We start from the raw sequence: 57,671 nt of genomic DNA, 5'->3' as shown, positions 1-57,671 counted from the left end.
CCCGTTTCAGGATCAATCAAGCGCTTTTTACCCGTCAACAACTGCTGCATTAAGGCTTTTTTCTGCTGCTTGCTGACATCAATCAACTTTTCAGTGGTTGTAATTGCTTTATCCCATGTAGAAAGGATTTGGGCGATTTTGTGTTGCTCTGGGAGTGGAGGGAGCAATACTGGAATACTTTCACAGTTACTTTTATTCATATATGGAATGGTTGTTTTTGACGCAACAGTATCCATGTATGGTTTCTGCGCACTTAAAAAGTAAGCTAGATACTCATTATTGACATTAGGAGGGCAAACAAACGCATGCAATTGCTGGTTTAGAATGATTTCTTCTTTTGCAATTGCTGTTAGTCCAAGTTCACCAACCGCAGCAATAATCACAGCACCTTTGGGTACAATTTTTGCTCCGCACTCTTTTGCTACTGACTGAGAGATATAGTTCTTTTGTTTTGCTGATGGAATGTATTTACCCGATATTTCTGGAGTGGTAACCCATGGAATATCTCCGTCAAAGACCTTTGGTTTATTTCGTCCTGGAACGATCGATTTACATAACTTCCCTACAGGAGACTTTTCCCAACCATTAGGCACCATAACCCAACTCCTCTAGGTAGCCCGCCATTTCTGCTTCTAGATCCGCAAGCTCAGTTTGCAGCGCCAAACGCTCACTGCGCACTGCCATCAAATCGATTTCCGCTTCTTCTTCAAAGGTATCTACGTAACGAGGGATGTTGAGGTTGTAGTCGTTCTCACGGATCTCATCAAGGGTTGCCACATACGCGTACTTATCAACATTGTCACCGCAGCGGTAGGTCTTGACGATCTTGTCGATGTTCTCTGCTGTGAGTACGTTCTGGTTTTTGCCAGATTTAAACTCACGCGAAGCATCAATAAACATCACATCGTTGGTGTCTTTCTTCTTCTTGAAGATCAAGATCGCCGCTGGAATGCCCGTACCGAAGAACAATTTTTCAGGTAAACCGATCACCGCATCCAATAGGTTTTCTTCAATCAGTTGTTGACGGATTTTACCTTCAGAAGATGCACGGAATAGCACGCCGTGAGGCACAACCACACCCATACGACCTGTCTCTGGTTTTAGGGTTTCAACCATGTGCGAGATGAACGCGTAATCACCTTTAGTTTTTGGTGGCACGCCACGGCGGAAACGACCAAAGTGATCGCTTTCTGCATCTTCATGTCCCCATTTATCTAACGAGAATGGCGGGTTTGCAGTTACGACATCAAAGTGTAGTAAACCACCGTTGGCATCTTGCAGCTTAGGGTTGCGAATGGTGTCACCCCATTCAATGCGGTGGTTGTCTTCACCATGCAGAAACATGTTCATTTTCGCCAATGACCATGTAGAGCCAATAGCTTCTTGACCAAACAGGGCATATTGCTTAGAGCCGCCAAAGTTCTTTTGAACTTGCTTACCACATTTCATCAATAGTGAGCCTGAACCACACGCTGGGTCACAAATGCTGTCACCTTGTTGTGGCTCTAGGATGATAGAAAGCAGATCCGATACCTCTGGCGGAGTATAGAATTCACCTGCCGATTTACCGCTGCCAGCCGCAAAGTGTTTGATCAGGTATTCGTAGGCGTTACCAATTACATCCAATGACCCAACACGGCTTGGACGTAAGTTTAGGGTTGGCTTGCCAAAGTCTTCCAAAAGGTGGCGTAGGATGTCGTTCTTTTGCTTTTCATCACCCAATTTATCGGTGTTAAAGCTGATGTCTTGGAACACGCCTTTAAGCTTGGTGCCGTTGGCTTCTTCAATCGCGTGCAGAGCTTGGTCAATACGCGTACCGTTACCTGCGGTATTACGTGCATCGTACAAATCCCAGAATGTTGAACCTGCTGGAATTTTGAATGATTGGCTGGCAAGCATGGCTTCAACCATCTCTTTGTTGTCACCGAACTGTTTAGTAAGTTCTTCGACTTTGTCTTGGCGTACATCTGAGATGTATTTTAAGAACAGCATGGTCAATATGAAGTCTTTGTAGATAGATGGGTCTACGGTGCCACGGAACGTATCGCACGCCGACCAGACGGCTTTGTTGATTTCATCTTGGTTGATTGGAGAATTTGGCATTTTCTATCTCTTATTTTTTGATTGTTCGTTTAAAACTTGATTGGCGATGGCTTGCATCTCCATCCGTCGTAACTGGATTAACTCTTGGTATATTTGCTCTTCTCGATGTGCTCGCTGGCTTAACGACACCACTTTTCGCTGCGTTTCTAATGGCGGAATTGTGATTGGCGTTTCCTCTAGTACCGAACGTCGAATACTCACTTGCATTGTACCCTCGGCAGATTGCTGAAAATGACGTTGTGCGACCGATTGATTGAGTTGCCATGCAAGAAACTCTGGCAATAGCGTTATTGTGGAGTTCAAGCGAATCTGAAAATAGTGCGGCGAGCAGATCACTGGTAGCTCTAGCACGCTCAAATCGCCTTCTGATACCCAAGATGCAAGGTTTCTTATTCCACGCGCCGCAAATATTACGTCGCCCGCTTGAAGCCATTCAGGCTCTTTTCGCCCAGCAATATCGGCACGAACAAGCTTCGACCAACTTATTTTCCCATCTGCGCTTTGATCTCGAGTTTGAATGACATAACCGTTCCCCTCTAAAGCCTCTTCTATCGAACCTCGAAAAGGGTGACCTGACCGAATTACCGCGATTTCTTTTAGTGTTACAAGCAAAAGCCACCTGCATCATTTCATGTGATGCAAAAATAATGCTTGACGATGAACGAAATGTCAACGTAATCCAAAAAAAAGAGCATCATCTATAGTGATGCATAAAAACATGGAGGGTATATGCCGACAACTGTAAATTCTGCGTTTAATCAATTTATGGCTGACAAAGTCAATATTGATAGTAAGAAAACAACCACAGCGCGTTCCAGCCGAGATTATTTGAAAGGGCAAGTAAAAGGGCTAACTGATTTCTTTCCGCTTTACAGCGATAAGGATATCAATTTTGGTTCTTTTGCGAGACGAACGAAAATTCGCCCCTTGGATGACATAGATATGATTTTCACACTGTCGGCAAATGACTGTACATGGGAGGAAACTGCTCCCGAATATCTATAACTGAATCAGAAAACTCAGCCAAGTAGAAAAAACACGACTCTTGTTCCGATAGGGTATGGTATTCGACCTGATTTTATTCCTTCAATCTTACCGCTATGACCATGAGATTTAACATCTTGAACTCTTATCCGAGGTGTATAACTGGCTCCCTCACCTAAACCATAATTCTGTTTCAAAGCTCGCTTGAAGTCAGCGAGCTTCTCAAGTTTTCTTAGTCCAGCCACAACATATACTCAATCCAATTCGATACAGTATATTATAGCCTAGTGTACAAACTTTATTGTTCCAAAACATTCCCACGCATGGGAATGGCACTTGAACTTGGCAAATATCTCATTCCCACGCGTGGGAATGAAATTCTAGGTTATTCATACACTGCTATTTCACTGTATAAGTCACCGTCTCTTGCTGTCACTTCAGCTCGCATGCTGCTTGTAAACTCTAGATCAAACGCAACACTGCTCTCTTTCGTTACTACTTGATTTAAAAGTACATCATCACTATACAGACTAACAATGTAGTCATGTCCAGTATCACTATCTTTACTGTTATGCGCGGCAGTGACAAAGCTCTCTTTAGCTCTTCGTACAAAGCTAACTGTTGTTGTATGTGCTTCAAATGCATCCAAGCCTGTCGCGACATCTATATTTGAAACACAAAGCGGCTTACTCGCACGATTAGTAATAGCAACATTACGCTTAACACCATTATCGTGAGTTTGCTTGCTATGAGATGTCCTGTTTCGAGCTGTCAGCTCTGCATCATCATTGAAGACATAGTCAAGCAGCGGAGCCGTGTTTTCTATTAACCACACATGGGAATCGGAAGCATGATCAAGAACAGGTGTATCAATACAACCGCGCCACACTGATATTTCTGTTCTATTCTCACTCACGTTATAGCTAGCTGATTTGATAGCAATCCATTCTTGTCCGTTATCGCTCACGATAATTGACAAGTTCTTACCTTCTCTTAATTCACTATCACTTGCGGACGGAATGTAAGGTGTCGCATCGCCTTCAAGATAAAAGACTGTCGCACCAGGATTTAAATAATCAACTTTATAGCGTTTGGTAAAGCTGTGAGCTTTTTCTATCTCTGTATACTCGCTTTCAGTGCTTTCTTGAACATCAAACCAAACCGAAGATTCCGCACCACCCACTTTTTCTACACAGCCAAAGAGCATTGCTTTGTCGCCATAAAGATACGGCGCTTCAAGATACAACAAGTTAACCGCATCAATCGGCGGACGCACTAAATCTTCTAATTCACTCTCATTGATGGTTGAGTAGTTACTATATGCAATACCAAAAACATCAGCTCTTGCGGTTATCTTCACAGCGGGATTTTTTAAGGTGCCAAATTCGATAGATGTAATTCTGAAAATCTGACGAGATACATTAAAAGAGGCGAACTTAAACACAAAAACATCGCCCTTGTTCAGTCCTGCCGCTTTTTCATTACAAGTGATCTCAAGCGATGTCATGTCAGCACTGTTTGCTATCAAGTAGCGCATAGAAAGCTTGTTCGCGTTGTCAGCGTTAGTAATGCCTTTGTATGCGATATTTGCGAATTCGGTATTTTGGGTAGCATGACAACTACCGACATTCTCTGCTGCAACTGACTTTGACTCAAAGTTATCATCTGCTGATGTATACGTAACACGAACAACATTAACACCATTTGAGATACCAGCCCTCTCATAGCGTGACACGTCAGTGATTATCGACTCATCTATCACAAGTAGATCATCAACTACATAGTCAGCACGACAAAGCTTAAGTTCTAACAGTCCAGTTTCTGTGTTAAGCCTAAAAACGCCATCGATGGTCTTTTCTATTTCTGTGATTATGTCCTGCGCTGAACTGACTGAATCAACCATTAAGCTCATCCCCAAACCCTCAAGGAACAGTGTTCTTGCTGCTGTTTCAAAAGACTCTTTATTGATGTCCAATGGGTTAGCACCCATGCCCCATTGGTCATTAATTAAGGTTTCGTAAATCATGAAAGCTGGATTAGCATCAATGCCTATCACGCACTCTTCGGTAAACACGCCTGATGTGTTTTTGGCGTATCTAGACATCTCAAAAGCGAAAGCGGGTAGCGATGGTGACTCACCCCACTTGAGCTTTTCAAAGACTATATAGCTCAAGCCCTTGTAGGGCGGGTTTATCTCATTAAACTGACCAAGATATGGATCGGAAATGTTATTGAAGCCGCTGTAAAAGCGGAAGTTACCTCTAATGTCTTCATCTTCGTAATCAATGTAACCATCACGAATAAAGCCCTCTGGTGCTATCCATACGTCGCGGTCATTCGCAGTGATTTTATGAAGCTTTAACGTCTCATCACCGAAGCACAAGCCTGCTTGCATTCCAAGCAAATACTCATGACCTGTCGTGACTCTCTTGCTTGAAAAAAGCCCAGTGTCCATTTTTTCAGTGATCGGTCTTGCTTCGTAATCACCGTGCCAAACATCATTCATTGAGCTGTGCTTTACACGCCCCCAAAAGACTGGAATAGGTTTGTCAGCAGTGGAAGGAAAGTCCCATTCGTCCAGTGTCGCAGCTTCTGCGTTAGTAAAAGAGGGTTTGGGTGTGAGTAAAATTTGTATCGCTAGAGATACAATTAAATATATTGCTTACCACATTTTTATTATTCTTCTTATTGTGTAGTTTTAATTTTGTTTTTTATTTATTAAATCTTTTCTGGTTTAAAACCATTAATGAAAAGGTTGACGAACGCTACGTGCGGGAAGCCGAAAAAGTTCTCGACATTATTAAAAGATTTACAGCTTTCGTAGCTCTTGTTACAGCCCTTAGCTACGAACACTTCATCGCCTACCGAAAGTCCATCAATAGGTGTCAGCAAGGTCAATTCACTATTTTGTTGGTTTGATGCAGTAACCATCACTTGATGCATTCCGAACGAGATAATACCGTTTGCGTAGTAGTTATCTTCTTTATCTAGAAGATCACAAACTAACGTTGTTCCTGAATTTTTGATTTCATTAACAACCACTATATCTTGCCAGTCTGCTTTAGCTAAAACACAATACCTTGTGTACAAAACGTGATTGCACATCCCTCGATAAGTCATTCTCATGCAGTTCGTTGAGAGTCTTTGCATAATGTTCGACATGCTCGATTTCATCGCAGCTAAGTCATTACAAACAACCTCGCCTTTGTAGTAGATTTTACGATTTTTAGTAATGCGGTCTTCACGCATGATGGTGATTAAGATCGGCTCGGCTGGCACACCGTTTGAGAACTCTTTAAGAATCGGAAAGCTCGGTGAGACTTCTAGATCGAAAGACTCGACTTCACTTGTCATTGTTTTAAAAGCAGGACATCCGATCACCGCAGGAGTGTAAACAACTCCATCACTTGCGAGGTATTCACTATCTGCTGACGTTAAATTCCAAATTTTATTTCCGCTTCTTGTTTTAAAAGAAAATAGCTCTATTTTAAAAGACAAACTTCCACATTTTTTATTTTCATAATTTAAATAATTTTAACTCAAACAATGTTATAATTAGAACACAAACAAATAATAAAGAGATTATTAATATGCGTAGAGTAAAAGATTATTGTCAAGACTGCGGTAAAGAAACAGTTCACGAAGAAGAAAGGGTAGGTATAACTAATCATATCGATGAAGATGTGATTTACGGACGGACATGCGAAGAGTGCGGTTGTTATCACGAAGACATTTAACTGAACAGATTAAAACCACCCAGCGGGTGGTTTTTTATCGCATTAAAATAAAACATAAAAAAAACAACAAATACAGTGAAAAAACTATTGCAATAATATAATCATTGCATTATTATAAAAATATAAGCTAAATAATAATAAAAACAAAGAGAGCAATAAAATGACTAAATCAGAAATAATGAAAACGGCTTGGAATATCGCAAAAGAAGCAGCGGCAAGAACTGGCTACAAAGCAAAAGAATTTTTTTCAGAATCACTAAAGATGGCGTGGGCAATGACTAAACAAGAAGTTAAAACAATAAAAGAAAGACTAGTAGAACTTGGCGGTAAAGAATACACAGCTAACAACTGCAACAGAGTTTACTTAACACTAGATCAATTCAACGAAATCACAAACCTCGGCTATAACTTGAATGAGTATAGAAACAAGTTCTACGCTGACTTAGATGATAATAGAATTTACAGAAAAATATCTAAAAACGGCAAGTCAAAAGTCTATCATGAGTTTGACTTAGCGAGCTGGGCATAATAAGAAAAACTAGAATAAAAAGGTATTAAGAATATGAAAGAGTTAATAATTAAAAGCATCATTTTCGGAGCAGTGAAAGACGAGCTTAGAGAGAGTGTTATCGAAGTTATCAAAAACAATAAAACCGCATACGAAGCTGCCCAGGATCTAGGCAACATCAACAAGCAGGCTACGATAAGAAACAATATCGATAAAGTTATACAAGCATTTAATATGTTGATTTATGATGAAGTTGCAAGCAAGGTAGAACCGACCGACACGCACGAGCTGGTTGTCTACAGCGAAGGTGGCAGCACACACTACAAAAACAATCTTTCTACGCTTTTGAAATATATCAACTACAGAAAAAATCTATTCGAGCTGGAGTTTGAAATAAATAAAGTAAGAATAGAAGATAATGAAGTTATTGAATCAGAGACAGTATTCTCTTTTAGATAACAAAGTAAAACCACCGCACCGATGCGGTGGTTTTTACTTTTGGGTATTTCTAACTTTTTTACTTTTCTTTTTTCAATTTTAAAAAGTAAGAGACTTGTCGTTTTAAGCGTGTTACTTTTCAACCTCGGCACGAACAAAAATATAAAAGCAACAAATTGTGTAATTAAATTACAGAGAAGAAATATTGCAATTTTATTGACAGATATAATTACTTATGCATTCAATGGCTTTAGGTGTGGTTTACATGCAATTATAAAAATTTCAATGCAATACCAACCCCAAAGCCTTATAATGATAACTTTTTATGTAATTACATTACAACAAAAACAGCCCCTTTATTTTAAAATCTAACAGACGTAAAAAGCAAAACTACCGCAGATTTTAAAATCCAGTTATCCATTTAAAATTTTCAAGATTTTAGTAATTTCAGCTACTTCATCAGTCTTATGATAAAAACGATTCTCATCACTTACGAACCTACATTTATGCAGCAAAGAACACTGTTCCACAGCTATCTCAGATAAAGCTGAATCAAGCTCTAAAAGCTCTGTGTTACCTCTCGCTGTTGCTTTTACTGCTTCTCTTAATTCAATAGAACCATCGATCATCAAAAAATAAAGATGCTTATAATTAGCATGCGTATAGCTGCTGTAGTAACAGTTCTCGACAGCAATTGTTTTCGAAGCTGGGTTGCTATCAAGTACGTTTAAATCGTGTCTAAGCGTTGGATACCAAAATGCTTCTTAACGTCCCTTATGTGCATGAGAAATCTAAGAAATGCTGGGTTTCTTCTTTGCTGAAACAGCTAAACCCTCTTTTCATGCATTTTTATCGGTGTATGTATATGAAATTGGGGAATTATGCACGATAGGTAGCCCTACTGCCGACCCGACACATCCTAAAACACTTAGTAGGATAAGTGCGGTATTTTCTTTCTAATGTCCTTGACGATCAAACCGTTTAGTTCCAAAATAACTGTATATGTGTACAGTTATTTTTATTATGAAAGTTATCCCTATCTTAGCAAGCGCTGGTATTACAGGCTTTGAAAGCCCTGCTGCTGAATACAGACAACTAGGAATGAGCCTTGATGAACTGCTAGTTGAGCATCCAAGTGCTACATTCATCGGACAAGCAATGGGGGAATCTATGCAAGAAATTGGCATTTTTGATGGTGACTTGTTGATTGTAGATCGTCACGTTGCCGTCCAAAACCTTGATGTAATCGTGGCCAATTATAATGGTGAGTTCGTTTGTAAAATGCTAGATATGACACGTCGATCACTCTTATCTGCAAATGAAACAATGATGCCTATTTGTATTCATGCTCAAGATACATTTTCGATTGAAGGTGTAGTGATTCGATCTATCCGTTGTCACCGCCCAAGCTATTTACTCTCATCTCGTAGAAAATAATGTTTGCCCTAGTTGATGCTAATTCCTTTTATTGTAGTGCTGAGCAAATTTTTAGACCCGAGTGGAGAGGTAAGCCCGTAGTCGTTCTGTCGAATAATGATGGCTGTGTTGTTGCAGCTAATCGTCAAGCTAAAGAAGCAGGTATAGCAAAGTTTAAACCTTACTTTGAAGTCAAAGCGTTGTGTGAGTTGAAAGGTGTAATTGCTCTATCATCTAATTATGAACTTTACGCAGATTTGTCGTCCAAAATGATGGATGTCATCGGGCGGTTTGCGCCTGAGCAATATGTATACTCCATTGATGAATCATTTCTTTCCTTTCATCGCTGCTTTCCTGCAATTAAAGACTTACGAGAACATGGCTCTTTAATCCGACGAACAGTTTGGAAAGAGTGTCGATTACCAGTATGTATAGGTATGGGATCAACGCTAACCCTCGCCAAAATTGCCAATCATGCAGCTAAAAAAATTCAAGGCTATAAGGGCGTTTGCGTTATCGACAATGAACATCAGCGTACCTCTATATTAAAGCTGCTAGAAGTTGGTGATGTGTGGGGAGTGGGCAAAAAAATATCAACACGATTAAAACATATGGGGATTAACTCGGCTTATGATTTGTCTCAGTATGCCCCAGAACAAGCACGTCGAGAATTTTCGGTCGAAATTGAAAGAACCGTTCGTGAATTAAATGGTGTCGCTTGCAAGGGCTGGGACACAGCTAGAGCTGATAAAAAGCAGATTTACTCAACTCGTAGTGTTGGAACAAGAATCACCGACCTTGAACTACTGAAGCAAGCACTAAGTAAACACGCCGCTATAGCAGCACATAAAGCACGAAATCAAAAGTCGCTGTGTAAAGCTATGCTCTGTTTTGCTTCCAATTCCCCATTTGATGATAAACCGCAGAGCTTTCGTATAGTTCATCATTTTGCTTATCCAACTGCTGACTCAATGCAGTTGGTCAAAATTGCTACACAGGCAGCAACACTATTGTTCAAACCTGGTGTACGTTATTACAAAATTGGCATCGGCTTGATCGATCTAGTTAATGGGCAGCACGAACAATTAGATCTGTTAAATCAAACTCCGAGTAATGATAAGTTAATGAAAGTGTTTGATAGTCTTAATAATCGGTATGGCACTGATACGCTTTTTGTTGGTTCCCAAGGCATAGAGCAGAAATGGAGCATGCGGAGAGAAATGCTTACTCCGCAATATACAACCAACTGGCTAGATATACCTAAAGTAAGGTGTTAACAGTTCAATTCTCAACAAAGGTGCATTTTCTGTGAGCTGCGTTAGTACACCTTTGGACAATTTTGTGCTATATGAAATGCTAAATTAGCATTTAGCGGATAACTTGAAGTATAGCAAAGCCTCTAATGTAGTGGCCCAATTCACTAGGCCACTACAGAAATGCTTCAAGACAATACAAACCACGAGTAAAGTGGTTTGTATAATTGTAACAACTTAGTCATCTAGTCCTTTTACTGGGCTCATTGCGTGATAAACAGTTTTCACACCATCAGTAATGGACAGCGCGTTCAAGTCATCAATGAAGAAGCGACTGGTCATTGTATGTTTACCGCCATTTATGAAGATTTCGACCACCGACTTATCGACATAAAGCTCGATGGTTTGCTTGATGCTCAACCTCGGTGCTTTTCTCACAGAGCCAAACTCTTCCGCGTAAAGTTGAGACATCTTACTGCGATCAAGCATGAACTCAGAACTTGTAGCACTGAACACGATATTCTCACCCGCAGCGTTAGCAAGCGTTAACTCAAACTCGTCCGTTTCCGTTTCCGTTTCAAGTTGAACCATGAAGCTGGTTGTATCCAACTCAAGAACGCCCTCAACCGCAACCGCGTCGCCTTGCAACGCTTTCAATTCAGGTAAAGCCGACTGCACCAGATAGCCATCTTGGATGTGAAGCTCGCGTGGTAACGACAACATGCCCGCCCACTGATGCTCATTAGATGGTGAATCAATCTCAGGTAGACCAATCCAAGCAATCAGAATGCGGCGACCTTTATCATCTAAGTAAGTCTGTGGTGCATAGAAATCGAAGCCATAATCTGGCTGTGCGATCTTTTGGTGGTTTTCCAGTTCTACCGAATCGAGATTCAGGCGGTCACCGACAATATAAGCCACCGAGTAGATGTTTTTGAAATCGTATGGGTTTTCGCTAGACACACCTTGTGGAGAAAACAACATCACAGACTGATTGTCTATTTCAAAGAAATCTGGGCATTCCCACATATAGCCAAGGTCGTTATAACGAGTTTGAATTGGACCTTTATGCTGCCAATCCATCAGGTCTCGGCTGCAATATAGCGCCATTGCTCCAGTCTCTTGAGGCGTTTGAGCACCCACAACCATCAGATAATCGTCGCCTTGTTTCCACACTTTTGGGTCGCGGAAATGTTCGGTGTAGTGATCGTTTTCGACAACCACGCCGTGCTTCTCTATTTTGCCGTCAGCAAACATCTTAGCAAAACACTGAGTTGGGACTCGTTCCCAATTTTCATCGCGCTTGTTACCCGTAAAGAATAACAATGCATTGTCGTTTTCAACCAATGCTCCACCAGAGTAAACACCGTGAGAATCGTAATCTTGGTCTGGGTGCAGGCCAATGCCGTGGTCTTCGAAATGAACGAAGTCTTTGGTAGAAAGGTGGTACCAGTACTTCATACCATGGACTGGGCCAACTGGCGTCCATTGGTAAAATAGATGGTGCTCACCATTAAAGAAACACAGGCCATTCGGATCATTGAGCAGACCAAATTTAGGCGCAATATGGTAGCTCGGATAGCCAGCGTCTTGTTTACGAAGCTTTATCATCGCATCAATGCTGTCTTGGGAAATCTCTTCTATACGACGATATCTTTGCTCTACCGTCCAGTTCGAGTTCAAACTCATACACTCTCCTCGACGACATTCGTATTTGAAGAGTCTTTTTGAATAAACTGAGTGAGCGCCTCTTGCGTTGGAAGTGCCGTCATCGCACCTTTTTGCGTGGTTGCCAGTGCACCGCAACCATTCGCCCACAGGATTGCAGAATCAACGACTTGTTGATTATTCCACTCTTCATGTTGAGAAAGCTTTGCAAGCAAACCGCCAACAAAAGCATCGCCTGCACCCGTGGTATCCACTGGCGTCACTGAGCGACCTGAAATCAACACACCTTGGTTTTCAAATACTCGCCAAACGCCTTTCGCACCCTGCGTAACCAGAACAAGCGTGTTGTTAAGATCAGCAATATGAGCCAAACCTTGTTCCATCAAAGTTGAATCGGTTAAGAAATCCAGCTCTTCTTCTGAGAATTTAACCACATCAGCCAATTCAACAGCTTGCATCACCACAGACTTAATTTCAGATGGGTTTTGCCACACTTCATCACGAAGGTTTGGATCGAAGCTGATGTAACCGCCCGCGGCTTTCATGCGTCGGATGGCTTCAAAGGTACTGCTTCGGCTTGGTTCATTAGCCAAAGAGATTGAGCAGACGTGTAGCCACTCGTTTTTCTTAAATTCGGGAATGTCTTCAACAGACATAAACTGGTCGGCACTTGGCTTAACCATAAACGTAAAACTGCGCTCGCCTTGGTCATCAAGATCAACCACCACGGTTGATGTGCGTTGTTCAGGGTCCTTCACCAAACGCTCGGTATTCACACCTTCCTTTTGCAGAGTCACTTCCATAAAAGTGCCAAAAGGATCGTTACCCACTCGGCCGAAAAATGCGCTTTTGCCCATAAGGCGAGAAATCGCTACCGCGACATTGGCAGGAGCACCACCCGGACATTTCAATAATGTCGCGTCAGTCTCCGGAATGAGGTCGACGACGGCGTCTCCAGTTACCCAAACTTGATTCATCTTTCTTACCTTAAAACTGAAAATCATGACAACCAAAAGCAAGGTGACACTTCACGCTGTCATGTAAAAATTTAAAAAGGCTAGCTAAGCCAAATCACCTAGCTAGCACCCCAAAGCTTAGGAAATGAAGTGAAAAGGGGGGCTTCACTTCTAGGGAGAAACGTTAAGCTATTGCTTTAATGTTTTGCTTGCTGCGCTCACGCAAACCCAAAACAACGGTCAGTGCAAAGGCAGTCACGAACGCGATAATCATACCCACCACGTAGTAGCCAATTTTTTCTGGTGATATTGAGATGATGCCAGGAATACCCGCCGCACCCAGTGCCTGTGCTTTCACATTGAACATAGTGATAAACGCGCTTGAAACCGCAGCTGCACAAACCGCAGCAATGAACGGGTAGCGAAGCTTCAAGTTCACACCGAACATTGCAGGCTCAGTAATACCAAGCAAACCGGTCACACCAGAAGGAATCGCGATACCTTTCATTTTCTTATCTTTACTCATGAAACCAACAGCCAGTGCCGCTGCACCTTGAGACACGTTAGACATTGCCGCGATAGGGAAGATGAACGTACCACCAGTCGTTGCGATATCCGCAAGCAGCTGAGTTTCAATAGCAATAAAGCTATGGTGCATACCAGTAATAACGAACGGCGCATAAATCAAACCAAACACCGCACCGCCAATGAAGCCAGCGCTGTTGTATAGCCAGTTAAGACCGTCACCCAGTAGGAAACCGATATCACGTGTAAATGGACCCACAACCGTGAATGTCAGTAAGCCAGTCACGAAAATAGCCAGTAGCGGCGTTAGCAAGTTATCCAGAACCGAAGGAATAACTTTACGTAGGCCAAGTTCCACTTTCGCTAGAATAAACGCAGAAACAAGAACGGGCAGTACTGAACCTTGATAGCCCACTTTCTCGATTTCGAAACCTAAAATGTTCCAAACTGGAATGCTGCCCGAAACCGATGCGCCACCGAAGCCCCAGCCGTTAAGCAAGTCTGGGTGAACCATCAACATACCTAAAGCCGCGCCAAGGTATGGGTTACCACCAAACTTATTACTCGCTGAAAATGCTAATAAAATAGGTAAATACACAAAAGGAGCATTAGCAAATGTATTGATCATGTTTGCTAAGTCGGTCAAACCCGGATTAGCGTCGATTAAAGATTTGCCATCAATGAACAAGCCTTGAGCCGTCAATAGGTTGTAGATACCCATCAAAAGACCACCAGCAACAATCGCCGGAATGATCGGTACAAAGATATCAGACAGACCTTTCACCGCACGTTGCAGGATATTTTGGTTATCAGCACCTGCAGACGCCACATCGTTGGTCGACATTTCCGTCATTTCAGTCAGCTTAGCCAACTCAGCATAAACTTGGTTTACGATACCTGAGCCAAAGATGATCTGATATTGACCTGCTACTTTAAACTGGCCCTTAACCCCTTCTAGGTTATCAATCGCCTGTTCATCAATTTTATCTTGGTCTGCGACTGCAAGACGCAGACGAGTCGCACAGTGTGCAAGTGCGGTGATATTACTTTTACCACCGAGTAGAGAAAGCAGCTCTTTTGCTATTTTTGGATAATTCATTACATACCCCATTGGATTATCATTTGAGCCTTTGAATTTTCGGGAACGTTTGCAAAACAAATTTTTGCCTAGAAATAACAAATGATCAAAGATAACTGCTCAATACTGTGAGAATGATCTTCAAATTATCTCCCTAGGATAAGAAGACAGGGTTAAAATCTCCTAATAACAGGTAAATTTGATGCTCTGTTTGCAAACAATCCCAAAACTAAAAATACAAATGGATAATGAATAATGGCTAGTCTTCATGATGTCGCTCGTCTCGCTGGAGTTTCCAAGTCGACGGTCTCAAGAGTAATCAACGATGAGTATGGCGTAAAAGACGCGACCAAGGTGAAGGTGCGTAAAGCGGTTGAAGAGTGTGGCTATCTCCCAAACCAAGTCGCTAAAGACTTAAAGTCTCAAAAAACCAACCTGGTTGGCGTGATTGTTCCTAGGGTTTCTTCCCATGCCACCTCTCAAGGTGTCGATGGTTTAACCGCCGTCTTAGAGCAAGCGGGCAAGCATGTTTTATTAGCGAGCACACATCAAACACACCATAAAGAACTTGAATATATTCAGATATTTAACCAAAAACGCGTTGAAGGTATCATCCTGTACGCGACCCACCTCGACAACAAACTAGTCAAAGCGATTCAAAGCTCTGCAGTGCCGGTAATATTGGTTGGTCAAGACGGGTCAATGTTTAACATCCCAAGCATTGTGCACGACGACACTCGCGTAGGGTTTGAAGCGGGTAATCGCCTCATAGCGAAAGGTTGTAAGCATATGGGATTCATCGGCGTGCAAGGCGATGATATTGCGGTTGATAAGATGAGATCGGAAGGCTTCGCTCAATCGCTTCAATTTAACGACCTCACACTGCAATTTCACGCGCGAGGCGACTTCACCATAGAGTCAGGTTACCAGCTGGCTAAGCAGTCTCTCAAAGAACACAAGAAGCTCGACGGCCTGTTCTGTGCCACTGACCGTATCGCAATCGGTGCGATCAGAGCGGTTCAGGAAGCAGGGCTCGTTCCAGGGAAAGATGTCTTGGTGCTCGGTGTGGGTGACGATGAACTCGCTTCAGTATGTACACCAACGCTTTCTACGTTTAACTATGCGTTTGATAAAGCAGGAGAAAATGGAGCCAAACTGTTGCTCGACCGTATTGAGAAAAAAGGCTTTGAAATGAGTAAAATGGTGCTGACCTTCACCACCATCGACCGAGAATCTTGCTAGCGATTTATTTCAGAGATCAAGTTATCCCAAGATGAAAAAATGCCAACCTTCGAGTTGAAACGATAAGGTTGGCATTTGATGATGCGACTATCACATCATGATTAACACTCTTTATCTAAACGATATATCAAGCAATTAGAACCAAGTTTCCATCTGCAGTGCAAACAGAACCTCACCGCCCTCTCCCATCGTTGCTGCATCTGCCTCAGTACTGATCGAGTAACCATTCAGATCTTCACTCCAATCTACATAGCTTACAGCGAAACGCAGTTCTGGTCGGTCAAAGAAACCAGTGCTAGTTGAAAGCTTCAGTGTTGGTGCAACTGTCGCTTTGTAGAAACCGCCGCTCGCTTGCTCGGTCGAGTTGTCTAAATCCATGTATTGCAATGAACCTTCGTAAACCATCTCAAAGTTCTCTGTGAACTCTTGAGCTAATCGAACGTTTAAAGAAGCCCATGTGAACTCGTCATTCTTCTTCAAACGATCTTGGCTATGCTCTGCCATTAATGCAGGTGCTAAGCGCCAGTTGTCGCCAATGCGAGTAACACCATAGCTAAACAGGCGAACGGCTTTTGCGTCATCTAGTAGATCACCATTTGAACCGATGCCTTTTAGCTCAGCACCTAGGCCGCTACCCGCTAACACACCCGTTTTAGAGAAGCCTTCGCTCAGACCAAAGAAGTTGTCTCCATGGTACGCAAACATTGCGTGTACACCGCTTTCAGCTGCGCCATTGAAACGGCTATCGTTGTCTGCTGAGGTCATGCCACTCAACATCACTTGCCATTGGCCAATACGGTTATTCATGGTTGCAATGTAGTTTTCTACATCTGTTGATGAGCTATCAATCTCACCAAAATCTCGGCCATAAATAGAAAAATTCGCTTTCCAGTTGTCGCTCATCTGAACATCGTAAACGCCCGCACCAGTACCTGATAAAAAGACAATATCCGAATCGAAAAAGTGAATATCAAAGTTGTCGCGATCGAATCGTTTACCCGCCCAAAACGTAGCTTCAGAAAACGCTTCGGATTCAGAGAACATGCTCAGACGGTTCAGTTCTGAATACACTTGTCGTACATTCAACTGGCTTTCACTGGCTGTCCATTCATTATTTGTTTCAGTACTGTCGGCTAACATGATACGAAACAAGGCACTAGAACCATCATCCGCAAAACGCTTATGAATCAAGTTCGCTTCAACGTAATGATCATCTTCCACACCAAGTCGTCCAATAGGCGCACCAATCGCACCCGCCGCTGTCATGTAAGGACCAGTACCTGTCGCGCCGTTTAGGTCGTCGTTGATCAATAACCCAGAGCGTGCATAGCCGTGAAACTCAAACGAAGAAGCCTTTTCATTGACTTCGGTAGAAACCTGCTCCGTTTGTGCAACTCTTTGTTCTAATTCATTAATACGTTGTTCTAATGCTGCAACGTCTTCACTTGCTAATACCGATGTAGTCATTAGCCCCATTGTTACAGCAACCGCTAAAGTGTGTAGTTTCATTCTTATGTTCTCACGTTAATTGTTTTGGATTATTTGCAAACGTTCCCAAAATAATTCGTAAGCGCATTTCGGCTTATACTTTTGATGTACAAGCTCTATATCGAAGAAGAAATAGAAATCAGTCGTGTTGATTACTTCACTTTTGTATCTGGGTGGATGATAGCTTGATATTTTCGGGATCGTTACCAAAAATGCGTTATTATGATAACTTCGTCACGCGTGAAAGTGATTAATGGGCGAAAAATAATATATCGTGCACATTGAAGGCTTTTCGAAGGTTTGAGGAGGGAGGTGCGCTCAGACAAAATAAACAACTTCTGACACACACTTTTCAGTATCAAAGACCGGAGCACTGTGACCAACACCTTGTTCAACAAAAAGTTGATTCTCTACACCGTACTTGTCTAATAATTGCTTGAGTAACTCACTTTGCTCTAGTGGTACTGGTTTATCTAAATCGCCATGAAGCATGATAAACGGTAGCGAATTTTCAGTGATGTAATATAGGCTTCAAGTTCGCGAACAGACTAAACTCTTAAGCTACATTTGCTTGCTGCATTTGTATAGCACTAATTAGACGTCCAACAGCCGGTTTTACCCTAGCATGACGCAGCCTCTATAAGTGCGTTATTTCAAGGGGGAATTCGGATAACTTTTAGTCGGGCAAGTTCATATTAACAAGGTATAAATGAGTATTTACTCTGAATGTCTTTGGGGCAGAACTGAGCTAGCCGTAATAACTAGTTTATCGTGGAGCAGGTGTATAAAGAAAGCATTATTGATGTAACTTTTACTTGCCCTATTTTGAATGCATTGCACAATTATGAGGCAAGCGTTTAAGGATAATGAATTTACATGGATTTAATTATCCTTAAATAACAAAGGGATAGGTTTTGGCATGATTATAGCTTAAAGCGTCGATGCTTTTTATGGTTTTCGGTTGTTATTCAAAATTCACCTAACAAGGACTTGCCCTCCAAGTCAAAAACCATTGTTTATTTTTATATTCAATGGAGCAACTTATGTTTAAAAAATCCTTAGCAAGTGTTTTGCTTTGTACCGCGCTTTTCTCTTCTCATGTATCCGCAGAAACAACAGTTATCCGCTCAAGTTTTCTTCATTTTCTTAACGATCCAACTAAATCGGAGAATGTTGAAAATTCATATGAGTATGTTGATGATGGATTATTGGTTATTGAAGACGGTCATATCAAAACCCTCAAAGCTTATAGCGATTCAGACATTAGTAAATATCATGAGATCAAAGATAAACGAGGGGAACTAATTGTTCCTGGTTTCATTGATACTCATATTCATTATCCACAAACACAAATGATCGCTGCATATGGAGAGCAGCTACTAGAATGGCTTAACACATATACATTTCCTACGGAGAAACAGTTTCAGGACAAAGATCGCGCCAAGACAATTTCTAAGTTTTTTATAAATGAACTATTAAAAAATGGGACGACTAGTGCTTTAGTTTTTGGCACTGTTCATCCCGAATCGGTTGATGCCTTATTTGAAGAAGCATATGACAAAAACATGCGACTTATCGCAGGAAAGGTCATGATGGATCGAAATGCCCCAGACTATCTTCTTGATACAGCAGAATCAAGTTATAGAGATACAAAAGCATTAATTGAAAAGTGGCACCATCATGGTCGCTTACTGTACGCGGTTACTCCCCGGTTCGCTCCTACTTCAACAGAAGAACAGTTAGAAATGGCTGGTAAACTAAAGTCAGAGTTCCCTGATGTATATGTACATACCCACTTATCAGAAAATAAAAATGAAATTGAATGGGTAAAATCTCTCTACCCAGAGCGTGAAGGTTATCTTGATGTTTATGATCATTATGGTTTGACAGGTAATAAATCCATTTTTGCTCATTCAATTCATTTGACAGATCAAGAATGGAATACTTTCAAACACACAAATTCTGTTATTGCTTTTTGTCCGACTTCTAACTTGTTTCTAGGTAGTGGACTTTTCAACTTGGAGAAAGCTGAGCAAAACGATATACGTGTTGGTTTAGGCACGGATGTTGGAGCTGGCACCAGTTTTTCACAACTAGAGACACTGAATGAAGCCTACAAAGTCATGCAGTTACAGGGCAAGAAACTTTCAGCCTTTAAAGGTCTTTATTTAGCAACGCTAGGCGGTGCAAAAGCCTTAAGCATTGATGATAAAGTTGGGAATTTTACGCAAGGTAAGGAAGCCGATTTTGTTGTGTTAAAATGGGCTGCGACGGATCTTCAGAAACTACGCTTTCAGCACTCTACCGGTCTAGAAGATCGATTGTTTGCGCTCATGATGTTAGGCGATGACAGAAATATCGATTCAACCTATGTTGCAGGAAAGCTTGCATACGCATCGAATGATGAGCTGTAGTCTAATCAGCTAATTGTTCTATTCATATTTAATAGACAGCTAACCATGAAAGTAGTACATCTCTGAGTTAACAGTCTATTAGTGCGTAATGATTGGTTCTTGTTGGTTGGATAAACAACCTTTTCCACTAACGAGAACCTTTTAGCCCTTCAATACGCATAAAACTAATTCATTATGTTCAGCAGTGTTATCCGTTGCTGAGTGGGTGCACACTAAGGCACTAAGGCACTAAGGAACTATGGGGCAATTGTGAGTTGCGACGTCCTAGTGAGTTTCGGACGTTCGGATAAAATCAGGTAGGGCAAAAGGCCAGTGTTGAGCCTCTTATCCTATGGTTAAAGCCTGCAATAAGGTGACCCCACACTGAACTAGCAAAACACACCGAACTTCATACCTAAATCGCCGAGTGTAACGGTCACCTTAATTGCTTGTTAAGCACTTGTCTTTCGAGATGATGAACGAACCCTATACTGAAAATTTAGCACTGGGTAAACATTGGGGAGAGTGCTTGGTAATGCTGGGATCGTTAAGAAAAACTCAATTTCATTGTCTTTAACCATTCCCAAAGTTGAGACCATTCGAGAAACAAGTTCACTCCGACACATTAACGTAACAGAAGCACTATCTTCATAGAATCGAACAAAACCAACGGGGTACTTCCCCGACAATGAACGGATTGCCTCACTACTCCTTTCCGAAATATTTATCCGCATTTCTTGATACGGAAAGTCAAAACCATCTTCAACTTCGCTTATATTCGACTCGTAGTAAAGAAATGAAGATATAGGTTCGTCTTCAATACTGCCATCTAAGGTCTCATTCATGCCTGCAATAACTGGTGTTAGTTGCAACCAAAAACACTCGCTATCCTTTAATTCTTCATATGATGGAGCTTGATTCATATTCATTACTCTCTTGTGATGCTTAACACCTCAAACACCGGCGCAGCTTGTCTGCGTCCGTGTACTTTAACTTGGTAATGCTCCGATTTTCTAGACACCTTTAACACATGAATAGAAAAATAGGGCAAATCGTACCTTAGTTTTTTGAGCAACTGCACGTCCCAAACACGTTTTGGGGCAAAGGTGTGTTTGCTATGATCGGCATGCTTTGCGAAATTAAGTGGCACTGATTTGAGATTAACTACCCCATTCCCACGCATGGGAATCAACCAAGATCGGCATCGTCAGTGAAAACCAGTGCCACTGATTTGAGTTAGTTACCCCATTCCCACGCATGGGAATCAGCCATGATCGGCATACTCAATGAAATCCAGTGCCACTGATGTGAAGTTAGTTACCCCATTCCCACGCATGGGAATCAGCCATGATCGGCATACTCAATGAAATCCAGTGCCGCTGATGTGAAGTTAGTTACCCTATTCCCACGCATGGGAATCAGTCAGAATCGGCAGGTCAATGAAATCGAGAGCCGCTAATGTGAAGTTGACTCCCCCATTCCCATGCATGGGAATCAACCTAGATCGTCATCGTCAGTGAAAACCAGTGCCACTGATTTGAAGTTGGCTACTCCATTCCCACGCATGGGAATCAACCTAGATCAGCATCGTCAGTGAAAACCAGTGCCACTGATTTGAAGTTGGCTACTCCATTCCCACGCATGGGAATCAGTCAGAATCGGCAGGTCAATGGAATCGAAAGTCGCTAATGTGAAGTTGACTACCCCATTCCCACGCATGGGAATCAGCCATGATCGGCATACTCAATGAAATCCAGTGCCGCCGATGTGAAGTTAGTTACCCTATTCCCACGCATGGGAATCAGTCAGAATCGGCAGGTCAATGAAATCGAGAGCCGCTGATGTGAAGTTGACTCCCCCATTCCCATGCATGGGAATCAACCTAGATCGTCATCGTCAGTGAAAACCAGTGCCACTGATTTGAAGTTGGCTACTCCATTCCCACGCATGGGAATCAGCCATGATCGGCATACTCAATGAAATCCAGTGCCGCTGATGTGAAGTTGGCTACTCCATTCCCACGCATGGGAATCAGTCAGAATCGGCAGGTCAATGAAATCGAGAGTCGCTAATGTGAAGTTGACTACCCCATTCCCACGCATGGGAATCAGCCATGATCGGCATACTCAATGAAATCAAGTGCCGCTGATTTGAAGTTAGTTGCCCTATTCCCACGCATGCGAATCAGTCAGAATCGGCAAGGTCAATGAAATCGAGAGCAGCTGAATTAACGCTAACTACTCTATTCCCACGTATGGGATTGCTTTATTCTAGGTTATTCATATTACTGTTGCGCTGTAAAAGCCTACACCTTTAAGTTCAACTCGAATGTAAACTGTAAATTATAAATAAAACGTAACACTACTACCTTTCATGAAATTATTATTCAATATAACATTTTATCACCACACACCAAAACAATACATCATTAAAATAATTCAACTATAGAAACCCTACATCACCACACTAAAAGCAAGAAATATAAAACATTTAAAACTTGAAAGACTCAGATTAATAAGATATAAAACAAAAACCAAGTCATAAAGATTTATAATTATGGACAATAAAATCAAAGATATCATTGATGATATATTAAAAAACATTTTCAACCATTTAGCGACAAGAAATTCATTCACTCTTTACTACAATGAAGTTTTTCAAGAGTTAGAAATATCACTTGCTCAAGATATACCTAACCCCAACATCTCTTATCCCGCAATTAACTCAATATACTTAACTGAACACTGGCAAAACAAAGGAGTTTTGAACTATTTAGTAGAGCGATTACTTGAGCTAGAGTGGGTAAATGGTGTTGTAATTCAATCAATAACCAACCCTATTTTAGGAATGAGCTTGCTACACAACCCCAAATGGATTCCGATTATAAACACTAACCAGTTTCATCGACTGGATCGAATTATCCCGCTCGTGAGAGATAATAAAGAATACTACGATTTTTTTTTACAAACATTCGAAAAGAAAAAACCTGTATTCAGTACATTAGATCTATCTATACTCAAAGAAAATTATATAAGAGTTACTAGTAGAAAAGAAACAGACATACCGTATCTAACAGATGACCAACTATGTGGATTCGCTCCAGAACACTCTGGTACTTCGCTAATCAAACTACCAGAGTGTCATTATAATAATTATAAGAGTCAAATCACAGCATTAGCTGAAAATCACGGCATATCAGCGCATCACTACATCGGTATGTCTAAGTTTTTTGACAGTTTTATAATTTTAAAAAATTCACGAAGTTAAACTATATTATAAAAAAGTAAAAACGAATAAAACTCACCTTATTTAAGGCATTAACATTTCGTATTAGTAACGCAGTATCAGTTGAAGTTAACTTCCGATTTTAGGAATGGCAATTACAGCTAGCTAGTTCATTCCCACGCATGGGAATGGCTTATTCAATATGTGTCGATTTGTATGTGCGAATCAGGGCCAACACCTAAACATTAACCCGAAACAGAAGCTTGAGGTCACTAGGACTGTAATTTCCTTCTAGCGCACTACTCAGAAACAGTATTCAAAAGCCTATGTTTAGAAACAAACAGCCCCAATGAGGCTGTTTGTCATCTAAGGAGATAACATTGTAAGACCTAAGCGGTGGCTAGAGCTTGAAGAAGCCTTGAAAGATTGCTCTGTCAGTTCTGCCCCAAAACGAGTCAGCGACTACATGAGCCATTACTCTCCATGCCATCATTTGGAATATTTTTTCTAACCCAAAGTAAGGGACTAATCTGCCTGTGAGAAACATAGATATTTAAAACCTTAGCGCTCCCATAGCTATAGACTTTATGCAATCTGTTTGATTTCAATAACAACCCTTCCAATTTTGTTGTGCTAGCATCGGAAGCATAATTTTAATTTGATCATAGGAGAAATGCATTGGCCAGACGAGGAGGTGGTTTAAGGACGGCTATAAAGGTTGTTAAAGCTATAGATAGGGCCAACAAACAAGCCGCCCGAGAAGCTCAGCGTAGAGAGAAAGCTCGGCAACGTGCTGAAGCTCAAGCACTTAGAGAGCATGAAAGAGGTGTGCGCGAAGCTCAGCGAGAACTAAAGCGGCAAGTAAGACAGCAACAATCCGCAGCAAAGCAAGCATTCAAAAATGCGCTATCAAATGCAAATGAAGAGTACCAAGACCGCTGCGAAGAACGAGCCGCCCTTAGAAAGCAATTCATACAAGAGGTTTTAAGGTAAACAATGGATAATAATTTACTGATATTAGCAGGCATATCTTTGTTAGCAGTTTTGCTGACCTATATAGTGACGAAACGCTCTGCGGATAGAAAAGTTGGACAGTACAAGTCAATTGATGAAGCGTTAACGAAAGCCAAAAAAGAACACGAGACATTAAAGAAAGCAAATGAATCACTACAGCAAACTACTGAGATAGCAAAGCAGGCGCTTTCCAAAATTAACGCTGAAACTGCCGACCTACAAGCTTTGAAAGGACAAGATAACTCTCTTAAAGTTAGTATTCTAGAACAGCAACAGTCTCTTGACGCTGCCCAAAACGCTCTAAATGAACTTAATGACAATATTGAAAAAGGCGAACTGGAATTGAACGAGCTAATGGGTGGGATAGACTTGTATTCACGACTCGATGAATATACTGCTCATGGTCATTTTGAAATGCCACAATATCTCTACGAAACATCAACTCGCTATTCTGAAGAGATCAAAGACATACGGCAGCAACAAAAAGACATGATTAAAGCGAAGACCGCAGTCACCTTCCCAGAAACGACCGTTATTTCTAATGATAAGTCTCTGAATAAAAAAATCCTCAATGGTCAAGTTAAGCTAATGCTAACTGCGTTCAATATTGAATGTGACATGCTTATTGGCAAGGTTTCTCCAAGCTCATTTGGTCGTACGCTGGAACGAATCGAGAAGCTAGCAAACAATCTAGAGAAGTCAGCTGCGACACTGGAGTGTGGCTTTGATATTGACTACATCGAACTAAAATTCGAAGAATGTAAGCTTCAGTATCAATATACCCTGAAGAAACAGGAAGAAATTGCCGAGCAGAAGCTCATCAAAGAGCAAATTCGTGAAGAGCAGAGAGCAATAAAGGAGTTTGAAAAAGCTATTGCTGAAGCTGAGAAAGAAGAAAAAATGTATCGAAACCTTCTTGATAAAGCTCAGCAAGAGCTTGCTCAAGCTAATGAACAAGAACGTAGTGAAATGGAACAAAGAATAGCCATTCTAGAGCAGCAATTGGCCGAAGCTGAAGCCAAAGAAGAGCGTGCTAAGAGTATGGCGGAACAAACTCGTAAGGGACATGTGTACGTAATAAGTAACATTGGTTCCTTTGGAGAAGATGTTTACAAGATAGGTTTAACGCGCAGGCTAGAGCCTATGGACAGAGTTAAAGAGCTTGGTGATGCCAGTGTACCATTCCCATTTGACGTACATGCTATGATTTATACTGATGATGCACCTGCACTCGAAACAGCTTTGCACCGTGAATTCCATTCTCAACGTGTTAATGCCGTTAACCTTCGCAAGGAGTTCTTCAGTGTCGATCTAGAGGAAATTAAAGATGCGGTTGAAAAGATCGCTGGAGTAGATGCTGAGTTCAAAATGACCGCTCTGGCGGAAGACTATTACGAAAGCCTCCGTCTTAGTGATGCCGCATGATTTAACAGTTTTGTCCGTCTTCGAGTCAGCCAGATCAGCGCTGGCTCACCTTTGACCTATTATCATTTGGAGCTGTGTCTCATAACATTCTGAATATGGGTCTTTTTGAACTAATTCTACCAATGACAAGACTTTAAGTTTAGTAGACGGCATTTTAATGCAATTTATATCAAGTTGTATTCACGCAGACTCTCATAACTTATTCATATGGCTTGTATTGCCCATTTAGCTTAAGCAAGATATACGTCAACAGCGCATTAACCTAACTCAGGGAATTATGAAGTACTTTAGTGATACTGAAAGAGGTGCATTGCCTCGAACAAATAATGAAATTCCATACAATGTTTGGTGTGGAGTAACTGCTTATATTCAAAAGTTAATCGATACAGGGTATTTCGGAGAACAGTTTCCAGAGCTTTGTCCTGATGGGCAAGGGTGCTGTGGCACCGATGAAAAAGGATTCTCGTTAGCTTTAAAAGCTGAAATATTGGGAGTTGAATATCCATTTATTACAGAGAAGGAAGACCCTGATGATTGGATGGCTAAAAAAGCCCCCTTCACCCCTAACTATTTAGACATACTAGACTTAGTTCAGTTTTGCTATGTGAATGTATCTAAGCCTACGTTGGGGCAGTTTCATTCATTCTTTGGACATCACCACATAACTTCATTTGATCGCTCAACTGGGCAAGCTGAATTTTTAGATAAAATTGACACCATATTCTCTAGAAATGGTGTGGCTTATCAATTACAAGCAGATGGACAAATCACAAGAGTGCTCAATTCATCATTAGGTTCGGTTACTGGACAAGTAAACAAGACTCTTGATCAGGAACTTAACGATTTAATTGCAAGAGCAAATACGAAAATATGTAATGCGGACGTCCAAATACGTTATGACGCTCTCAAAGAGCTTTGGGATGCTTTCGAGCGCATAAAAACAGTATTCAACCCTAGTCAAAGTAAAAAACAATCTATGACACAACTGCTCGATGCCTGTACATCAGATAAAGAATTCAGAGTTCAGCTAGAGTCTGAGGCTACAGCCCTGACGACAATTGGTAACTCGTTTTTTATTCGTCACTCAGAGGTTACTCAGGTTAAGTTGAATGATAGTGACCACATTGAATACCTTTTTCATCGTCTAGCAAGTTTCATCTGCTTATTGGCGAAAAAGTTGAGTGGACAAAACATTTAGATAGATTCTCAATGCATAACATCCTTAGTTTAAATAAGGTTTTATATCTAAGTTACAAGGGCTTAGATTTGGTGGTAAGCGTTGTTCATTCTTTAATGCAGCGTCATGTTCTAGAGGAAAATGAATGATCATCAGTAGTAAAACGAGCGAAAAGCTTCGAGAGCTTATCAATGAAGAAACTGAGTATCGCTCAGGCCCCAACTTGGTTAAGTTTTTTAACGCATTAGGATTTAACCATTCTTATGGACAAGGCTTCCCTTCTCGTTGGAAGTATACGGATGATTGTTTAGAGACTATCAATGGTACACCCAACCTCGATACTTGTATCAGAAGCGTATTTAATCCAGTCAACTTTATCGGGCGTATTGGAGAACTAGACGGTTATATTGCTGACTTCAATCAGTATCTTGCTTTCGACAAATGGCGAGTGATCAGAGATGAAGCCGAAATTACCTTTAAAAAGCTCCAAAAAGTAGAATTAAATGAAAATGGAACGCATGCGCCCAGCATGTCTGAATCTGATTTCTTGAGCCGAGAGTTTAGCGGTTTCTCGGTCTCTGACTTAGGTCTGGATCTTAATGTCACTGACGTATTAAACAAACGACTAGTTGAAATTGAAAAAACTTACAATTCTGGGGCATATTTATCGACTATTCTACTAGCGGGTAGCTCGTTAGAGGGGATATTTCTTGGACTTGCATCGAGTAATCCCAGGGCGTTTAATACCGCTAAATCATCGCCGAAAACCCGCGACGGTAAAGTACAGCAGTTTCATGATTGGACATTGGCGACGTTTATTGATGCTGCAAAGGATTTAGAGTTAATTCAACTGGATACCCATAAATTTTCGCACACGTTGAGGGATTTTCGAAACTACATACACCCATATCAACAAATGTCGTCAGGTTTTACACCCAGAGAGCACACAGCTAAAATCTGCCTGCAAGTTCTAAAAGCTGTAATCATGGAAATTTCGCAAAACATCCACAAGCTAGGTACATAGAAAGTATTTAGTGCTTAAAGATACTTTTTCTCATCAGAGTAAAGAGCGTTAGAGTGATTCGTCTAACGAGCTTTTGTCCAACTGTGGGTTGAACGAAGCAGCTCCGCGGTTGTTCACAGGCCGACTTTGGTATTACTGATATTTTCTTGCTATCTCTCGAATCTCTTTCATTTTCTTCTTGTCATCAGTAACAATGATTTCAAGAAGTTCGAGAACTTTAACTTGTAGCTTACTGCATTTCTTGCCTGCGAACGCCTGTTGAACAGTGTTCCTTGATAGCCCCGTCAGCTTCACCATGCCACTGACTGGGTTGATGAATGAGTTGTTGTATCCGTGCTTTTCTTTAAACAGATACTTGTCTGCAAATTCAATTAGTTCGTTAGTTTGTTGCATGTTGTGCCTCTTTATTATTTTTATTAAAGCCCCTCGCAGGGGCTTCTGGAGGATTATGATTCGTAGTGATCGGTTAGCTCATTAATCAACCCATATAGCATTTCACTTATTTCATCGTAGTAAAAACTACAATCAAACAAATCAAACTTCTCATCTAGTTCGTGAATATCGATGAACTCCCACAAAACTTCTTTGCATACATCATCTTCACTAAGAATGATCTCTTCGAAGAATTCACGAACAGTACCGCTTTCTTCTATCATATAATCAACATCCAACTCTCTTGAAAGCAGACTTTCTTTTTGTGCTGCGATAGCTTTAGTCATTAGAGATAGAAGTAGTTCTTTTTTGCTTTCAACTTTTATTTCAGTTTCTTTAAAATTTTTCATTTTTGTATTTTCCATTTTTATTATTATTTTATTAGCTTTTTGGTGTTTAAGTGTTTTCCTTCACTGCATGATTTTATTCGTGCAACCTAGCGATGGTATTCAAGAACATCGAACTTATGGCTAATCAATGACGCACTGACATCAACAAATTCATCTATGCATTCAGTATCAGTGTCTTTAGTAGCGATTAGCTCACCATCGTAGTAAAGCTCTAGCATGTCACCATCTTGTTCTAGCTCGAACTCTTCTGAATCATTGTCTTCAAGTTCGACAATGAGTGTCTTGATGTATTCATCCTCTTCAGACTCAGCATCCTCTTCGGTCTCCATATCCTCTTCACTGGCTTCAACTTTCGGTAGAGTTTCGATTACTTTAGAAAGCTCGAATGCTTCTTCAAAAGACATAAGCTCAGAACCTTCACAGTCAAGAAAACCTCCGTTCTCAATGTGAATTGCAGCGACAAACTCGGCATCAAGTGTAATGTTGTAAGTAACGTACTTGTCAGCAAGCTGACCGTCATCAAAGTTGCTTTCTTCTATTCTTGTTTCTTTTTCAACTAAAAGTACTTGGTTGTTGTAATTAATTTTAAATTGATCTTTCATTTTTGTATTTTCCATTTTTATTATTATTAGCTTTCGGCATTTAAGTTCTTTCATTTAATGTACAATTATATTATAAAGCTTTATATTATAATTGTAAATAGTAAAATTATAATAAATCGCATTTTAAATGGTTATTTTTTTATTTTATTTAAAAATAATACATACAGAGAAGATAAAGGCAAAATGGAAGATTTGAAGAATGGCGCTTGTTGTCAATTGCGTCTTTAGTTTGTTTAAACTCATGCAACTAAAACAGATAATTTATTTAAGATAAAAAAATGCCCCGACCAGTAGCGAGAAGGTTGGGGCAGAAAAAGACCCCAGTTGGAACTGGGGTTAAAAGCTTTGTAAAGTATGAGTTGACGTACAATCACCTCACATTTTTAATATAACAAACTGAAATATTATAATCAACATTTAAATGTCACTTTTAGCCAAATTAAATTGCAAATAAAACAACGCAAGTGTGCTTTTATCTTTTAAACCGTCATTTATTATATTAATCGCTTTTCTTTGTGTACAAAACAGCATTTCACTTAAAGCTTTACTAGATGCCTTGTTTCTGTATGTGTAACCATTCTTGATCAATATTGATGACACTTCATTTCCGCTCAAGAACGGTTTTGATTCGATTAAATTATTAACACTATGCATGTTCATTTACCTTCTTATTATTATTTATATTATTATCTGTTTTTTCTGCTGCCGCTTTTTCTGCCGCGACTTCTGCTTCAACTCTAGCTCTTTCACTTTCTCTTCTCTTGTCATCAACAAGAACGAACTGCGCTTGAATCTCTTCTATTGCATTACTTTCAAACAAAGCTGACTTAGCAAGCTTGTGCAACGTGTAGATTTTACCGTTTGTGGTGTTACCTCTTCTGTTTCTCTTCTCTTCAAATCCAAGTGCAGTCATGATTTCTTTAAGTGCTCTTGATGCTGCTTTCTTACCTTTCGTGTCTGAGCGCTTCTTACCTGCTTTTAGTTCACATAGTCCAGCAGCGTTAAAGGTTGATCGATGCTGTTTGTCAACGAGATGGTTGTAAACTGCTGTAGTGTCTTCAACTACGATTTCAGTGTCTACACTAAGCTCTTTAACTCCAAGCGCATCAGCTAGCACCTTCATAGCTTTTGCCTCTTTTGAGTTGGTGCCTCCGTTAAGCAAGTTGCCCTTAAGCGCTTTAAGGAACTCTTTTTTGAAAACTTTGTTAAAGTCATACACATCTTCATTAACACGCTCAGTGCTAATGCGCAGTCTTTTCGCTATTTCATACTTTTTAACAGCGTAGATTTCATCAGTTGTCAGTTCTTCTTTTTCTTTTAGCTCTGCAATTGATACGTCATCAAGAACAGGAGCTTCAGTAGTCACTTTCCTCTCTGATTTTTCGAAAGCTTCTTTTGATACCTTATCTGCTTTTGAAGCTGCCTTAATTTCTTCAAAATCAACATCAACACACTCAACATTAAAACCTAGTAGCTGTAGTGTTTTAGCTAGCGTAAATCGAAGGTTACTTTTAAGTAGCTCATCTCGAACCAGAAACTCAGCTTCTAATTCGCTGGTGATATTGCCTTTGTTTGCATCAGCACGATAATCAGTGTAAGCAGCCGCTTGCGAGAATGTTGGTACAGCAAAAGTCAACCTAATTGCTGTTCTAAGCCTTCTTGCTAGCTGAACCAGTGCGGTTGGCTGAAGAACACGATTGCAAAGCACTATGACTTCATCAGCATGATTTGCAGTAATGCTGAAACCCTCTTTCAAACATGGCGATACAATAACCGTGCGGTATTTAACGATTTCTTGGTTCGGATTCTTAAGAAATGCTTGTTGTTCTTTCCCTCCCTTATTTTCGCTGTGTACGACTAGGATTCCTGCTTTTAGCGCTTTATTGTAGTCAACCTTGCCTTTCGAGTTTGTGTAGCCAGAAGCCTCAACAAGACGGTCAATTTCGCCCTTTCTGTCGCAAGCAATGAACATCTGACTTTTACCAAGTAACTTTTTAGCTATTAGCTCTTGATTCATCATCTCGATGCTTTCGACAGTAGTAACGATATCTCTGTATATGTTTTTACGCATATTCACCGTTTTAACTTTGCGACCAAAGGCTTTTGCATACTTTACGGAAATCGCGTCAGTAGCATCGGCGTCCATAAAAATAACTTTCTTGTTGCTTCTTATAGCTTGAGCTAGTTCTGCTCTAATCGTTCTTTTAGCTAACTCGCTAATATAGTCAGATCGCGGATCGAATATGGACTGTAAAACTTTCTCGCACTCATCAATGATGATGGTGTCCGCTTCTTTTACTGTCTCTGCTGTAAAAGCGTTGGTAAGAGAGTTGACAGTAGCACTTAGATGAGTCGCATTTTCAATGACATGCATTTGTTCATCATAAAACGCTGAGGCAACGCCGACAGGAGTGTGCTGTTTAACAACAGCGATAAGACCTGTGATGGTAGCTGTCTTGCGTCCTTTCTGTGCTTCTCTTTCAATGAGAGCTTTTGCAAACTCAGTTTTGCACGTACCTGTCGGAGAGCGTAGAACAACTACGTTACGTTCGTTCTGAGCGAAAACTTCCACCTCCATGTCGTGAAGTTCGTATGTGTTGTGGTCAGCGGTAAGAGTGATGGACTTGATGATCTCTTCCATTAAGTCCGAATGAGATTCTTCGTAGATAGTTTCTGCTTTTTCTGTGCTAACGCCAGCCCACTCAATTAAGCTTTTCACTGCCTCTTCATCCGATGAGATCATGGAAGGAACTAGTGATTTAACAGCTTTAGCGCTCTCTCTAAGAAGCAACTGAGAATTGAACTGGTTAAAAGCTTCGCAAACGTATTTCGCAAAACTTACATCACTGTTACCTGTGCTAATTATTGTGTCAGTGCTTATGTCATGCATATTTAGCTTATGCTTAATCGCAGTAAGAGCAATGCTTGATGCATACTTAGCTTTGAAGTCGAAGTGGATAGCTGTAATTACCTTATCTTTAGCGTCATGCTTTCTGATTGTTAAAGCAAGATGATTTTGAGTTGTAACTACTATTCTGTCTGTAGAATTGAATTCTTCTGCTTTAGCTAGAAGTGTTTCATCACCTGATGATATGAAGAGTTGAGTGTCTACTGCACTTTCTCCTTTAATGCAACTGTACGTCATTTTAAAAACTGCCTTCCCTCTATGGGGATTATAATTATATTTATACTTTACTCTTTCAGTATAAGTGAATTATTTTCACTTCACAAGTTACAATCTTATAAATTAGCCATTTTTATCAATATGGAAATTAAAGGTTAATTGATTATTCTTTTATTATACATGAGTGGCTATTTTTTATTTTATGCAAAATGCTTCGCATATTTGCTTATTCTATCTATTCTTGTTTGTTGACTGCTTTTTTATTCACAATAATGTATGGGCTATGTATGTTGATTTATATATATAAAAAGTAAAACATAGTCCATACCTCAACCCTTATCTGGCAAGGCTTTAAGGAAGATTTACTTTCAAAATCACCAAAGAGAACTTTTTTAAAAACAAGGAGCATAAGCACTCATTAAAATCGATTGAAAATTCAAAGGTTATACCAGGGGAGCTAATGGGGATGCGAGTTTGGAGTGTGGTTATAAAAACCCTCATAACTATCACCCCCTCAGAAATATTTTTCTTCATTATATTTCCTGGCAACGCTATGAGTGACGGTGGTTAAATTTTCGGTTAACTATAATCATAAGGAGCCAGATTATAAAGATTAGCGTCATAAATATGTTCACCAAAAGGATTCCGTATAATAAAAGCATTTTTAAATATTATGTTTATCTTTAGCGGTTTTGATTATATTTAAATGCAAAATGCTTCGCATGTTTGCTTATTCTATCTGTTCTTACCTTCTGGATGCTTTTTTATTCACACTAAACTATGGACTATGTAATGTTGATTTATATATAAAATAAGTAAAACATAGCCCATGCCTCAACCCTTATCTAGCAAGGCTTCAAAGCGAGTTAGAACTTAAAAATAGATAAAAGCCAATTTCTAAACTTAGAGAAATTAAACATTCACAAAAAGTGAATATTTAAACAAAACAGACAAACTAGGAAAGTTAACTGCAAAGCAGTTAACACTTCTGTTCCTTAGCTCTTTCTAGTGCGACAACTTTTTCTCTTTTTCTTATATAAAATAATATTTTTTCTGTCGCACCTAAAGCCTTGCGGCATAAGGGCTGAAGGTAATTTCGCGCTTAAGTTTTAAAAGTAGCTAAAAGAGCGCAAAAAAATCACAGGAAGGGATATGTACGAGCAGAATCAAACCAGGAAGGAATTCTTCTTGGTTGAAAGAGCGCATAAATCTCAAAGAGGGGTATACACAAGTCGAATTTGAAGTGTGATGACTGAATCACTCGATTCGTTTACTATTGATTTATGTTATCTACTAAGTTGAGTGAAAAAATGAAGACTTAGTAGACGGTGATACCTTTTTTGAAGAGCTTGATCGTTAATCAGATCATTCACTAGATCGAGCTACACTCGCAAGATCCAGTCCTTCAAGATTCAGATCTCGGTTCAGTTCCCTATTACACAGTTGAATCGGAAAAAAACAATGTGGGGAACATCAAAAAAATGCAATTAAATCATCTCTTTTGACTACTGTTCCCCGAATTGTTCCCCTCAAGAAGCAACAAAAATAAAAACCATTATAAATCAAAAAGTTAAATACATAGTTTGGAGTCCGCCAGCTCCACCAAACGTTTGGAAAAGGCCACCTTCGGGTGGCCTTTTTTGTATCAACAATCATATTGTCTTCTTTTCTCAGGCACTCATACTACCTGATGACTTATCACAAGCATTACTGCGTAACTTTACAACCTATGCTGATAAAAACTCGTTGAGTATTAAATAGCAGACTATACGCTCATAAGTACAATACCAACCACACATGAGAATTCAAAAGTACTCATTAAAAGATAGAAAGTGTGTACTTACTATATGCTTTTCAATCTAAAGTTTTCTAAGCTTTTGGGATATCAGGTACTTCATCCGGTTACAAGGTACATGCAGGTTTTGTAAATCTCTTCAATACAATAAAGCCACAACTTGCAGCATGCATCGCTGGTTATTCGAAAAAGAACATAAAAGCACCAAAGGTAATACACTGCGTAGGTCATAGTTTAAGTGGTGCTCTTGCTTCATTAGCAACGGATTGAGTTAGTAAAATAGTCTCTTCAATTTTGTCCTTACTAAGAATTTCAGGTCTGGTTCATATAACACAACAAAAAATGCGAAGCTATTTAGGCTTCGCATTTTTATTATGGCTTAGAATTATTAGCAATATTAGAATCTATATTCCACACCTAAAGATGCTTGTTTAAAGTCTGTATTTGTATTCGCACCATCAAATACATTTTCTGCATTCAGTTCCACATCGTACCAAGTGTATTCTGCGTTAACTAAAAAGTTATCCGTTACTTTGAAGCCCACACCGGCACCAGCAAATACACCTTCGTCATCTTTGTTTCCATGGAATCCAGCAACGTTATAATCTGTCGAATACCACATTTGGCCACCTTTCGCGTACACATCCACTCTATCGGTGATTGGAGCCGTCACTTTCAATGCTGCGGTATAACCATCCGTCTCTGCATTAGCCAAGTTGTTACCATAGCTACCAAAATCAATGTAGCCACCTTCCAACGCTAAGTAACGGTTAAAGCGATACCCCACCAATGCTTGCATTGCATCGCTGTCGTCATCGAAATCATCTTGTCCATCAACTTTTAAATAACCGTAGTTCGCACCTACATAAACGCCATGATCTTTGGAGTCCGCTGCGTAAGATAAAGTACTAAACGTTGCTAGAGAAAATAGACCAACCAGAGTAACAACATTGCTTTTCATTTCGTTCTCCTAAATTAACTGATTATCGAAAGTTCCAATCATAAATAGCAAAAGCAATGCCAATATTAAATTAATGAAAAACTATTTTATTTAATAATATTCTGACAATTAGCTAAAAACACTCGTACAAAAAACAAAATACAGGCTATTTATTTACCTTACACAAACAATATAAATTTAGGATAAATATAACTAGTGAAAAAGCTTCTCGCTAATTTGTAGTTTTTTCAAAATAAAAATACACAGCGTGAATATTCTTGAGTTGTTAAATAGTCATTGAAATATCGCGTTGCGTGTTTACTAGAAAGGAAGACAATCACACATCCGTCGTGCCTTGCTTTGCTTAAAAGCACAAATCCTCTACTCTGTGCCTAAGCAAATTCAATGGAATTGAAAGAATGATAAAAGGCAGTGAGTACCCTTCCATTCGTGCGTTGAGGACTTTTGTTGCTGTGGCTAACTATCTCAGCTTTTCTAAAGCCGCCGATGACCTGTGCGTAACACAAGGAGCGGTCAGTAAACAGATGGCATCTTTAGAGCAACTCGTTGGGCTTCCTCTCATTCATCGAGGGTTAAACGGCGTGGAGCTAACAGAGGAAGGAAAGCGCTATTTGCCCCAAATAACAGAAGCTCTGGAGCTCATTCAGCATGCAACCGCCAGCCTAATTCAAACCAATACTGATCAAGAGCTGTTGGTTGTCGATGTCACACCCTCGTTTGCCAGTCTTTGGCTGGTGCCAAATATCGATGATTTCCACCAGCGCCATCCAAATATTCGCGTGAAAATTCTTACCGGAGATGGCGCAGTTAAAAACATTCATGGCGAAAGTGATCTGCATGTGCGGTGTTTGCCTCTTTCTACTCATTATGAATATAGCCAACTCTTATGTGAGGAAACCTTGTTGCTGATTGGCAACACCAACCTACCAAAACTGTCAGACAACCAAGCCATCAGCCATTACCCATTTATTCCGCAAACGACTCGCCCGCAGCTGTGGGAGCGATTCAAACAGGAGAACGATTTAGAGTGCCCAATCACCTATCACTCCGTCGGGTTTGAGCATTTTTATTTGGCGTGTGAAGCCGTGAGAATGGAGAAGGGCTTGGCTTTGCTGCCCGATTTTATGGCGCAATTTTCTATTTTACGTGGTGACATCCAACATATTGGGAATCTAAAGCTTCACAGCGGCTATGGCTATTATGTGGTGATCCCAAACTTCCGGTTAACGTCAAGAAAAGTGGCACTTTTTCATGACTGGTTAAAAGACAAACTTACCCATCATACCTAAAGCTACCGATATGAAACCAGTATAAATATGAAGATTGTGCAGAGCCTATCACCTACCGCGCCTCAAATGTAAGTATGGTTAAATTTGTGGCATTCTCATCCATACTATTTGAAATAGGATAAATGGATAGTAGGATATGGACAGCAACACGCCAAGACTCTCTTTACGTACCATTGAGCCGACCGATTACCCAGAGCTCGCGGAATTAATGGACCTCGTTTTTCCTGATGTGGGCGGCTCATGGCCACGCCTGACCATCATGGATCTCATTCATCAGTTTCCCGATGGACAAATCTGTATTGAGGATAACGGCAAAATTGTCGGCGCTGCGCTGACGATCAAAGTGGACTACAACCGATTTTCACTTCCTCACCTGTACACTGACATCATCACCGAAAATAACGTCATTCAGAACCAAGTGACAGGCGATGCCATGTATGGCCTAGATGTGTTTGTTCACCCTGATTACCGTGGGCTTCGCTTGGGCCGACGTCTTTACGACGCGCGCAAAGAGTTGTGCCGCAGCAAAAACTTTAAAGCAATACTAGCCGGTGGCCGCATTCCGAATTACCACCAATACGCGGATGAACTGAGCGTTGCAGAGTACATCGACAAAGTAAAACGCCGCGAATTGCACGACCCGATCCTCTCATTCCAGCTTGCGAATGACTTTGATGTTAAACGCATCATGCGTGGCTATTTGCCAGAAGATAACGCCTCAAAAGGCTACGCCACGTTGCTAGAGTGGGATAATTTTTTCTACGAGGAAGACATTCAATCCGTTCACGACATCGAGAAAACCTTGATTCGCATTGGCGTGGTGCAATGGCAAATGCGCGCGATGAACGATTTAGAAGACTTGCTCGATCAAGCCGAGTTTTTTATCTCCTCTCTGGCCAACTACAAAGCCGACTTCGCTTTGTTTCCCGAGTTCTTCAACGCTCCGTTGATGGGATTGCAAAACGATCAAAACTCGGTTGAAGCTATTCGCTTTCTTGCTAGCTTTACAGAAGAGATCAAAAACCGTTTCTCGCAAATGGCGGTCACTTACAACATCAATATCATTGCTGGCAGTATGCCGCTCATCGAAGATGGCAAGCTCTACAACGTAGCGTACTTACTGCAACGCGATGGAGAAATTAACGCTCAGTACAAAATCCACATCACGCCACACGAACAAAAAGACTGGGTAATTGATGGCGGTGATAATGTACAAGTATTCGAAACGGATGCTGGTAAGGTCGGCATTCTGATTTGTTACGACAGCGAGTTCCCTGAGTTGGGTCGTATGCTCGCCGAACAAGGTGCGCAAATTATCTTTGTGCCATTCTGGACTGATACCAAAAACGGCTATCAACGTGTGCGGATCTGTTCTCAATCTCGCGCGATCGAAAACGAGTGTTATGTTGCGATTGGCGGCAGTGTCGGCAACTTACCGCGCGTGGACAACGTGGACATTCAATATGCTCAATCAGCGGTGTTCTCACCTTCAGACATTTATTTCCCCCACGACGCCACATTGACGGAAGCCAGTGCGAATACGGAAATGATCATCTTTGCCGATGTTGACTTAACCAAGCTGAAACAGCTCAACACCGAAGGCTCGGTAACGAACTTGCGCCATCGACGCCTCGATTTGTACGGTGCGTTCACAACACCAAAAGAGTAGTCTGAGACCCAAGCCATGGTAATGACCGCTCGCCGTCGCGAATCAAACGGCGAGCGGAATCCAGCACAACAGCGCATCAGGTAAGCACAATTATCAGAGGTGTGTCAGTTTTTCTCGGGAATGAGAAACAAGAATTGACCAGAGAAAACAACAGGAGTATCACTCCAATTTCCTTCCGACTTTATTAGAGGAAAGCATTTGGAACACATTAACGCTTTACTCATATCCATGAAGCCTCTGCTGGAGCAGTACGGCTACCTTGCGCTTATTGTCAGCATCTTTTTTGAAGGTATTGGCATTCCCATGCCTGGGCAATCTTTGATGATCGCAGCGTCAATTCTGGCCTCAGAGCAAGTCATGAATCTGAGTATGGTTATGGTTATATCTTGGCTCAGCTGCTTTTTAGGCAATACTTGTGGCTACTTACTTGGCTACTACTTTGAAGGATGGCTAGATAAAAAAGGTTACATCTCTGGCCCTAAAATGCAGAAACTCCAAATCACCATTCAAAAATATGGCCCTGCTTGTTTGGTGGTCAGCCGATTTATTGAGGGGATGAAGCAATTTATGCCTCTGGCGTGTGGGATAGCAAAAATGCCACGCAGAGAGTTTTTACTCGGCAACGCACTCGCTGCCACCATTTGGGTTTTGGTGTTCAGTTTACTTACGCATTTTGCATTTGAGCACCTCAGCGCACTCAGCCATTTATATAGCCACTACAAATACGCAATCTGGGCGAGCGCCGCGGTTGTGTTCGCATTGATGATCCTAGGCTTGCTTAAGCGAAAAAAAGCAAAATCGTCGCTATAAATGTACTTTCAATAAAGGCTCTTGGTATCAGTAAGATAGATGCCATGAGCTTTTTTCTTTCATCCAAATACAAAAATTACGCAGCCATTTAGACGTCTAGACGTTGACAATAAAAGTCGGTGAGATTAGTCTGCTCACTTCTCTTATTATTATCTTTGTCGTTTACATGTCCGGTTCCCAACAAACTACTAAAACAGTTGCACCGTCTGCGGTCGCTCTGATCCCATTGATCGTATTCCTTGCGCTATTTATTGGCGTAGGCACGTACTTATCTTTGCAAGGCGTTGAATTTGCCTTCTACCAGCTGCCAGCACCAATTGCGGTATTACCAGCCATCATCATTGCGTTTCTTCTCAGCAAAGAGAAACTTAACCGCTCTATTGAACATTTTATGCGTGGTGTTGGTCATCAAGACATCATCGCAATGTGCATGATCTACTTGCTTGCAGGTGCGTTTGCTGCCGTTGCAAAGGCTTCTGGCGGTGTCGATGCTACCGTAAACTTAGGTCTATCTGCCATTCCGACCAGCATGATTTTGCCTGGTATTTTCATGATCTCAGCCTTCATTGCGACAGCGATGGGCACTTCGATGGGCACCATCGCTGCCGTTGCACCTGTGGCTTTGGGCATTGCTCAATCTGCAGGTATGAGCTTGCCATTAACCGCTGGTGTTGTGCTCAGCGGCGCGATGTTTGGTGATAACCTTTCTATCATCTCTGACACCACCATCGCGGCAACACGCTCTCAGGGCTGTGAAATGAAGGACAAGTTCAAAGAGAACATCCGCATTGCACTGCCTGCTGCACTGGTTGCTATGGGTATTTTTGCGTTCAATAGCACTGCGACTCAAGTGCCAGAGACTGGTCCAATTGAATGGTTAAAAGTGCTACCGTACGTCACCATTTTGATTTTGGCGGTTTCAGGGCTTAACGTATTTGTTGTGCTGACTATCGGTATTTTACTGGCGGGTGGCGTAAGCTTGGTTTCGATTGACGACTACGGTCTAACGAACCTAGCGCAAGACGTGTACAGCGGTTTTGGCAACATGCAGGAAATCTTCCTACTATCGATGCTGATTGGTGGTCTGAGTGAATTGATGCGTCGTCAAGGCGGTCTTGCTTTCCTGACCAACTTAGTGAGCAGCATGATCCACGCGTTTGGCTCTAGCCATTCAAAACACGCGAACAGCCGCGCAAGTGAGCTAGGTATCGCGGGCTTGGTTTCTATGGTGAATGGTTGCACGGCAAATAATACGGTCGCTATCATCGTATCAGGTAGCGTGGCGCGTCAGTTGGCGGAAGAGAACAATGTCTCTCCTCGTCGCTCAGCAAGCTTGTTGGATATTTTCTCGTGCGTGGTACAAGGCATTTTGCCTTACGGCGCGCAAGTATTGTTGCTAGGCTCAGTATTTAACCTTTCTCCATTAGAAGTGGTTGCCAACTCTTACTACTGTTTCGCGCTGGCAATTGCAGCCATTGTGGCGGTGTTTATCAAACACCCAGCACGCCAACCTGCAGTGCAAACCGAAAACTAACGACAAATACCAAAAAGGCTCCGATGGAGCCTTTTTGCTTTCCGTTCTTCTTTATTTTCCTTGCTTCAAACAGATTCACTTTAAAACTGAACGCAAACTTTGCGCACTGTGTAAAGGAATCGCGAAGCAATGCGCCACATCGCGTAGAGCTTCCACCTGAGCCGCGTTACTGATTGCTAATTCGCCTGCCACATCGAAGTGGTTATTCTCAAACCCAACTCTCACATCGAATCCAAGTAACATCGCACTCGCTAAACAGTCTTGCTCTCGCGCGCCAAAAGCACAAATGGCACATCGAATTTCTTCCTCGTCAAAACGCGCCAAATTCAAACCTCGTAAATCCCATGGCGAAGACTGTTGAGCTTGGTGATAACGCCCTAACACCACTAATGCATGCTGATGCGTTTTAGGTAACACGCCCGCATCGCGTAGTTGGAAATAACGTTCAATGTCGGTTGTATCGTAGAGAATAATTTGGCTCACGATGCTGTTCTCTGCCAACCAATGGAAAAAGGCATGCCCTTCTTTCTCACTTGCGCGATCGGGGATTAACTCCCTCAATGCGAAAGAAGCCGCTTCAGGTTTCACAGCTTTGACTAACGCCCGCTGTTGTGGCGGAGAATATAAACCCACTGCCTCTGTGGTGAGCTGAACCATCATGGTTTCTCCCACCGCTTCTTTCACGGCATGGTAAATTTCCATGTTGTCGTCGATGTCTAATGAATGACGTTCGTTGGCATCTCTAGCATGCAAATGGATCATGGCAGCCCCTGCCGTTTGACAAGCGATAGCCTCTGCAACCAGTTCGTCTTTTGTCATGGGTAAGTTGGCGTGATCGTGCTTAGTTTTTCTAGCACCGTTTGGGGCCACGATAATGGCGATAGGTTCTCGCAAATATTGGTTTGCTACTTCCATGTCTCCGCCACCTCTTTTAACGTCAGTGAGAGTTTACCGACTAGTTCATCAATATGATGAGACTGAATAATGAATGGCGGTGCGAGCAAAATATGGTGCCCATTAACGCCATCAATCGTCCCGCCCATTGGATAGCACATTAAGCCATTTTCCATTGCTCGCTGTTTGATGCGTTTGTCTGCCAATGTGGCTTTACTCAGAGGCGACTTGCTTTCTTTATCCGCCACCAGCTCAATGCCAACAAACAAGCCTTTACCACGAATGTCGCCAATGTACGGTAAATGGGCCAATGCAGAAGTAAGCTCATTACGCAGCAAAACACTTTGCCGATTCACCGCCGTTAATAAATCTTCTTGGAAGATGGTTTCAATTGTTGCCACGGCGGCAGCGCACGCCATAGGGTGCGCCATAAAGGTATGACCGTGTTGGAAAAAACCGCTTCCATCAGCAATAGCTTGATAGACTCGATCATTAGCAACCACCGCGCCAATAGGTTGATAACCCGCACCAAGCCCTTTAGCCATACAAACCAGATCGGGCTCTGCCTCTTCTTGCTCAAACGCAAAAAAACTACCACTTCGCCCAACGCCACACATGACTTCATCCAAGATCAATAACACATCGTATTGGTCGCATATTTCGCGAATACGTTTGAAGTAACCTTGAGTCGCAGGCACAGCTCCAGCGGTGGCTCCCACAATAGGCTCGGCGACAAAAGCCATTACATTCTCAGCCCCCAGCTCAAGAATTTTTGCCTCTAGTTCATTCGCCGCTCGCAATGAGTAATCCAATTCCGACTCATGACTCTGCTGATAACGATAAGCATAGCAAGGGGCAATGTGATGACTCGGATGCAAGATGGGTTTGAACGGTTCACGTCGCCATTCATTACCACCGACCGCCAGAGCTCCCAACGTATTGCCGTGATAACTTTGCTGACGCGCGATGAATTGCTTTTTATCTGGCTTACCTGATTCTACAAAATACTGCCGCGCCATTTTTAGTGACGACTCCACCGCTTCTGATCCGCCACTGACTAAATACACATGGTTGAACTGCTCAGGCATATGCTGACAAATCAATTCCGCTAGTCGCTCACTGCTGTCACTAGTAAAAAATCCAGTATGAGCAAACGGCACTCTCTCGAGCTGTTCCAACATGGCTTTTTTAACGGCTTGATGACTATGGCCAAGGTTTGATACCGCAGCGCCACCACAAGCATCGAGATACTGTTTTCCTTGTTTATCGAATAGATAAACACCTTCACCTTTATCGATGATTGGCAGCGTGGCATGGCAATGACGGTGAAATACGTAAGACATTTGAGTCCCTTTCAATGTATAAGATTTGCACACATCATCAGGAACAAACCCAAACGCGACAAGGGAATAAATTTCACCCACCATGAGCTTTTGGAATACCACAACCCAAAAACAATAAAGCCTTTGATATTTAAACAATAAAACAAATAAAGGCCAGCTTTTTTTAAAGGCTGGCCTATGGGTAACCAAAAGCTAAAAAAAGAATCGTTTTACACGTTTAGTGCCTGTTCTAAATCGGCTAGGATATCGTCAATATGCTCAATACCCACAGATAAACGAATCATCTCTGGTGACACACCAGCTTGTTTTTGTTCTGCTTCGCTCAACTGACGATGAGTCGTCGATGCTGGATGACAAGCCAATGATTTTGCATCGCCAATGTTCACCAAACGCTTAAAGATTTTCAGAGCGTCATAAAAGCGCACACCTGCTTCATAACCGTCTTTTAAACCAAACGACAAAATCGCAGAAGGCTTACCTTTCATGTATTTTTCAGCGAGGTTGAAGTGTGCTGAACTCGGCAAGCCGGCATAACTCACCCAACTGACTTTGTCATGCTGTTCCAAGAATTCAGCCACTTTGAGTGCATTCTCAGTATGGCGTTCCATACGCAGCGGTAACGTTTCTAGCCCTTGCATAAGCATAAATGCATTCATCGGTGATAATGCCGAACCGGTATTACGCAATGGTACGGTACGCGCGCGCCCGATAAATGCTGCCTCACCAAACGCTTCGGTATACACCACGCCGTGGTAAGAAGGTTCTGGTTGGTTGAAAACGGGAAAACGGCCTTTGTGCTGCGCCCAAGGGAATTTACCGGAATCCACAATCACGCCACCCAATGTGGTGCCATGCCCACCAACGTATTTAGTGAGAGAGTGAACTACGATATCCGCACCGAACTCGATGGGTTTGCACAGCACTGGCGTCGCGACGGTGTTATCCACAATCACAGGCACACCTTGTGCGTGAGCAAGCTCCGCCACACGTTCTAAATCAATGATATTACCCGCAGGGTTACCAATACTCTCGCAGTACACCGCTTTGGTATTTTCATCAATTAACTCGGCCAAACTTTCTGGCTTGTCATCTTTGGCAAACTTCACTTGAATACCTTGATTTGGCAGCATGTGCGCAAACAAGGTGTAAGTACCACCATAAAGTTGCGGCGTAGAAACGATGTTATCGCCCGCTTGCGCTAAGGTCAGAACCGCATAGTTAATCGCTGCACTCCCCGCACTCACAACCAATCCAGCAATGCCGCCTTCTAACGCCGCCATGCGTTTTTCCAGAACATCGTTAGTCGGATTCATGATGCGAGTGTAGATATTACCCGGCACTTCCAAGTTAAACAGATCAGCGCCGTGCTGCGCGTTATCAAACTCGTACGCGACCGTTTGATAAATCGGCGTCGCGACAGATTTAGTGGTAGGGTCAGTTTCGTAACCAAAATGGATGGATAGCGTTTCGTCTTTCATGTTCTTCCTTGAGCGTCATCGAGATAAATCGTGGACTTATCATGCCGACTTTTTAACCACAGAACCTCGTTATGGGTCACATTGCCCAAGTCCAGAAACGTTTATGAAATGGGAAAAGGTAACATTTTTGATATTCATCGATAGGTATAACTTGCGCTTGATTGAAAGTCTTTAATCTTGTTGATAATCCTCCTTCAATATGAACTAAAGTGAATGTGATCTATTGAGTTCTCAAACTCATTGAGATGGGAGCAATAGGCAAAAAACTTACTCTGTATGGAGATGACCGATGAACAAAAACTGGATCCCCATTGCCCTATCTGGGCTTGCTTTAACGGGGTGTTTTTCTGAAGAAGCGAAAGAAGTAGAAGCCGTCGCCGAGCCACTCAAAGTAACCGCCGCAGACAAAATTTATTATGGTGGCGACATCCTAACTATGTCTGGCGATAAGCCAGAGTACGCCGAAGCCGTCGCGACATTAGGCGAGAAAATCATTTATGTCGGCAGCAAAGATGGAGCGATGGAACACAAGTTCGGTAAAACACAGTTGGTCGACTTAAAAGGCAAAACTATGTTGCCTGGCTTTGTTGATCCGCACAGTCATGTGTATGGTGTTGGTCTGCAAGCCATGGTCGCAAACGTGCTGCCATCTCCTGATGGCGAAGCCGATACCGTTGCGAAAATCATCGAAACCCTGAAAAATGCCGAGAACGATAATACGCAACGCCTATTCATTGAGAAAACGGGGTGGATTTTAGGTTTTGGTTACGACGACGCCCAACTGGATTACTACCCTACCAAAGCGGATCTCGATAAAGTCAGCACAGATAAGCCTGTATTAATTATCCACACTTCGGGGCATTTGAGTGTCGCGAACAGTAAAGCGTTAGAGCTAGCAGGCATCACGGCAAAATCGGAAGATCCAAAAGGTGGCATTATCCGCCGAATGGAAAACAGCCAAGAGCCAAATGGGGTCCTAGAAGAAAACGCGCACTTTGCAATGCTGTTCAACCTCAATAAGTTGATTGATTCTGAACTTCAAGATCGCATGTTAGAAGCCTCGCAAGGTTTGTACGCGAAATATGGCTATACCACGGCTCAAGAAGGACGAGCAACATCAGAAGGTTATGAAGCGATGAAACGCGCGTCGAAAAACGACAAGCTGATGATCGACTTGGTTGCTTACGCCGATATGGTATCGAGCAGTGATTTTATGGACTCAGAATACAACACGCCAGAGTACACAAACCATTTCCGCATCGGTGGCGTAAAGCTGAACTTTGATGGATCTCCACAAGGTAAAACGGCATGGCTAAGTCAGCCTTACTTCCACCCGCCACATGGACAAGATAAAGACTACGCTGGCTACCCAACCTTTGAAGATCAACAAGCTTACGATTACGTAGAAACGGCCTTTAAAAATGAATGGCAAGTGCTGACGCATGCCAATGGTGACGCTGCGATCGAGCAATTTATCAATGCAGTGACCAAAGCAAATGAAAAGCTAGGAAAACAAGACCGCCGACCTGTACTCATTCACGGCCAAACCATGCGCCAAGACCAAGTGGATCGCTTAGCTGCGCAAGGCATCTTCCCTTCTCTATTCCCAATGCATACTTTTTATTGGGGTGACTGGCATGTAGACTCGGTGCTCGGCCATCCTCGTGCCGATTTCATTTCACCAACTCAAGCGGTGAGAAAGGCAGGGTTAAAGTTCAGTACTCACCATGACGCACCTGTGGCGCTGCCAAGTTCATTCCGAGTATTGGATGCGACCGTCAATCGCACCACCAGAACTGATAAAGTACTGGGGGCAGATCAGCGCGTTGACACGTACACCGCGCTGCAAGCCATGACCATTTGGCCAGCTTACCAACACTTTGAGGAGTCGTATAAAGGTTCTATCGAAGTCGGTAAGAATGCGGATTTAATCATCCTCGATAACAACCCGATGAAGATTGAACCTAAGGCGCTAAAAGACCTAAACGTGGAAGAAACCATCAGCAGAGGTCAATCGGTTTATCAACGACAGTAATCCAAAATAAAACACCGCCGCTATCGAGGCGGTGTTTTCTATCTGACTCACCAAGCACTATCTATTTGCTCGCCACTAGCTTCGCTAACCAAGTAGGAAACTTTTCGTATTTAAGAATAAACCACACCTAAGCAAAGGTGGATTAATCAAAATCAGAAGGTCGTTTTGAGAGCGGCTTTAACAGCCTGATTCAACTTACTTAGCACCAATTCAAACACCCAACGAATAAAGGAATAAGTAAATTTGATCGCGATATTTGCACCTTTCCCCGCAAATACCAACATGTGGCCAAGTAAACCTTTTACGCGTTCAGAAAATTCGCTAGAGAGTTCTGAAATTTTGACGATTGAACGAGCAATCGCGTCATATATAGTAGCAATAGCAGAACCTACATTTTGCAGGGCAAAGACTGACGCCGCAGCCCCACCATCAACTAACAACGTAAGGAGCGCTGCCGAGATCTTATCTGCCCAATCAGCAGAAGGTGTGGCTTGAAGTCGATTCTCATAGTTTAAAACGACGCGTTTAAAAGTGGAGCTTGCCTTTTGAAAGCCAAGGCTATCCCAGGTTGCAGTCTGTGTATAAGAACTGTACTCCGCCATAAAATGTGCGCTAGGAAAAAGACCTTGAGCACGATTCAATATGTACTCCGAACCATCATAAGGCACATGATAAAAAGGCCATACTGGCGCTTTTGTTACGGGGTCCGCACCATTGACACAACGGAAGTGCGTCGATATTCGAGATGATGAGTTGATCGAAAAAGATTTCATTCCGACTCTTGGTGAGCCAAAAGTATATAAGTTAACTCTGCCTTTAAACTCTGGAGAAGCAGAAATCCAATTAGCAACCAGAGTCGCTAATGCCCCACCTAAACTGTGTCCAACACAATGTATAGTACCGTTAGCGGTTACCGGATTATCACGAAGAAAACGAGTTAGACCTTTTCTCATAGAATAGAACGTAGTTTGGAATCCCGAATGGACGGTCTCTCCGGTATCTGTTCCTTTCCCGCTACACGTTAAGTCGGTAATCCCATCAGCTAATCCTGCTGTACCTCTAAAAGCTAAGACAAGGTCATTTTTATAACGCTGACTTTTTCCCTTTCCTAGCAGAGCAAACCCGGTTTCAGGGCGAAAGAAAAAACCACCACTTGTGCCTGTAATCATGTCCTTGAAAGAGAAGTCATTGCGAAGAGCAAGGGGAACTTCTAAATCCTCTAAATTCTGCTTTATGGAGTAAGCAGCTAACGCCAAATAACTGGCCTGTTTTGGAGAAATTTCACTCATAACTAATCAACTATATCCTTTTTTGCAATGTAAGTATCAGAGTCTTCGTCGTACAAATAAGTGGTGACTCTGTCGTTGCTCCAATCACAAATCGAGTAAACAGATATAGGTAAACCTTTTTCGGGAGCGATCTCCACTTCATGAATACGCTCGATATTGGTTAACTCACAATTAATATCCGAGAGCATTGAAAGCAATGGTTTTCTTCCATCTGGTGGCACCCAAACACCCCAAACTTTCTTTTGATCACCCTGCCAATTGAGATAAATTTTTTGATGTACGTTCAAACTCCCGCCAAATATGTCTCCGGGAGCTCGCGACCGAACAGTAACACCAGGAAAGAAAAACTCACCTAGTTCATTGGTTTGGGCTTCATCCTTTAGCGTTTTTCCTTTTTTATATCCTTCATAAAAAAGTTCTCGATGAACCGTTAGCCCAACTTGTGGTTTACCATCAAGCTTAATAACACCACGTACTTCTGGTGACATTTCCACATCGTATTTTTTAAACGGCCAAAACATTGCACTTGCTCCTACCGAAAATAGAGCTAGGACCAATATAAGCGAGTTTTTTTTAGCCATAGCCTTTCTCTATCCATTAGTTATTTTCTAGGATGATATGGAAAAAGATGAGTAAGAGAGAGAAGTTAATAAAGTGAAGATAATTTGTGGGAAGTGGCTCAAGATAATATGTAATTAAGACATTTATTTTTATTATTTCTTAAACACTTAAATCATCGTCGTGACTCAATCTGCTTCAAAAGCCACTCTCTAAATCGCTCAGTTGACTGGCTTCTTGTATTCATGATCAAGTAATACCCAGCATTGGCAGGAATGGGGGCGAATGGAGAAACCAAACGTTTCGTCGTCAATTCATCCTCAATCAACGCCATGCGTGCCATCGCGATCCCGACTCCAGCTTCCGCCGCAGACATCGCCATGTCTGTTCGATTGAAAAAGTGACCGACATCGGTTTTAAAATCGAATCCCATTGCCGAAGCCCAATACAACCACTCATAGTCACGTGTCGCTTTTTCCCACGGCATCGCGTCGTGCAACAACGTAGCCGCTTGCCATTGATTCGCAGACATCGACGATGTTTGATCACCAAAAGGAGTTTTTAGCCACCGATGATCCTCAAGGTATTTAGGGCTCATCACTGGCAGCAATTGTTCATCGAGAATCAACTCGGCATCATGGTCTCGATAAGGGTGAAGACCGTAGTCAATGGCGACGTCATAGTCTTTCAAATCGCTGTTGACTAGCGCTCCTTCCGCAAAGATCTGCACTTGAATTTCTGGGTTCTCTAGTTGAAAGCTTTCGAGTTTAGGCACTAGCCACTTAAAGGCGAATGAGGGAGTGAGCTTCAAGCGAACCTCATTGATATGCTTTTCTACTCTCAGATCATCAAGCAACTTGCCTAACTCAGAGAAATGCAACTGCGTGGCTTGTTGCAGTTGTATTCCCTTTTCGGTGAGGCGGATCCCTCGAGAGTGGCGTTCAAAAAGAGTAAAACCTAACGACTCTTCTAAGTGGATTATTTGTTGGCTTACAGCTCCTGTCGTAAGGTGTAGTTGCTTAGCAGCGCCCGTAAAACTGGCATGTGCCGCCACTTGGTTAAACAACCATAAACCACTTATCACGTTACTTCTCATTACTAAGCCTATAGTTTTTCTAAACACTGTATGTAATTTATATCGATTGTTAACAAAAGGTAAAGAAAAGAAACTAACCGCTACTGATAAATGTGTGGAGTACCTCAATGGAAGTCATCGTATTAGGCAGCGGTGTTATCGGTTTAACCTCTGCTTGGTATTTATCTCAAGCAGGCTATCAAGTCACGGTCATCGATCGCCAACCAAGCAGCGCGATGGAAACAAGCTTTGCCAATGCAGGACAAATTTCTTATGGCTACTCATCCCCATGGGCAGCTCCGGGTATCCCGCTCAAGGCGATCAAATGGCTGATGGAAGAACACGCTCCACTAAAAATAAAGCCGTCGCTAAGCACAGACATGATCAGTTGGGCAAGCAAGATGGTTGCGAACTGCACCTTGCCTCGCTATCAAATCAACAAAGCTCGCATGCTGTCTATCGCCAACCACAGCCGAACTTGCTTAGCACAATTACGTAATGAGCACGCGATTGAATACCAAGGACGCCAGTTTGGTACCTTGCAAGTGTTCCGCACAACTCAACAGTTAACCGCAATCGAAAAAGACCTCAAGCTGCTTGAGCAAAGTGGTACTCGATTTGAGTTGATGGACGTTGAACAGTGCCTTCGACAAGAACCCGGTTTAGCGCTGGTCAAAGATAAAATCGTAGGCGGGTTGTATTTGCCTGATGATGAAACAGGTGACTGCTTTCAGTTTTGCCAACAGCTGACAGAACTTGCGAAAGCGCATGGTGTCACGTTTAAATTCAATACCGAAGTGAGTAATTGGGTTACTGTAGGCAAAAAGATCATAGGTGTCCAAACGAACCATGGTTTGTTTAAGGCTGAGCAATTTGTCGTTGCTTCTGGTAGCTTTTCCACTGCGCTTTTAAAGCAGCTCGATATTGATATCCCAGTGTATCCGGTTAAAGGATATTCACTGACGCTACCGATAGAAAATGAAGAATACGCACCGCGCTCTACCGTCATGGATGAGACTTACAAAGTCGCTATGACTCGATTTGATGACCGCATACGAGTGGCTGGCACCGCTGAGCTTGCCGGTTTCGATCCATCCTTGCCACAAAAGCGCAAAAACACGATTGAGATGGTGGTTCGCGATTTGTTCCCTCGCGGCGGTGATTTCAGCCAAGCAGAATTCTGGACCGGATTTCGCCCAATGACGCCAGATGGCACACCAATCATAGGTGCAACGCCATACGACAACCTCTTTACTAATACTGGGCATGGGACGTTAGGGTGGACAATGGCATGTGGTTCAGGGCACTTATTAGCCAATATCATGACAGGTGAAAAAGCCAAAATCATGGAGAACTCAGAGCTCAACTTACTTCGTTACGCGTAAATAATCGCACAAAAATCAAACAGACCTTTATTCCACATACTGCATAGTAGTTAGCATTTTTAACTCATCGAATATGCAGCACATTAAAATGACAACGTGCTGCATATTTAATCAAACCAATTAATTCCCCATCTAATTGCGCACAATAATCAACTAGAACCAAATTTTAACAACATCAAGCCATTCTGTGCCCACCATCACGCTATAAACGATTTATAGACAAAAAAGTTAACAATTACATTACAAAAAGGGTAATGTGTTGTTTGAAAAATAACCACAAACACAACTAACAGGGAAAATACTCATGCAGTCATTAGTTGATTTTCTGAATGGAATTATCTGGAGCCCAGTACTGATCTACCTGTGTCTTGGGGCGGGTTTGTTCTATTCGGTCATGACACGCTTTGTGCAGATTCGTCATTTCTTTGAGATGTGGCGCTTGCTACTTTCGGGCAAAAGTTCAACCAAGGGGATCTCATCATTTCAGGCGCTTGCCGTTTCGCTATCTGGCCGTGTAGGTACAGGTAACATTGCCGGTGTTGCTGCGGCTATCGGCTTTGGTGGCCCTGGCGCCGTATTCTGGATGTGGGTTGTTGCCTTCTTTGGCGCAGCAACAGCATATGCAGAATCCACTCTCGCTCAAATCTACAAAGAAGAAGATGAAGGTGAATTCCGTGGCGGCCCTGCTTACTACATCGAAAAGGCAATGGGGCAAAAATGGTACGCATGGATCTTTGCTATCTCGACCATCTTTGCGTGTGGTGTGCTACTTCCTGGCGTTCAATCCAACAGTATTGGTAACGCGGTAGAAGCAGCATTTGGCTCTGGTGACATGATCGAAACCGCTATTGGTACCTTCAGTTTTGCTAAAATTTTCACTGGTACGGTTGTCTGTGTCATTCTTGCCTTCATCATCTTTGGTGGCGTAAAGCGTATTGCGAACTTCACTCAGATCGTTGTGCCATTCATGGCCTTGGCGTACATCATCACCGCTTTCGTTATCATTCTTCTAAACATCGGTGAAATCCCACGCATTATCGGCATGATCCTAGGAGACGCGTTCACTCCTATGGCTGGTATTGGTGCCGCCATTGGTTGGGGTGTTAAACGTGGTGTTTACTCAAATGAAGCAGGCCAAGGTACCGGCCCTCACGCAGCAGCGGCAGCAAGCGTTGATCATCCTGCACAGCAAGGTCTGGTTCAATCATTCTCAATCTACATCGATACACTACTAGTATGTTCGGCAACTGCGTTTATGATTCTTATCACAGGGGCGTACAACGTACACGGTGCGGTTGAAGGTGCATTCCTTGTGCAAAACCTACCAGCCGATATTGGGGCCAATGGTCCAGTATTCACGCAAATGGCGATTGAAAGTGCTCTGCCTGGAGTTGGTAAACCGTTCATCGCTGTTGCACTGTTCTTCTTCGCATTCACCACGATCTTGGCTTACTACTACATCGCAGAAACAAACATTGCCTACATTCGCCGTACCTTTAAAGTGAACGGTCTGATGTTTATCTTAAAACTGGTACTTATCTCAGCCGTGTTTTACGGTACAGTAAAAACCGCAAACCTAGCATGGGCGATGGGTGATGTTGGCGTAGGTTTGATGGCTTGGCTGAACATCGTGGGTATCTTGATCATCTTCTTTATGTCGAAGCCTGCTCTGAAAGCGCTGACCGACTACGAAGAACAACAGAAGCAAGGTGTCACAGAGTTTACGTTCAACCCAGTTGCGCTAGGTATCAAAGGTGCAGATTACTGGGAAGAGAAATACAAACGTAAAACGGGTCAAGCACCAACGACTGAAACTACCGCAACAGAAACAGTAGAACAGCCTTCGACCTAAGTTTCTTTCCTTAAAAATAAGAAAAAGCAGTGGTCCGTTCTTCGGACACAACAAAGGGGTTAACCAGTGGTTAACCCCTTTTTATATCAGTCAGATTTGAAATCTTACTTGGTTGGATACACTTGTTTCCAATCGTTTTTCATATCAGCGATTAACCAACCTTTCGCTTTCGCTTCATCCAATCCTTTATCTAGCTTACCAATGCTAGAGGTGCGGTCATATTTCCACTCACGTTGGTCATCCGTGTGATGAACGTACATTGCTAAGCGAGGACCAGTACCTGACGTCGTCCATTGCAGCATTTGTAGGTCACCATCTGAGTTGCCAAACGAAGCTATTGGGCGCTTACCAATGTGCTGATAAATTTGCTGCGGTTTTTCCGCTTTGTCGTTATTCACTTCAATGCCCGGTACGCGCTTAACTTGGTAACTACCATCAACATTAACGAACTCTGTAGATAGACGAGTACCAATGATACGCTCGGATGGGATGTTGTAGACATCCGTCGCCCAAGCTCGCATAAAGGCATTGCCACCACCAGACACAATGAAGTTTTTAAAGCAGTTGCTATCAAGATAATCCAACAACTCTAGCATTGGTTGATACACCATGTCGGTGTATGGGCGGCCCGTTACGGGGTGCTTAGCCGTACTTATCCAAGCCTGTACAATAGAAGTGAACTCATCGCTGCTCATTCCTGAATGCGTTTTTTGCACCATGGTTAGAACATCTTCTAAGCTCAGCTTATCTATCTGCCCGCTTAACACCAGTGAGTATGGTTTAGTCGTCTTCCAATCAGGGTGGCTAGCCGCTTGCTCTTTAATTTGGTCGAGCACAAACAAGATTTGGAAGTACATCGGCTTTTCTGACCATAACGTTCCGTCGTTATCAAAAGTGGCAATACGATCTTGAGGAGCAACAAAATTGGGAGAGTTAGCGTCAGTAACATCACTGACAAATTGGATAATTGCTTGTTTGGTTTGACCGTCGTTCCACGAAGGCAATGGGTCACTATTTTGCGCCAAAAGCGGAAATGAAATCACAGCGACAGCGAGCGTAAAAACATTCAAGAGGTAATTTTTCATCAGTTGTAAACTCTTTGTATAGGGGAGTTTAATAATGGAGCATTCTCGAAGAAAAAATTCGCTCTTGGTCACAACAATGTTTTATTCGGAATATTCCTACTTGAAAGCCCAAAAGATTCATAAAATTCAATGAAATAAAAAAGCGGACCTATTGGCCCGCTTTTTCAATGAGTTCGATTTAACGCTTAAGCTGCGACTGCTTCAACTTTACGAGCGATTTTTGCTTTACCTACAGGCAGAACTTCACGACCAAATTCGTTGTTTAGCACTTGCGCCATTGCGAAGTAAATTGCGCTTGCGCCACAGAAGATACCTTCGAAGCCAGCGATAGCACCGATAACTTCGCTACCAGTGAAATCACGAGCAGCAAGCAAGAAGAACAGGATAGTTAGAGAACCAAATACCACCTGCTTCGCTGTTGGGTAACATAGAGAGCCAATGAACATGAAACCAGTGAAGATACCCCAAAGTGCTAGGTACCAACCCATAAAGCTTGCTGGGCTTGCAGGAAGACCCATGTGAGGCATTACGATTAGACCAACCAATGTTAGCCAAAATAGACCGTAAGAAGTAAACGCAGTTGTGCCGAACGTGTCGCCGCGTTTAAAGCACATGATGCCAACGATTACTTGGCTAAGGCCACCGTAAAAGATGCCCATCGCTAGAATCATAGAGTCAAGTGGGAAAAATCCTGCGTTATGAATGTTCAGCAGAATAGTGGTCATACCGAAACCCATCAGACCTAGCGGTGCTGGGTTAGCCAGTTTTGTCGACATGTACAAATACCTTTTTTCAAAAATGTTGATAAAAAATGCGCGCGAATTTTAATGGACACCCAATCAAAAGAGAAAAGCCGTTATTGAAAACTTAGATTCCACAAATAAGCAACAGCACAAATAAAAAAAGACCCTGCTAAAAAGCAGAGCCTTTATAAAGAGTTAAATTATTTATTGGCAGGAAATCTCATCCCAGAACCAGTTGCTCTGCGTTGGGCTTTCCCACACTCCAGGGCCGTTTTTTGCGACAAAGCATTTGTTTTGGTACGTCACTTTATCACCGTTAGCCACTTGAGTTACGCCTGGCTCCCACTGAATGAAGCTACCTGTTACTGGTGGCACTGGCTCAGTGACCGGAGGCTCTGGTTCTGTGACTGGCGGTTCTGGTTCAGTCACAGGTGGTTCAGGTTCCGTTGTTGGCGGCTCCGTAGGAGTGCCTGAAACCAACTTCCAAGGGTCTCCTTTCGTTGGCTCATTACCTTGTGACCACCATTTCGCTTCGTAAACAGCACCTTGGTAAGAAACTTGATCACCAGTGTTGTAGACTTTGCCTGAATCCCAAGCTGCCACGCCACCTACAGGCGGATCGACCGGATCTACAGGGTCTAACTTGTCAACCACACGAACTTCAGGCCAACCCGCATGAGATTGGTAGAAGTTAGTTACACACTTCTCGTAATCACCCGCAACTAGCGCAGAGTAAGCCGTTTGGAAACCAACCAGCTCACATTCAAACGAATGGCCTCCAGGGCGATCTGAGTAGTATTTCCAGTTACCATCCCAGTTAGTGTAAAGCACGTCAGTTGCGCCATTTAGGTTTAGGCTGCCGTAAGGCGTTTGCTGCCAACAAGTGTTCTTCTCGTCAGCTTCAATTGGAATTTGGTAGTGTGCCGCCAAACCTTCCCAGTAACGGATACGGTTAACAGGCTGACCTTTATCCTTGTTTTGCTCACCACACTCAATACCACCATTGATCACGTTGATAGTGGTACCGAAGCCGTAACCAATGCCTGCATCAAGTTCACGTTGTGAAGGAACCCAAGTACGGTCAATTACATGTAGCATTGCTGGTTTAGGTGCTTGTGGGGTTAGGAAGAACCAGATAGCCGATGCCAAGTTCAGCCACGAATCCGCAACCAAACCTGGATTTTTCAGTAATACGGATGCATCGCCATCAAACATCACTTCAGAGAACGCGCCATAGTTAAAGTGGTAAGAAAGCTGTTTAGCACCACGTCCAAAGTAACCTTGTCCCGGTTCACATGGCCAACGTTTGTTTTGCCAGTCATTTTGACCACAACCTGTCGTGTAACCTTCTTGACCTTCTGACCAGCCCATTTCACGTACGTGAACCAAAGCTTGCTGCCATTCTTCCAATCCAAGAGGATTATCCGATACGTTATCAATCGAAATATGACCACCGGTTTCCTGCGCAAAGTGAGCAAAGGCTGTCACGATCGATTTTTTACAAATCGCATCCGAATCACGGCCATCAGTGTACTCACCACAGAATGCTGGGAATTTACCAATCGCACGTAGGAAACGCGTGTAAGTGTATTCTGGTGCGGCCATTTGAGTCAGGAAGTCCCACTCACTTTCAGGGAACACACGCTCTACACGCTTCACGTTTTCTGGGTTGGTTGCCGCTCCAGGAACAATCGCTTCAACGACTGAGTTAGGGCGCGTCTCTAGTGCTTGTGACCAAATGGCATACATAGGGTCAGAGGTTTTGCTTTGCTCCATAGCTTGAACGTCACCACGAGCAATGACATAACCATTCGGATTTTGCGGATCAGGCTGGATATTCATACTTGCATTCGCTTGTGCCGCTAGGACACAACTCAATGCAAGAGGAAGATGTTTGAGTGCAAACATGTCTAGTCTCCGGATTTAACAATACAATATACAAGGAATAACTAGACATATAGTGGATCATATATAAAAAACGCCGAGCGAAGTGAGTTCATTCTGCGAGACAAAATGAATAAATAAGTCCTCGCACACATTTTGTCACAAGAAAAATGTTACCTTGACTCAAAAGAAAAGCGGAGGCTGACTACGCCTCCGTTTGATGATATTTCTATCTCTATCACTCTGCTGAAACAGACTCAAGTTTCTCGGTTGGCTTCTGTTTTGATAGCACATAGTAAATAGCGAACTGAGCGACAATCGCCGCAAGTACAATCACTGGAGAGGCGGCAACGCCTGCCAAAAGAAAGCACCCAAGTGCAATCACGCCATTCAACATCGCGTAAGGCAACTGTGTACGGAAGTGCTCATACTGTTCACACCCTGCTCCTGTTGACGACAGAATCGTGGTTTCAGAGATTGGAGAACAGTGATCACCAAATAAACCGCCGGATAACACGGCACCAATGCAAACTAGCAAAGGAGCATCAATCGCAACGGCCGTTGGGATCACTAATGGCATCATGATGGCAAACGTGCCCCAAGATGATCCCGTAGCAAACGAGATAATACCGGCAAGCAAAAAAGCAACGGCTGGCAATAGCCAATACGGGAAACCGGCTTGAGCTTGTTCAGCAATATATGCAGCTGCACCTAATTCTTTCCCAACAGAGCTAAGCGCCCAAGCCAATACCAAGATAACCGCGACAGACATCATGTTTGACATGCCTTTGAGGTACACTTGGATACCATCGGAAAGCTTTCTGACGCCATAAAACGCCATCAGCGCAATTAGAGTGAAGGCCGCGAAGAAGTACGCCGAAGAGAGTGCAGCCCTAAACGTTGAGCCTGCCACTTTTTGAAATGGAAAACCGTGTGGCACCAGGATGGTACATAGAACCACCAGCATAACGAGCAAAGGTGCCCATACAAAACTGGATTTTGCATTTTTATGCGTAAACACATCCATCGATTCCTGAATTTTTCCAAAGTCGGAACCTTGTTCAGCTAACTGTTCAGCCTTCGCCATCGGGCCGAAGTCCAACTTGAAGAAAGAGACAATCGGCACAATCGCGATCGCAAGAAAGGCATAAAACTGATACGGGATCGCACCAATGAAAGCATCCCAGTCACTCATACTGACATTCAGGGCAATAAACTCTTTTTGAATCAATCCCATGATGTAAACGCCCCACCCGATAAAAGGAATCAAGATTGCGACGGGAGAGGAAGTAGAATCGATAATGAAAGCTAATTTTTGGCGTGATACTTTTAACTTATCAAATAAAGGGCGAAAAACAGGGCCAACAATCAGTGGTGTACCAAGGTCTGAGAAGAAAATAACGACACCACCGAACCATGCTGATAGTTGAGCTTGGCATTTACTCGCCACCCATTGGGTAACCTTTTTAGCAAAGGCGACACCGCCGCCGGACTTTTCCATTAAAGCGACGAAACCACCAATAAACACTAATAACAAAATCACACCAGCGTTGTAGCTATCCGTAAGTTGCGGCAGTAGATAGCTTTTCATCAACGAGCTAAACGAGTCTAGTGGTCCTTTTTCGACAAATGTCCCTTCAAGCATGGCGACGCCACTGACCACACCGGCGAACAAACCAACGACGACATTTCTCGTAGTCAGCGCGAGGAAAAGGGTAATAAGGATGGGAATGAGGGAGGTAACGTCAGCCTGTTCCATAGCAATACCATTTTTAATATTTAAACAATAGAAATGAATATATATCTAATTTTAGCGCATGTATATATTTC

At 42.4% G+C, this 57,671-nt stretch carries 46 protein-coding genes (1 of these 46 only partly in view); 19 read left to right on the top strand and 27 right to left on the bottom strand.

Annotated features, from left to right (window positions below):
• The 3 genes in view from ACF8CV_RS12105 to ACF8CV_RS12095 are tightly spaced (at most 3 nt apart) and all read right to left on the bottom strand, a layout consistent with a single transcriptional unit that may run on beyond the window.
• Positions 1 to 596 carry the 5' portion of a restriction endonuclease subunit S gene (locus ACF8CV_RS12105; RefSeq protein ID WP_276453886.1) on the bottom strand. It extends 649 nt beyond the left edge of the window, so 596 of the gene's 1,245 nt are visible here — the first part of the coding sequence; its start codon is at positions 594 to 596; its stop codon lies off the left edge, out of view.
• Positions 586 to 2,103: a type I restriction-modification system subunit M gene (locus ACF8CV_RS12100; RefSeq protein ID WP_276453888.1), complete on the bottom strand. Its 1,518-nt coding sequence runs from the start codon at positions 2,101 to 2,103 to the stop codon at positions 586 to 588. The genes ACF8CV_RS12105 and ACF8CV_RS12100 overlap by 11 nt, the downstream gene beginning before the upstream one ends.
• A gap of 3 nt (positions 2,104 to 2,106) precedes the next feature.
• A complete protein-coding gene (locus ACF8CV_RS12095; RefSeq protein ID WP_276432443.1) occupies positions 2,107 to 2,715 on the bottom strand; it encodes a restriction endonuclease subunit S in 609 nt (202 codons plus the stop codon).
• A gap of 117 nt (positions 2,716 to 2,832) precedes the next feature.
• Between ACF8CV_RS12095 and ACF8CV_RS12090 the strand changes: the two genes are divergently transcribed.
• Positions 2,833 to 3,108 carry a hypothetical protein gene (locus tag ACF8CV_RS12090; RefSeq protein ID WP_276453891.1) on the top strand — a complete coding sequence of 92 codons (276 nt, stop codon included), beginning with the start codon at positions 2,833 to 2,835 and terminating at the stop codon, positions 3,106 to 3,108.
• A gap of 364 nt (positions 3,109 to 3,472) precedes the next feature.
• Here ACF8CV_RS12090 and ACF8CV_RS12085 read toward each other — a convergent pair whose 3' ends face one another.
• Both ACF8CV_RS12085 and ACF8CV_RS12080 read right to left on the bottom strand, forming a co-directional pair.
• Positions 3,473 to 5,593 carry a phage tail protein gene (locus tag ACF8CV_RS12085; RefSeq protein WP_267412454.1) on the bottom strand — a complete coding sequence of 707 codons (2,121 nt, stop codon included), beginning with the start codon at positions 5,591 to 5,593 and terminating at the stop codon, positions 3,473 to 3,475.
• Between the two features lie 212 nt (positions 5,594 to 5,805).
• Entirely contained in the window at positions 5,806 to 6,585 is a 780-nt protein-coding gene (locus ACF8CV_RS12080; protein WP_139048159.1) for a phage BR0599 family protein, read from the bottom strand.
• 399 nt (positions 6,586 to 6,984) lie between these two features.
• Here ACF8CV_RS12080 and ACF8CV_RS12075 point away from each other — a divergent pair, with 399 nt between their 5' ends.
• Together ACF8CV_RS12075 and ACF8CV_RS12070 are read left to right on the top strand one after the other, a co-directional pair.
• Complete coding sequence (locus ACF8CV_RS12075; protein WP_025612918.1) at positions 6,985 to 7,353, top strand: hypothetical protein; 369 nt, start codon at positions 6,985 to 6,987, stop codon at positions 7,351 to 7,353.
• A 33-nt stretch (positions 7,354 to 7,386) separates the two neighbouring features.
• Positions 7,387 to 7,791: a hypothetical protein gene (locus ACF8CV_RS12070; RefSeq protein ID WP_025612919.1), complete on the top strand. Its 405-nt coding sequence runs from the start codon at positions 7,387 to 7,389 to the stop codon at positions 7,789 to 7,791.
• Between the two features lie 392 nt (positions 7,792 to 8,183).
• Here ACF8CV_RS12070 and ACF8CV_RS12065 read toward each other — a convergent pair whose 3' ends face one another.
• Positions 8,184 to 8,399, bottom strand: coding sequence for a hypothetical protein (locus ACF8CV_RS12065; RefSeq protein WP_267412455.1), 216 nt, complete (start codon positions 8,397 to 8,399; stop codon positions 8,184 to 8,186).
• Between the two features lie 394 nt (positions 8,400 to 8,793).
• Here ACF8CV_RS12065 and ACF8CV_RS12060 point away from each other — a divergent pair, with 394 nt between their 5' ends.
• Positions 8,794 to 9,207 carry a LexA family transcriptional regulator gene (locus ACF8CV_RS12060; protein WP_011078484.1) on the top strand — a complete coding sequence of 138 codons (414 nt, stop codon included), beginning with the start codon at positions 8,794 to 8,796 and terminating at the stop codon, positions 9,205 to 9,207.
• The gene (locus tag ACF8CV_RS12055; RefSeq protein WP_276453893.1) at positions 9,207 to 10,463 is read left to right on the top strand and encodes a Y-family DNA polymerase; all 1,257 of its coding nucleotides are present in this window, start codon (positions 9,207 to 9,209) and stop codon (positions 10,461 to 10,463) included. Before ACF8CV_RS12060 ends, ACF8CV_RS12055 begins: the two co-directional genes overlap by 1 nt.
• 213 nt (positions 10,464 to 10,676) lie before the next feature.
• Here the strand turns inward: ACF8CV_RS12055 and ACF8CV_RS12050 are convergent, their stop codons facing one another.
• The 3 genes from ACF8CV_RS12050 to ACF8CV_RS12040 all read right to left on the bottom strand — a co-directional run bounded on the left by ACF8CV_RS12050 (position 10,677) and on the right by ACF8CV_RS12040 (position 14,687).
• Positions 10,677 to 12,128: a sucrose-6-phosphate hydrolase gene (locus ACF8CV_RS12050; protein WP_169601567.1), complete on the bottom strand. Its 1,452-nt coding sequence runs from the start codon at positions 12,126 to 12,128 to the stop codon at positions 10,677 to 10,679.
• On the bottom strand, positions 12,125 to 13,084 hold the full coding sequence (locus ACF8CV_RS12045; RefSeq protein WP_112404793.1) for an aminoimidazole riboside kinase: 960 nt from the start codon (positions 13,082 to 13,084) through the stop codon (positions 12,125 to 12,127). Before ACF8CV_RS12045 ends, ACF8CV_RS12050 begins: the two co-directional genes overlap by 4 nt.
• Before the next feature lie 163 nt (positions 13,085 to 13,247).
• Complete coding sequence (locus tag ACF8CV_RS12040) at positions 13,248 to 14,687, bottom strand: sucrose-specific PTS transporter subunit IIBC (protein ID WP_112404794.1); 1,440 nt, start codon at positions 14,685 to 14,687, stop codon at positions 13,248 to 13,250.
• A gap of 234 nt (positions 14,688 to 14,921) precedes the next feature.
• Between ACF8CV_RS12040 and ACF8CV_RS12035 the strand changes: the two genes are divergently transcribed.
• Positions 14,922 to 15,908, top strand: a complete 987-nt coding sequence (locus ACF8CV_RS12035) for a LacI family DNA-binding transcriptional regulator (protein WP_112404795.1) — start codon at positions 14,922 to 14,924, stop codon at positions 15,906 to 15,908.
• Positions 15,909 to 16,043: 135 nt separating this feature from the next.
• On the opposite strand, the gene ACF8CV_RS12030 is transcribed toward ACF8CV_RS12035, so the two are convergent.
• The gene (locus ACF8CV_RS12030; protein WP_112404796.1) at positions 16,044 to 17,417 is read right to left on the bottom strand and encodes a carbohydrate porin; all 1,374 of its coding nucleotides are present in this window, start codon (positions 17,415 to 17,417) and stop codon (positions 16,044 to 16,046) included.
• Between the two features lie 297 nt (positions 17,418 to 17,714).
• Complete coding sequence (locus tag ACF8CV_RS12025; protein WP_309251005.1) at positions 17,715 to 17,915, bottom strand: prolyl oligopeptidase family serine peptidase; 201 nt, start codon at positions 17,913 to 17,915, stop codon at positions 17,715 to 17,717.
• Between the two features lie 524 nt (positions 17,916 to 18,439).
• Between ACF8CV_RS12025 and guaD the strand changes: the two genes are divergently transcribed.
• Positions 18,440 to 19,810, top strand: a complete 1,371-nt coding sequence (gene guaD / locus ACF8CV_RS12020) for a guanine deaminase (RefSeq protein WP_182021230.1) — start codon at positions 18,440 to 18,442, stop codon at positions 19,808 to 19,810.
• Positions 19,811 to 20,241: 431 nt separating this feature from the next.
• Here the strand turns inward: guaD and ACF8CV_RS12015 are convergent, their stop codons facing one another.
• Positions 20,242 to 20,718 carry a hypothetical protein gene (locus tag ACF8CV_RS12015; protein WP_182021231.1) on the bottom strand — a complete coding sequence of 159 codons (477 nt, stop codon included), beginning with the start codon at positions 20,716 to 20,718 and terminating at the stop codon, positions 20,242 to 20,244.
• 1,627 nt (positions 20,719 to 22,345) lie between these two features.
• Here ACF8CV_RS12015 and ACF8CV_RS12010 point away from each other — a divergent pair.
• The 4 genes from ACF8CV_RS12010 (at position 22,346) to ACF8CV_RS11995 (ending at position 27,654) form a co-directional block, all read left to right on the top strand.
• Positions 22,346 to 23,056 (top strand): hypothetical protein, encoded by a 711-nt coding sequence (locus ACF8CV_RS12010; RefSeq protein WP_153646058.1) that lies wholly within the window; start codon positions 22,346 to 22,348, stop codon positions 23,054 to 23,056.
• A 954-nt stretch (positions 23,057 to 24,010) separates the two neighbouring features.
• Positions 24,011 to 25,453 carry a DUF4041 domain-containing protein gene (locus tag ACF8CV_RS12005; protein ID WP_153646057.1) on the top strand — a complete coding sequence of 481 codons (1,443 nt, stop codon included), beginning with the start codon at positions 24,011 to 24,013 and terminating at the stop codon, positions 25,451 to 25,453.
• A 277-nt stretch (positions 25,454 to 25,730) separates the two neighbouring features.
• Positions 25,731 to 26,651: an AbiJ-NTD4 domain-containing protein gene (locus ACF8CV_RS12000; RefSeq protein ID WP_153646056.1), complete on the top strand. Its 921-nt coding sequence runs from the start codon at positions 25,731 to 25,733 to the stop codon at positions 26,649 to 26,651.
• 124 nt (positions 26,652 to 26,775) lie between these two features.
• Positions 26,776 to 27,654: a hypothetical protein gene (locus ACF8CV_RS11995; protein WP_276453897.1), complete on the top strand. Its 879-nt coding sequence runs from the start codon at positions 26,776 to 26,778 to the stop codon at positions 27,652 to 27,654.
• Between the two features lie 132 nt (positions 27,655 to 27,786).
• Here ACF8CV_RS11995 and ACF8CV_RS11990 read toward each other — a convergent pair whose 3' ends face one another.
• From ACF8CV_RS11990 to ACF8CV_RS11975, 4 genes are all read right to left on the bottom strand, one after another.
• The gene (locus tag ACF8CV_RS11990; RefSeq protein WP_276453899.1) at positions 27,787 to 28,047 is read right to left on the bottom strand and encodes an ATPase; all 261 of its coding nucleotides are present in this window, start codon (positions 28,045 to 28,047) and stop codon (positions 27,787 to 27,789) included.
• Between the two features lie 53 nt (positions 28,048 to 28,100).
• Positions 28,101 to 28,436 carry a hypothetical protein gene (locus ACF8CV_RS11985; protein ID WP_276453901.1) on the bottom strand — a complete coding sequence of 112 codons (336 nt, stop codon included), beginning with the start codon at positions 28,434 to 28,436 and terminating at the stop codon, positions 28,101 to 28,103.
• Between the two features lie 86 nt (positions 28,437 to 28,522).
• Complete coding sequence (locus ACF8CV_RS11980) at positions 28,523 to 29,038, bottom strand: hypothetical protein (protein WP_276453903.1); 516 nt, start codon at positions 29,036 to 29,038, stop codon at positions 28,523 to 28,525.
• Between the two features lie 646 nt (positions 29,039 to 29,684).
• Positions 29,685 to 32,183, bottom strand: coding sequence for a hypothetical protein (locus ACF8CV_RS11975; RefSeq protein ID WP_276453907.1), 2,499 nt, complete (start codon positions 32,181 to 32,183; stop codon positions 29,685 to 29,687).
• Between the two features lie 1,861 nt (positions 32,184 to 34,044).
• Between ACF8CV_RS11975 and ACF8CV_RS11970 the strand changes: the two genes are divergently transcribed.
• A complete protein-coding gene (locus ACF8CV_RS11970; RefSeq protein WP_267864858.1) occupies positions 34,045 to 34,227 on the top strand; it encodes a hypothetical protein in 183 nt (60 codons plus the stop codon).
• Between the two features lie 127 nt (positions 34,228 to 34,354).
• Here the strand turns inward: ACF8CV_RS11970 and ACF8CV_RS11965 are convergent, their stop codons facing one another.
• On the bottom strand, positions 34,355 to 34,918 hold the full coding sequence (locus ACF8CV_RS11965) for a porin family protein (RefSeq protein WP_005455971.1): 564 nt from the start codon (positions 34,916 to 34,918) through the stop codon (positions 34,355 to 34,357).
• Positions 34,919 to 35,316: 398 nt separating this feature from the next.
• On the opposite strand from ACF8CV_RS11965, the gene ACF8CV_RS11960 reads away from it, so the two are divergent.
• The 4 genes from ACF8CV_RS11960 to ACF8CV_RS11945 all read left to right on the top strand — a co-directional run bounded on the left by ACF8CV_RS11960 (position 35,317) and on the right by ACF8CV_RS11945 (position 40,220).
• The gene (locus ACF8CV_RS11960; RefSeq protein WP_025623044.1) at positions 35,317 to 36,207 is read left to right on the top strand and encodes a LysR family transcriptional regulator; all 891 of its coding nucleotides are present in this window, start codon (positions 35,317 to 35,319) and stop codon (positions 36,205 to 36,207) included.
• A gap of 136 nt (positions 36,208 to 36,343) precedes the next feature.
• The gene (locus ACF8CV_RS11955) at positions 36,344 to 37,876 is read left to right on the top strand and encodes a bifunctional GNAT family N-acetyltransferase/carbon-nitrogen hydrolase family protein (protein WP_005464264.1); all 1,533 of its coding nucleotides are present in this window, start codon (positions 36,344 to 36,346) and stop codon (positions 37,874 to 37,876) included.
• Positions 37,877 to 38,098: 222 nt separating this feature from the next.
• Complete coding sequence (locus ACF8CV_RS11950) at positions 38,099 to 38,686, top strand: DedA family protein (protein WP_031823390.1); 588 nt, start codon at positions 38,099 to 38,101, stop codon at positions 38,684 to 38,686.
• Between the two features lie 166 nt (positions 38,687 to 38,852).
• A complete protein-coding gene (locus tag ACF8CV_RS11945; RefSeq protein WP_005464256.1) occupies positions 38,853 to 40,220 on the top strand; it encodes a Na+/H+ antiporter NhaC family protein in 1,368 nt (455 codons plus the stop codon).
• Between the two features lie 75 nt (positions 40,221 to 40,295).
• Here ACF8CV_RS11945 and ACF8CV_RS11940 read toward each other — a convergent pair whose 3' ends face one another.
• The 3 genes from ACF8CV_RS11940 to ACF8CV_RS11930 form a co-directional block, all read right to left on the bottom strand.
• Positions 40,296 to 41,135 carry a 3-keto-5-aminohexanoate cleavage protein gene (locus ACF8CV_RS11940; protein WP_138938480.1) on the bottom strand — a complete coding sequence of 280 codons (840 nt, stop codon included), beginning with the start codon at positions 41,133 to 41,135 and terminating at the stop codon, positions 40,296 to 40,298.
• Positions 41,126 to 42,457 (bottom strand): aspartate aminotransferase family protein, encoded by a 1,332-nt coding sequence (locus ACF8CV_RS11935; protein ID WP_138938481.1) that lies wholly within the window; start codon positions 42,455 to 42,457, stop codon positions 41,126 to 41,128. The genes ACF8CV_RS11940 and ACF8CV_RS11935 overlap by 10 nt, the downstream gene beginning before the upstream one ends.
• 209 nt (positions 42,458 to 42,666) lie before the next feature.
• A complete protein-coding gene (locus tag ACF8CV_RS11930) occupies positions 42,667 to 43,935 on the bottom strand; it encodes an O-acetylhomoserine aminocarboxypropyltransferase/cysteine synthase family protein (protein ID WP_138938482.1) in 1,269 nt (422 codons plus the stop codon).
• Positions 43,936 to 44,224: 289 nt separating this feature from the next.
• Between ACF8CV_RS11930 and ACF8CV_RS11925 the strand changes: the two genes are divergently transcribed.
• Positions 44,225 to 45,970 (top strand): amidohydrolase, encoded by a 1,746-nt coding sequence (locus ACF8CV_RS11925; protein ID WP_138938483.1) that lies wholly within the window; start codon positions 44,225 to 44,227, stop codon positions 45,968 to 45,970.
• 152 nt (positions 45,971 to 46,122) lie between these two features.
• Here the strand turns inward: ACF8CV_RS11925 and ACF8CV_RS11920 are convergent, their stop codons facing one another.
• From ACF8CV_RS11920 to ACF8CV_RS11910, 3 genes are all read right to left on the bottom strand, one after another.
• Positions 46,123 to 47,259 carry a lipase family protein gene (locus tag ACF8CV_RS11920; RefSeq protein WP_020840162.1) on the bottom strand — a complete coding sequence of 379 codons (1,137 nt, stop codon included), beginning with the start codon at positions 47,257 to 47,259 and terminating at the stop codon, positions 46,123 to 46,125.
• A 2-nt stretch (positions 47,260 to 47,261) separates the two neighbouring features.
• Positions 47,262 to 47,840: a DUF6795 domain-containing protein gene (locus ACF8CV_RS11915; protein WP_020840161.1), complete on the bottom strand. Its 579-nt coding sequence runs from the start codon at positions 47,838 to 47,840 to the stop codon at positions 47,262 to 47,264.
• 152 nt (positions 47,841 to 47,992) lie between these two features.
• Positions 47,993 to 48,913 carry a LysR substrate-binding domain-containing protein gene (locus ACF8CV_RS11910; protein ID WP_025524635.1) on the bottom strand — a complete coding sequence of 307 codons (921 nt, stop codon included), beginning with the start codon at positions 48,911 to 48,913 and terminating at the stop codon, positions 47,993 to 47,995.
• Between the two features lie 107 nt (positions 48,914 to 49,020).
• Between ACF8CV_RS11910 and ACF8CV_RS11905 the strand changes: the two genes are divergently transcribed.
• Both ACF8CV_RS11905 and ACF8CV_RS11900 read left to right on the top strand, forming a co-directional pair.
• Positions 49,021 to 50,277: a D-amino acid dehydrogenase gene (locus tag ACF8CV_RS11905; protein ID WP_138938484.1), complete on the top strand. Its 1,257-nt coding sequence runs from the start codon at positions 49,021 to 49,023 to the stop codon at positions 50,275 to 50,277.
• A 304-nt stretch (positions 50,278 to 50,581) separates the two neighbouring features.
• Complete coding sequence (locus ACF8CV_RS11900) at positions 50,582 to 52,129, top strand: sodium:alanine symporter family protein (RefSeq protein ID WP_138938485.1); 1,548 nt, start codon at positions 50,582 to 50,584, stop codon at positions 52,127 to 52,129.
• Between the two features lie 104 nt (positions 52,130 to 52,233).
• Here the strand turns inward: ACF8CV_RS11900 and ACF8CV_RS11895 are convergent, their stop codons facing one another.
• From ACF8CV_RS11895 to ACF8CV_RS11880, 4 genes are all read right to left on the bottom strand, one after another.
• Positions 52,234 to 53,214 carry an HAD family phosphatase gene (locus ACF8CV_RS11895; RefSeq protein ID WP_138938486.1) on the bottom strand — a complete coding sequence of 327 codons (981 nt, stop codon included), beginning with the start codon at positions 53,212 to 53,214 and terminating at the stop codon, positions 52,234 to 52,236.
• Positions 53,215 to 53,399: 185 nt separating this feature from the next.
• Complete coding sequence (locus ACF8CV_RS11890) at positions 53,400 to 53,990, bottom strand: acetate uptake transporter (RefSeq protein ID WP_005460258.1); 591 nt, start codon at positions 53,988 to 53,990, stop codon at positions 53,400 to 53,402.
• A 171-nt stretch (positions 53,991 to 54,161) separates the two neighbouring features.
• Positions 54,162 to 55,865: a chitinase gene (locus ACF8CV_RS11885; protein ID WP_005460218.1), complete on the bottom strand. Its 1,704-nt coding sequence runs from the start codon at positions 55,863 to 55,865 to the stop codon at positions 54,162 to 54,164.
• Between the two features lie 214 nt (positions 55,866 to 56,079).
• Entirely contained in the window at positions 56,080 to 57,600 is a 1,521-nt protein-coding gene (locus ACF8CV_RS11880) for a Na+/H+ antiporter NhaC family protein (protein ID WP_138938487.1), read from the bottom strand.
• Between the last annotated feature and the right edge of the window lie 71 nt (positions 57,601 to 57,671).

The sequence above is a fragment of the Vibrio sp. zbq_1 genome (assembly GCF_043102935.1).
In the GTDB taxonomy this organism is placed as follows: Bacteria; Pseudomonadota; Gammaproteobacteria; order Enterobacterales; family Vibrionaceae; genus Vibrio; species Vibrio parahaemolyticus.
The sequence above is the reverse complement of the archived record's forward strand: the minus strand, read 5'-3'. Positions and strand labels throughout refer to the sequence as shown.

Coding starts and splice junctions, on each gene's coding strand:
- ACF8CV_RS11905 (WP_138938484.1), top strand. CDS start 49,021: ATGGAAGTCATCGTATTAGGCAGCGGTGTTATCGGTTTAACCTCTGCT.
- ACF8CV_RS12090 (WP_276453891.1), top strand. CDS start 2,833: ATGCCGACAACTGTAAATTCTGCGTTTAATCAATTTATGGCTGACAAA.
- ACF8CV_RS11885 (WP_005460218.1), bottom strand. CDS start 55,865: ATGTTTGCACTCAAACATCTTCCTCTTGCATTGAGTTGTGTCCTAGCG.
- guaD (WP_182021230.1), top strand. CDS start 18,440: ATGTTTAAAAAATCCTTAGCAAGTGTTTTGCTTTGTACCGCGCTTTTC.
- ACF8CV_RS12065 (WP_267412455.1), bottom strand. CDS start 8,399: ATGATCGATGGTTCTATTGAATTAAGAGAAGCAGTAAAAGCAACAGCG.
- ACF8CV_RS12075 (WP_025612918.1), top strand. CDS start 6,985: ATGACTAAATCAGAAATAATGAAAACGGCTTGGAATATCGCAAAAGAA.
- ACF8CV_RS11925 (WP_138938483.1), top strand. CDS start 44,225: ATGAACAAAAACTGGATCCCCATTGCCCTATCTGGGCTTGCTTTAACG.
- ACF8CV_RS12005 (WP_153646057.1), top strand. CDS start 24,011: ATGGATAATAATTTACTGATATTAGCAGGCATATCTTTGTTAGCAGTT.
- ACF8CV_RS12035 (WP_112404795.1), top strand. CDS start 14,922: ATGGCTAGTCTTCATGATGTCGCTCGTCTCGCTGGAGTTTCCAAGTCG.
- ACF8CV_RS11935 (WP_138938481.1), bottom strand. CDS start 42,457: ATGTCTTACGTATTTCACCGTCATTGCCATGCCACGCTGCCAATCATC.
- ACF8CV_RS12000 (WP_153646056.1), top strand. CDS start 25,731: ATGAAGTACTTTAGTGATACTGAAAGAGGTGCATTGCCTCGAACAAAT.
- ACF8CV_RS12055 (WP_276453893.1), top strand. CDS start 9,207: ATGTTTGCCCTAGTTGATGCTAATTCCTTTTATTGTAGTGCTGAGCAA.
- ACF8CV_RS12010 (WP_153646058.1), top strand. CDS start 22,346: ATGGACAATAAAATCAAAGATATCATTGATGATATATTAAAAAACATT.
- ACF8CV_RS12040 (WP_112404794.1), bottom strand. CDS start 14,687: ATGAATTATCCAAAAATAGCAAAAGAGCTGCTTTCTCTACTCGGTGGT.
- ACF8CV_RS11990 (WP_276453899.1), bottom strand. CDS start 28,047: ATGCAACAAACTAACGAACTAATTGAATTTGCAGACAAGTATCTGTTT.
- ACF8CV_RS11915 (WP_020840161.1), bottom strand. CDS start 47,840: ATGGCTAAAAAAAACTCGCTTATATTGGTCCTAGCTCTATTTTCGGTA.
- ACF8CV_RS12100 (WP_276453888.1), bottom strand. CDS start 2,103: ATGCCAAATTCTCCAATCAACCAAGATGAAATCAACAAAGCCGTCTGG.
- ACF8CV_RS11985 (WP_276453901.1), bottom strand. CDS start 28,436: ATGAAAAATTTTAAAGAAACTGAAATAAAAGTTGAAAGCAAAAAAGAA.
- ACF8CV_RS11920 (WP_020840162.1), bottom strand. CDS start 47,259: ATGAGTGAAATTTCTCCAAAACAGGCCAGTTATTTGGCGTTAGCTGCT.
- ACF8CV_RS11955 (WP_005464264.1), top strand. CDS start 36,344: ATGGACAGCAACACGCCAAGACTCTCTTTACGTACCATTGAGCCGACC.
- ACF8CV_RS11995 (WP_276453897.1), top strand. CDS start 26,776: ATGATCATCAGTAGTAAAACGAGCGAAAAGCTTCGAGAGCTTATCAAT.
- ACF8CV_RS12030 (WP_112404796.1), bottom strand. CDS start 17,417: ATGAAACTACACACTTTAGCGGTTGCTGTAACAATGGGGCTAATGACT.
- ACF8CV_RS12050 (WP_169601567.1), bottom strand. CDS start 12,128: ATGAGTTTGAACTCGAACTGGACGGTAGAGCAAAGATATCGTCGTATA.
- ACF8CV_RS11900 (WP_138938485.1), top strand. CDS start 50,582: ATGCAGTCATTAGTTGATTTTCTGAATGGAATTATCTGGAGCCCAGTA.
- ACF8CV_RS12060 (WP_011078484.1), top strand. CDS start 8,794: ATGAAAGTTATCCCTATCTTAGCAAGCGCTGGTATTACAGGCTTTGAA.
- ACF8CV_RS11965 (WP_005455971.1), bottom strand. CDS start 34,918: ATGAAAAGCAATGTTGTTACTCTGGTTGGTCTATTTTCTCTAGCAACG.
- ACF8CV_RS11880 (WP_138938487.1), bottom strand. CDS start 57,600: ATGGAACAGGCTGACGTTACCTCCCTCATTCCCATCCTTATTACCCTT.
- ACF8CV_RS11960 (WP_025623044.1), top strand. CDS start 35,317: ATGATAAAAGGCAGTGAGTACCCTTCCATTCGTGCGTTGAGGACTTTT.
- ACF8CV_RS12085 (WP_267412454.1), bottom strand. CDS start 5,593: ATGAATGATGTTTGGCACGGTGATTACGAAGCAAGACCGATCACTGAA.
- ACF8CV_RS11980 (WP_276453903.1), bottom strand. CDS start 29,038: ATGAAAGATCAATTTAAAATTAATTACAACAACCAAGTACTTTTAGTT.
- ACF8CV_RS12015 (WP_182021231.1), bottom strand. CDS start 20,718: ATGAATATGAATCAAGCTCCATCATATGAAGAATTAAAGGATAGCGAG.
- ACF8CV_RS11930 (WP_138938482.1), bottom strand. CDS start 43,935: ATGAAAGACGAAACGCTATCCATCCATTTTGGTTACGAAACTGACCCT.
- ACF8CV_RS12045 (WP_112404793.1), bottom strand. CDS start 13,084: ATGAATCAAGTTTGGGTAACTGGAGACGCCGTCGTCGACCTCATTCCG.
- ACF8CV_RS12070 (WP_025612919.1), top strand. CDS start 7,387: ATGAAAGAGTTAATAATTAAAAGCATCATTTTCGGAGCAGTGAAAGAC.
- ACF8CV_RS11940 (WP_138938480.1), bottom strand. CDS start 41,135: ATGGAAGTAGCAAACCAATATTTGCGAGAACCTATCGCCATTATCGTG.
- ACF8CV_RS11895 (WP_138938486.1), bottom strand. CDS start 53,214: ATGAAAAATTACCTCTTGAATGTTTTTACGCTCGCTGTCGCTGTGATT.
- ACF8CV_RS11945 (WP_005464256.1), top strand. CDS start 38,853: ATGTCCGGTTCCCAACAAACTACTAAAACAGTTGCACCGTCTGCGGTC.
- ACF8CV_RS11910 (WP_025524635.1), bottom strand. CDS start 48,913: ATGAGAAGTAACGTGATAAGTGGTTTATGGTTGTTTAACCAAGTGGCG.
- ACF8CV_RS11890 (WP_005460258.1), bottom strand. CDS start 53,990: ATGTCGACAAAACTGGCTAACCCAGCACCGCTAGGTCTGATGGGTTTC.
- ACF8CV_RS11975 (WP_276453907.1), bottom strand. CDS start 32,183: ATGACGTACAGTTGCATTAAAGGAGAAAGTGCAGTAGACACTCAACTC.